This window comes from Rouxiella badensis, from assembly GCF_026967515.2.
Taxonomy (GTDB): domain Bacteria; phylum Pseudomonadota; class Gammaproteobacteria; order Enterobacterales; family Enterobacteriaceae; genus Rouxiella; species Rouxiella badensis.
Map to the genome: position 1 here is coordinate 2,753,520 of NZ_CP114062.1, position 56,960 is coordinate 2,810,479.

Below are 56,960 nucleotides of genomic sequence, written 5' to 3' on the forward strand. Positions count from 1 at the left end.
AAAGATCGACTGCCCTGCTTCGACCTTTCCTCATCGTCGGGGCCGGGCATAAAAAAATAATAAAACCGCACGGCACGACCGGCGGAAATTAACGTGATCACTTTTTTCGACGAGGGGTTTTTAATGAGTATTGAAGCACAGGAACAACAACATAGCCCGGGCGGTTTCTTCCGTTGGGTCGAGCGCGTAGGGAACAAAATTCCTAATCCATTCCTTCTGTTTGTCTATCTGATTGTTGTGTTAATGCTGAGCAGCGCGGTGATTTCCTGGCTAAACATCACCGCAGTTAATCCAACCAACGGTGAGATTATCCACGTTAAAAACCTGCTCAGCGTTGAAGGGTTACAGTGGATCTTGCCTAACGTGGTCAAAAACTTCAGCGGGTTTACGCCACTGGGGTCGATTCTGGCCTTGGTGCTGGGGGCAGGACTCGCCGAACGCGTAGGGCTATTGCAAAGCCTGATGTACAAGATGGCGGCGGGAGTCAGCGCAAAGTACGCGAGCTATCTGGTTATTTTCATTGCTTTTTTCAGCCATATCTCTTCCGATGCCGCACTGGTGGTAATGCCCCCTCTGGGAGCGCTCATCTTCCTCGCCGTGGGACGTCATCCGGTTGCCGGACTGCTGGCGGCCATCGCCGGCGTCGGGTGCGGCTTTACCGCTAACCTGCTGATCGTGACGACTGACGTGTTGTTGTCAGGTTTGAGTTCTGAGGCAGCGAAGGTTATCAACCCAGCGGTGCAGGTCAGCGTGGTTGATAACTGGTACTTTATGGCCGCATCGGTGATTGTATTGACGCTGGTCGGCGGTATTCTGACCGACCGATTTGTCGAACCGCGCCTGCCGGCCTACGACGGCGATCGCAGCGAGGAAATGAAAAAGCTCACCGCCCTGCAGAATCGCGGGTTACGGGCCAGCGGTATCGCCGCACTGGTGTTTATCGCGTTGGTGGCCATGCTGGTAGTGCCGGAGTCGGCTCCGCTGCGTAATCCCCACACCCACGGGATAGTGCCTTCGCCGTTTATTCAGGGCATTGTGCCGCTGATTATCCTATTCTTTTTTGTCGTCTCGATCCCTTACGGCCTGGTCACGAAACAGATCCGCTCGCAGAGTGATATCCCTAATCTACTGATCGATCCAATGAAAGGCATGGCCGGTTTCATCGTGATGGTTTTCCCACTGTCCCAGTTTGTGGCGTTCTTTAACTGGAGCAATATGGGGAAATTTATGGCTATCGGCTTGACCGATGTGCTGGAGAAGCTTGGGATGACGGGTATTCCGGCGTTTGTGGGGCTTATCTTCCTGTCGGCGCTGCTGTGCATGTTTATCGCCAGCGGTTCGGCGATTTGGTCGATTCTCGCACCGATCTTTATCCCGATGTTTATGCTGATCGGGTTCCATCCCGCGTTTGCACAGATTGTATTTCGTATCGCTGACTCCTCGGTGCTGCCGCTGGCACCGATGTCGCCTTTCCTGCCGCTGTTTCTCGGGTTTCTACAGCGTTACAACAAGGACGCTAAGCTCGGCACTTACTATTCGCTGGTGCTGCCGTATCCGGTGGTGTTTTTCCTGGTCTGGCTGCTGATGCTGGTCGTCTGGTATCTGTTGGGCCTGCCGATTGGTCCGGGCGTGTATCCGCACATGCCGTCGTAATCGTCTAAACGCCGCGGCGCTAGGGCAATCGTCCGACGCGCCGCATCGCTCTTGTCCAGGAACCGTTTCTCACCGCCCAGCGCAGCACGCTGGCGATGCGACGCATTGAAAAGTCGATGCCTTTGCGGATCAACGGCGAAAACCTGATCCCCAGCTCGTCCTGCGCCCACTGCGGCAGCAGTTCAATGCCCGACCAAATCATCAGCTTACCCACGGGAACCGCGGCTCGGCTGGGTGCGGGCGCGTTTTTTAGCAGCCTTACCACTTCAAGCGTGCGCTCATCACAGCGTAAAGAGGGCCGCATGCGCTCGAGATAATCGTCGATTTCTTTCACGCTGGTGGGCACATTGACGCCCCCCAACCCCTCGACCACACGCGCGACTTCACGGTAATACTGGTCCTGCTCGGCGAGGCTGAGATTGGGATTACGATAGCGAAGATAGGACTGGAGAAAGCTGTAGGACTCGGCAACGTGCACCCACACCAATAAATCGGGATCGCTGGCGGCATAAGGGTTGCCGTGCGCATCGACGCCGGTCACGCCAAGATGAATGGATTTTACGCGTTCGATAAGACGCTGAGCGTCTGCAAGAGAGGCAAAAGTGGTGCCAGAAACGAATTGACTGGTGCGTCTGAGACGCCCCAGCATGTCCTGGCGAAAGTTCGAATGATCCCACACGCCCGCCAGAGCAAGAGGATGAAGCATTTGCAGCAGCAGTGCACTCACGCCGCCGCACAACATGGTCGAGAAATCGCCGTGAACTTGCCACACTACGGTGTCGGGTCCAAATAACCCGGCATCACCACGAGGCTGTTCGAAATCGATTCCTCCCAGCGCCAGGCCGGAAATGCTTAACACCTGGCGCTCTATCTTCTTACGTAAACTTTCACCAACTGGCATGACACATTGTTCTCAATATTTTCTACAATAAGGCGTGCCTAAGGCATACAGGGATGAAAGTTTCTTCGCTACGTCAAACCATGGCTTAGTGGGCAATCGCGCTCGACATCGGAACGGTGCGCAGTTGCGGCCATACGTACATAAACAGGTCAATAATAGCGCCCAACTGTTCATTGCTGGCACCGTCTCGCGACTGCACCGACATTCCCTGAACGGTGGTCGCCACGTATTTCGCCAAAAGAGAACTGTCGGAATCATTCGGGAACTCGCCGCTCAGTTTTTTCTTCTCAAAAAACTCGAACAAGGTGCGCTCCTGAGACAGGTGGCGTGAACGTAGCATGTCAGAAATTTCCTGAGAAGCTGCAGACATGCCCGACGCTGCGTTAATGATAAAGCAGCCGCTCGGCGTGTCGCAGTCGGTAAACATCTCGGCCGTGGTACGCAAATACTGCTCTACTGCCTGTTCTACCGACAAATCATCTCTGCTTAGCAGACATAAACTCTTTTCGTAAAAGGTTGCCAGATAATGTTCAACCGATGCACGGAACAACCCTTCTTTGTTGCCAAATTCAGCATATAAAGTAGGCGCTTTCGCACCCGTTGCTTCAACTAAGTCAGCCAAAGACGTGGCTTCATAGCCATGACGCCAGAACAGGTTTAACGCTTTACTCAGAGCAGTTCCGCGATCGAACTGTTTTGGGCGACCGCGACTTTTCCGGACTAATGCCGTCTGTTCAGTGCTCATACACCCTCCTTTCATCACTCTTGTGATTATGGTTGTCGAAATAAATTAACGATCATTATTAAAAATAGTTGCGCAGAAGTCCAGTAGAGATTAATATTTAATTATCGAGCGATAAGTAAATCACTCCCTACAGAAAACTACTCAGCTATAAGACAGTAACCCAGGACCTAACATCATGAGAAACATCAAATTGATTCTTGCAGTAATGGCATTGGCCGTTGTGCCGGTTGCTAACGTTGCCGCACAGCAGACAATCATGATGCCAGTACAAACTCAGCAGGTCGCGATGGTTAACGTGACTGGCGACAGTAATGTCGTACAGCCTCCGCATGGCACTCTGAACAGGAAACCAGCACAACCTGGTATCTCGAGTTCACCGACCATACCGCCGGCTCCTGTTGCGTCACATAACTCACCTTCCGCCATCTACTACTAAGATGTCCCTATCGAAGCCTGAGTACCCATAAAGAAGGCAGAGCATTTTATGCTGCCTTCTTTTTTAACACCCTCATCCTCGTACCTCAAGAATTTATTAGCGGCTATTAAAATAAACTTTTTGGATGCCAAATCCGAATGATTATATTGAATAACCATTGCAAGATAATGAAAAAAGCAATGAGATTGAATAAGTTATAAGCAGAAATACAGAGTACGACAGACGACCCGGCTCATTTAATGCAGATATTTCACAACCCTTATCACCTTAGGTAATCCGCAGGCGACTTCAGGCACCCAACTGATTTATGCGCAGAAATTTCTTTCCTATTCTGTGAGTTACCCCCTCACAGCACATTTAGTTAACGATCATTAATAAAAAAGATTGCCAAGGTGGCCCCTGAAGATTAACATTTAATTATCGAACGTTAACTAATAGCGTTCCGCCGAAGAAAAGAACGCATGTTCATCACCTATGGGATTAGACACCATGAAAAACTTAACCATGATTTTTGCAGCACTGGCCTTGGCTACCGGTTCATTTTCAACTTTAGCCGCGACAGAAGTCACTCAGGCTCCAGCGGGTTCACAGAAAATAGGTGTAGTATCAGCTACCTCCAGTAGCGATCTCTCAAGCCTGGAGCGTAATCTGAACGCTAAAGCTGAAGAAGCTGGCGCAAGCTCTTTCCGCATCATTTCAGCCTCAGGTGACAACCACCTGTACGGAACGGCTGAGCTGTATAAATAAGCCTGATAAAGATAATGACGAAAGGCGGCCGTGGCCGCCTTTTTTAACATCGGTAAAACCAAAGCAAGCAGAGGGTTATCGATAGCCTGCTCATTTCATAGGGTATAAAATTTGTCTTCTTCAAAGATATTTCGTTGCTGGATAGAGTCAGGTTAATATTTAAACCAATAAAGCTGTCCTTTACTGCTCTACGCCAATTAAATAAAATATTCTTTTATTTCACACCCTACATTGTTTTATAAAAACCATAGAGCAATTAAATCAACGCCAAAAGATAATAAATGATTTTTAATTTCACCACCGGCTCTACCAACCACAAAAACCAACCGTTTTATAAATTTAATCGATTAATTTAAATGGGGAATATAATAACAACAGAGGGACAATACTGATCTTCTTTGTGCGGGTGCTCAGGATCTTTCTGCTCTGGGCATGAAATAAAATTTATGCAGGGACAGAATGAGAAAAGCCCCGAACTGATATTACATCAACTCGAGGCGTCCCTTATGTCCAACAACGTAAAGGTAGCGCCTCATATGCAGGAATGCAAGGAAAAGGAGGTCTATGTGCGCTTCACATCTATAACGATTGTTCTGCTGGTCTTTTTCATCTGTGCGAGTCTTTTAGCGTTCACCTGGATGAAAGGAAATACACTTTGTGAGGTTAAGGTGAAGAGCATTTGGATAGAGGTTGTTGCATCATCGGCCTACGAATCCGTGAGGTAAGCAATCCAACAGGCGGGAGCTCGCTCCCGTCCGTTGGAGGTTGTCAGACAAAGGTCCAAAGCACCCGTTTAAATTTATCAGCCAGCCTTCGGGCTGGCATTTTTATGTCAAAAATAGCTTTTAAATCAAAATGCAGCGAAAGGAGAAAAGTGACTTATATAAAGCCATTTAAAAACAATATATTAACAAGATATTTAAATCGGATATTTTCATCTTCGCCAGTTAAATAACGCCAATTAAATTAATAATCGTTATTTAATTTGGTGGCAGGGCAGGCATACCACCACTACGCTTTATTTAATGAATATTAATAAAAGTGACCATGTGCCCTACCGAAGAGATTTCGTTGATGGACTCACAGTGGCCACGCTGACAATTGTGCCAATAACGAGGAAATCATCGTGAAAAACATCACCATAACTTTTTATCAAACTCTGGCTGCTGTTGCGCTCGTTAGTGCTTCATTTGCCGCGGTGGCGGCGACCGAGGTGAGTTCAGCACCAGCAGGTCAGGTCAGCATGGGAGTGATAAACGTCTCGGGTGGGGATCACCTGAGTGCACTTAAACATAGAATGTCAAACGAGGCCGACGCGCAGGGCGCTACCTCCTATCGCGTAATTTTCGCCACCGGCGAAAATCATTTCTACGGCCGCGCCGAGCTGTATCGCTAATAAGCTTCACCGTCACGTCGGGAAATGCTTTCCCTCGCTTTGCGCTCGATCGAGGCAGCAAAAAGAGAACATCGATAAAACAGGATCAAGCATGACTAAACTAACGCCAAACATGGGCTTACTGGCGATCCGCACAATTAGTTAACGATTAATACAAAAATAAATTGCACAGATTCCGATCCGATCCTATCATTAAGTTATCGAACGTTAATTAATAACGACGAAGCAGAAATTAGTCGCTGGACTCGAGCAGTATCCCGTTCGGCTAACACGATAATGAGGAAGCAATCATGAAAAACCTGACTAAAGCATTTGCTGTTATCGCCCTGAGTACCGCTTCATTCGCCACCTTTGCAGCAACAGAAGTGAGCATGGCGCCAGCAGGCGAACAAAGTATTGGTATGGTGAGCGCATCAACTCACGGTAGCGATATCACGACTCTGCAGAACAAACTGGCTGCTAAAGCCGCCCAGGAAGGGGCAAGTTCTTATCGCATCGTTTCTGCCGGTGGTGAAAACCATATGTACGGTACTGCAGAACTCTACAAATAAGCATGAATCATTTTTAGCAGCAGAGTAAGAATAAAGAAGTATGGGTATTCGCATCTTGTCAGCAGAACTTTGCCGGAGAGATGTATCGGACAGTAAGACGCCTAATTTCACATCGAACGTCAATCATGACGTCACCGAAATTAAGCAAAACGATATAGAGGAAAATATTATGAAAAACCTGACTAAAGCATTTGCGGTTATCGCCCTGACTACCGCTTCATTTGCTACTTTCGCGGCAACAGAAGTCAGCATGGCGCCTCAAGGTGCACAGAGCATGGGTGAGGTTAGCGCTTCTACCAACAGCGGTGACTTAGGTACATTGCAAGGTAAACTGGCTGCAAAAGCCGCTCAGGAAGGGGCAAGCTCTTATCGTATCGTCTCTGCCGGTGGTGAAAATCATCTTTACGGTACGGCTGAAATTTATAAATAATGTTTAAAATATAACGTGTTATAAGTATGAAGAAGAGGCGACAGTTGTCGCCTTTTTCATTTTTATATCTCCCAAAATTCCCTCACTTCCCCTCTCCAAAAAAGACCCGCACAATAGGTTAACGATTGATAAAAAAACAAATTGCACAAGAATCGATCCGTCACTATCATTTAATTATCGAACGTTAATTAATATCGTAGACCCAAAAAAACAGGTTCCGACCCTCAAAAAATAGCGGGTTCGGTCTACAGGATAATGAGGAAGCCATCATGAAAACTCTGAACAAAGCATTTGCTGTTATCGCCCTGACTACCGCTTCATTCGCTACCTTTGCCGCCACTGAAGTGAGTTCAGCTCCGCAGGGAGCACAAAGCCTCGGTGAGGTTAGCGCGTCCACTAACAGCGGTGATTTAAGTACGCTACAGGGGAAACTGGCCGCTAAAGCCGCCCAGGAAGGGGCAAGCTCTTATCGCATTGTGGCCGCCGGAGGTGAGAACCATCTTTACGGTACGGCTGAAATCTACAAATAAGCTTTTGTAGCAAGAGCGTGAAAAAGAGAAGAGGCGGCATTTGTCGCCTTTTTCGCGTTCAATTGTCAGCTAATGTCTTGTTTTCGCAAATTATCTTTAGCTAAATCTTTCAGAGATAAAGCCATTTGTATGAGAGTGCCGAAGTTTATGTGCAAGCTTTGAGATTTAAGTTTTCGATAAGAAAAAAGAGGTAAAAAGGCGGGGTGAAAGACTAAATGAGAACTGAAATGAAAAATTTAACCAAAGTATTGGCTGTTATTGCCCTCAGTGCCGCCTCGTTCACCACCCTTGCTGCTGCTACTGCCGTTAGCTCACAGCCTAATGGCGAGCACAAGATAGGTGAAGTGAGTGCCTCAACCAACAGTGACGACCTCAGCGCACTTCAGCGTAATCTCGCCAGTGAGGCCTCTGAAGAAGGCGCACGTTCTTATCACATCACCTCGGCAGGCGGTGAGAACCATCTTTACGGCACCGCCGAGATCTATAAATAAATTCAGTTTAATCAATCAATTAATACAGGCACTTATCGGTGGCTACGGCCACCTTTTCCTTAATTAACGATTTCGCTGTGGACTGATCACCCCATTAAACGAACCGCACAATTAGTTAACGATTAATATAAAAATAGATTGCACAGAATCCGTTCAGTCTCTATCATTAACTTATCGAACGTTAATTAATAACGACGAACAAAAATCAATCGCTGAACTCGATAAGACAACGTTTCAGCTAACCAGATAATGAGGAAGCCATCATGAAAAACCTGACTAAAGCATTTGCCGTTATCGCACTGACTACCGCTTCATTTGCGACATTCGCTGCTACCGAAGTTAGCTCAGCTCCTGCAGGTGAACAAAGCATTGGTGTCGTTAGTGCATCAACCAACGGCGGTGATCTGAGTTCGCTGCAAGCCAAACTGGCTGCTAAAGCGGCCCAGGAAGGAGCAAGTTCATACCGTATCGTCGGGGCCGGTGGTGAAAATCACATGTACGGTACCGCTGAAATCTACAAATAAGTCTTACGGTAGTAGCACAATTAGTTAACGGTTATTAAATAAATAGTTTGCATCGGACAGAGACAAGGCTTAACATTTAATTAACGAACGATAAACAATATCGTCAGCGAAAAATTAAGTCTAATGACAACGAGAATAGGAATTAAGACCATGAAAAACCTGACTAAAGCATTGGCAGTAATCGCACTGAGCACCGCATCATTCGCGACCTTCGCGGCTACCGAAGTGAGTATGGCCCCAGCGGGTGAACAGAGCATCGGTACCGTTAGCGCATCAACCAACGGCGGTGACCTGAGTACGCTGCAAGGCAAACTGGCTGCTAAAGCCGCTCAAGAAGGCGCAACCTCATATCGCATCGTTGCGGCTGGTGGTGAAAACCACATGTACGGTACCGCTGAAATCTACAAATAAGCCTTAGATTCAAATCGTCATAGAAGTATGGGTACCACACATTCGGTCAGCGCAGGTTAAAAGGCAGCCAATGTGTATCGGACAGTATTGAGGCTTGATTTCACAAGCGAACGACAATCAATGTCGTCATAGAAATTAAGCAAAACGACAATAAATAGGACAATAAAATGAAAAACCTGATTAAAGCATTTGCTGTTATCGCACTGAGTACGGCTTCATTCGCCACTTTTGCGGCGACCGAAGTCAGTTCAGCTCCAGCCGGTGAACAAAGCATCGGTGTGGTAAGTGCAAGCACTGGGGCCAGTGATTTGACCAGCCTGCAGGGTAAACTGGCGGCCAAAGCGGCTCAGGAAGGTGCGACTTCTTACCGCATCATTTCAGCCGGTGGTGACAATTACCTGTACGGAACCGCTGAACTGTATAAATAAGTCAGACAGCAGTCAGTAGAAGAGGCGGCGATTGCCGCCTTTTTCGTTTCTATAAATCAGTGCGCCGAACTTTTAAGCTGGCAGTCCTGCGAGTGTTGCTCGATAGCCAATTCTATTAGTTGGGTAATAAGTGAAGTGTAATCCAATCCGCTGGCCGCCCAGAGCTTGGGATACATGCTGATATTGGTGAAGCCAGGCAGCGTATTGATTTCATTAATCACCACCTCTCCCCCTTCCGTTAAGAACACGTCAACGCGCGCCATGCCCCGACATTCCAATGCCTGAAATGCCTGAATCGCTATCTCTCTAATCTGGTCATTAACTTCTGCAGCCAGGTCCGCCGGTACCGCAACCGATGCGCCCTGCTCGTTGATGTATTTCGTATCGTAGGAGTAGAACTCATCGTTGAGGATAACCTCACCGCAGGTGCTGGCTTTAGGGTAATCATTGCCCAACACCGCACACTCTATTTCACGCCCCTTGATTGCCGACTCGACCAATACCTTATGATCGAAGCTAAAGGCGCTGTCCAACGCTTGCTCGAAGGATGCGAGATCTTTGACCTTGCTGACCCCAACGGAGGATCCCTGATTGGCGGGTTTGATAAACAACGGCAGGCCAAGCTGCTGAACGATACTGTCGAAACTGTGCTGGCTGCGAGTGCGGCGAGTCAGGGTAATAAACGGCGCTACGTTGAGCCCGGCATCACGCAACAGACGCTTGGTAACATCTTTATCCATGCACACCGCTGAACCGAGCACGCCGGAACCGACGTAGGGAATGTTTGCCATCCGCAGCAGTCCCTGTAACGAACCGTCTTCTCCCAGCGTGCCATGGACAATCGGAAAAATAACGTCAAGCTGCGACAGTGCGTGGGCATTCTGGGTGTCAATAAGCTGATTTTTTTCAAGACCGGGTACCAGCGCGACCTGCTGATTCGAGCGATTCAACGCAATTAACGACGGGTTTTCGGCGTTAATCAGATAGTTACTGGTATCATTGATGTGCCATTCGCCCTGCTTATCGATCCCCAGCAGAGTCACCTCGAAACGTTGCTTGTCCATCGCATCCACGATATTGCGTGCAGACTGCAGCGAGACTTCATGCTCCGACGATTTGCCTCCAAAGATGATACCCACGCGTAATTTACTCACTCTAGACTCCTTCAAAACTGCTCTTAATCAACATTAACCGCGCTTAGTCTACGATAAACAACTTTGCTCCAGAGGGCGTAGAGGACTGATGCGCTTCTGCATTATCCGCCACCTGGTAACTCATACCGGGTTTGAGGATGAACGACCGGCCATCTTCAAGCGTGGTATGCAACTCACCTTCGAGACAAAATAAAACGTGCCCTTTCTTACACCAGTGATCGGCCAGGTATCCCGCCGAATATTCAACAATCCTGACGCGGATTGGCTGTGCGTCATCCCCAAAGTGCTGAGTTCGCCAAAGCGCCATGCCGATTTCACCCTGATGCTCGGTAGGTTCAATTTGGCTCCAGTCGGTGGTACAAAAAGGAATAGAGGATAAATTCATTTCAGTCTCATACAATTGGGGGAATTCCAGAATAGAAGTGAATCGTCCGTCAATCAATCGGCTGATGCAAAGATTCTAAATTTGAGCCAAACCTTCAGGAAAAGGACAACTCCTAAAAGCCCCCGAACCGCAGCCAAACACCAAAAAGACTCTCTCATTCGACTATGCTTGACAGTCAGCCGCAGCAAAAGCTGAATTTCGCACCTCAATTCATGTTCAGGGGATCAACAGTGATTTCCCCCTCTGAACGGCAAAACAAGGAGCAATTCATGCCTTATCAAACCATCAACCCGTTCAACAATAAGCTCATCAAAGAATATCAAACGCATAACGATCGGCACGTCGAACAGGCTCTGGAAACGGCACATCAACTGTATAAATCCGACTGGGCACAGGGCGATATCAAGCAACGCCTCAACGTACTGCACAAGCTGTCGGATATTATCTCGTCACGCGTAGAAGAGTTGGCGAAAGGCATCAGTATCGAAATGGGCAAACTGATTGAGCAGAGCCGTGCAGAGGTTCAGCTCACCGCCGATATCGCAAAATATTATGCCGAAAATGCGGAAGAATTTCTTAAACCGGTGTCCTATAAGTCAAACCTGGGTGAGGCCTGGGTCGAGCACAGCCCTATCGGGGTTATCATGGCCGTGGAGCCGTGGAACTTCCCGTTCTACCAGCTTATCCGCGTTCTAGCGCCCAATCTGGCATCCGGTAACAGCGTGCTGGTCAAGCACGCCAGCATCGTGCCGCACAGTGCAGAAACGTTTGAGAAACTGATTACCGAAGCGGGTGCGCCAAAAGGGGCATATACCAACCTGTTTATTTCACAAGATCAGGTATCGGCCATCATTGATGACGACCGCGTTCAAGGCGTTGCCCTGACCGGCTCTGAAAAAGCCGGGGCGGTGGTGGCATCACGTGCGGCCGGTAAACTGAAAAAATCAACGCTTGAGCTGGGCGGTAACGATATTTTTGCCGTTCTTGAAGACGCTGATATCGACCACGCAGCCAAGGTGGGCGCTCAGGCGCGCGTTGCCAATGCCGGCCAGGTCTGTACTGCCGCCAAACGCTTTATTATTCACGAGAAGGTCGCCGATGAATTCCTGAAAAAATTCACTCAGCACTTTAAAGAGCTGAAAATAGGTGACCCACTCGACGAGAAAACCACTCTCGGTCCGCTCTCTTCTGCCGATGCAGTTAACACGCTGACTAAACAGGTGAAAGAAGCCGTTAAACATGGGGCGAAAGTGCTCGTTGGGGGTGAACCGGTAAGCAACAATCCGGGTAACTTCTTTGAGGCCACTGTCCTCACCGGGATCACGCGCGACAATCCGGCCTACTTTGAAGAGTTCTTTGGCCCGGTGGCGCAGGTCTACGTGGTGAAAAATGACGAGGAGCTGGTGAAACTGGCCAATGACTCGCATTACGGTCTTGGCGGTGCGCTGTTTACCCGCGATCTCACTCGTGCTCGTAAGCTGGCCTCGAAAATCGAGACCGGGATGGTTTACGTGAATTCACTCACCAATACTGCGCCGGAACTGCCTTTCGGTGGCGTGAAACGTTCAGGCTTTGGCCGAGAACTTTCAGACTTGGGTATCAAAGAATTTGTGAATCAGAAACTGGTCGTTCTGGCCGAAAAATCCTGACGGTCATCCAGCCGCCCTCCCCTTCGGGAGGGCGTTTTTCATTCCGAACGGTACAGCTCAATCTTCGGACGTTTATTTTGTTCCGGTTTATACAAATCAATTTCATCACCGATGATATATTTTGCGCGTAACATCGACGAAATTTTGTCCATTGCCATCACGATCACCACCAGAATCATCGTAATGAACATCACCACGTCCCAGTTCCACAGCCGCATATTTTCGGCGTAGACCAGACCCACCCCACCCGCACCGACAAATCCCAACACTGCTGCAGAGCGGGTGTTTGATTCAATCTGATAAAGCGAGAGGGCCAAAAAGGTCGGGAACGACTGGGTGAAAATGCCAAAACGGTGGGTTTGCAGCGGATTAGCCCCCAACGCGCGCAGTCCACGGCTCGGTGAACGCTCTACGGCTTCATGCCCCTCCGCATAGAGTTTCCCCAACAGACCCAAATCTTGCATGATGATGGCCAGCGCGCCGGCCAGCGGTCCCATCCCCACGGCACGGACGAAAATCAGCCCCCAGATGGCCATGTCCAGTCCGCGCAAGACGTCCATAATGCGACGCACAACCAGTGAAATTGGGCGCAGGAAAGGCGTGGACATCACATTGCGCGCCGCCAAAAATGACAGCGGTAGGGCTAGAATAGTGGCGGTTACGGTTCCGGCAAACACAATCGCCAAGGTAATCGCTATCTGCGTAAAGTAATACATCAGCGGCCACTGTGAGAAATTCTGCCAGACGAACATGCGCAAAAAGTATTTCCCTATCTCACCGCAGCCGTGCGTGAACTGGCCCACGGAGATACCGTAGAAATGGAAGAACACCAGGTAATAAAGCACGATAGCCGCAACTGAAATGGCCAACACGCGTAAGGTCCGGCGCTGCGCCGCAAAAAGATGGCGATGTTGCTGACGAATGCTCGCAACTTCAGTGGCGCTCAAAGAATCGGTAAGCATCAGAATGTGCCCTCTACAACGCGTTTACGGAGTTTGCCCGAGGCATAATCCATCACGGAAACCACAAAAATAATCAGCAACAGCGTCATGCTGACCTGGTCATAGCGGTCTAGTTTGATTGATGTCATCAGCTCCTGCCCTATCCCGCCCGCGCCTACCAGACCAAGAATGGTCGACTGGCGGAAGTTAATTTCAAGGCGCATAAAGCTGTACGAGAGAAAAATGGGCTGTACCTGCGGCCACAGAGCAAAACGCATCCTTTGCAGGCGTCCTGCGCCACACGCCTTTAAGCCGCGCACCGGCTTGTCCGAGGCAGTCTCTATTGATTCATAAAACAGTTTGGTCAGGCTACCGACGGTATGCAGCGTCAGGGCGATAAAACCGGGGATAGCACCGATGCCAAACGCCATTACGCACATCACCGCCCACGCCAATTCGGGCATGGTACGCAGGAATGCCACGAAGGTACGCACGCTAAATTTTAGCCATTTCGGCGAATCGGTATTATTGGCCGCAATAAAGGCCAGCACGACAGCGAGCACGGTTGACAAAATGGTCGACGAAAAGGCCAGCTGAATAGTTTCCCAAATCAATGGAAGCTGAATGTTTAAACGATAACCCCAATAGGCCAGAGAACCTTTGGTATGTCCGTCGGCAAACAGATCGTGCCAATGTAAAGTGGGCACCGTTTGACCAATATAGTCAAAAAAGTGTGGCGCATTGACGAATATCGTTTTTAAATTAAGCTCAGAAATACTCCCCGCCCATAAATAAAGGACTAACATCAAGCCAGACCAAATTAACGCCTCTCTTTTTTGCTTGCTGCGTATTTGCTGGTAATAATGATGAAATTCAGTATTCAAAATAAGGCTTCCACAGTTGATGGCGGAGATAATAATCTGCACTGCCTGATAAAAATAACGCGCCAATAATATGGCGCGTGGTTGTCGAGAGTCTGAGGTTTAACGACCGCCTTCAGTCAATGCCTTTTTCATATCGATGATTTGCTGATAATCGGCCAGCGTTGCCGGACCAATATGCTGCTTACCGCCGACGGCTTTAATAAAGCAGGCGTGATCATCTTTATCCAGCTTATTAATTGCCGCCACAACTTTTGCCTTGAAATCAGCAGGCAGCGAATTGCTCACCAGGATTGGGCCATTAGGGATCAACGGCGACTCCCAGATGATACGGATCTGTTTCATCAGGTCCGGGTGGTCCATACGCATCATGCGACCAAATGCGCCTGAGGTATAGCCAGTTGACGGGTCGCCAATCATCGATGACCAAGCAACAGCACCAGCAAACTGGCCGTTCAGCACGCCAAGAATATCCTGTTCATGACCGCCAGAGAAGGTCGTACTCGAGAAGAAATGGTTGTAGCTGTTGTCGGTAGTCCCGCCAAACATCTTCTTGAAGGCTGCGTTAGGGATAAGATAGCCCGAGGTGGAATCAGGGTCCGCAAAACCAAATGCGGTGCCTTTCAGGTCTTCCAGCTTTTTATATTTACTGTCGGCTTTAACCAGAACAACCGAGTGATAACCGCGTGACTGATCGGTGTCATCAACCAGAATACCTTCGATGCTGACGGCTTTCGGATTATTAAGATAGACCGACGCGAAGGAAGAAGGCGACATGCTTAATACCATATCAACTTTCCCGCCCAACAGCCCCTGAATAACGCCAGAATAGTCAGAAGAGTTACGTAATTTTGTATCTACATTCAGTTCTTTATCAAAGAACTGTTTTACACACATGTTATCGCCAATTTGCTGTGTGGCGTTCTGACCGCCGAGAATGCCCAGGTTTAACTCTTTTGGTGCATCTGCGGCCATGCTATTCATTGCTGCCATGGTCCCTGCAACGAATACCGCCAGACGTAATAGCTTCTTCATGTAATAATAACCCTTGTGTAGATTGATTAAATTAGAATGAAATAGATAAATGTGAAAGCAAATACGTTATGCCATCCGTGGCATGACAAATAGAATGACGGCCAACTATTAATTGTTAACAGTTAATCATTAACCGTTTACCGCTTCACTCTCTTCGCCATACAGTTGGTGCAAAATCGAATCGGTTAAATAGTCTGGATGTCCATCGTAAATAATCTCACCGTGGGCAATACCAATAACTCGGGTACAGAAATCTTTAACCAGTTCAACCGAGTGCAGGTTAACCATGACGGCGATGTTATCTTCGCTGACTTTTTTCAGCGCATTCATAATACGTAAGGTGTTTTTAGGATCTAGCGAGGCGACAGGTTCATCAGCCAGCAGAATTTTAGGGTTCTGCATCAAGGCACGACAAATTGCTACCCGTTGCATCTGACCACCGGACAGGTTTTCGGCGCGCTGTAGCGCATGGGGCAATAGGTGTAGCCAGTCGAGCAGAGAGATCGCTCGCGCACGATCTTCATCATCAAACTGGTTGAAGAAAGACCTGAAGGTTGAGGTCTGGCTCAGGCGTCCCAATAGCACATTGGTCAAGACGTCTAGACGAGGTACCAGACAGAAATCCTGAAAAATCATGCCACAGCCCGCTCGCCAGCGGCGTAATGCCTTGCCGGTCAGGCCCGCCAGCTCCTGTTTTTCACCACCGTCATAGTGGCAAACCACGCTGCCTTCACTCAGTGGAATAGTGCCATTGAGCACGTGCAGCAGCGTGGATTTTCCCGCGCCTGAGCGGCCAATCACGGCAACAAATTCACCGGCGTGGAGTTCAAAATTAATATCATTAAGCACACGACTGCCTGATTTATAAGATTTAACCAGGCCTTTAACGTCTAACACTTTATTCTGATGCTGTGGCTCGGCCTGAGGATATTCAGCCTGTGCCAGCTTAAGTTGAGCTTGCGCCATCATGCTGTCTCCGGTTACGTGCAGATTCTGACGTCCATTAAGCGCGACAACTATGACAGATTGATGATGTTTTAATGGACGAAAGATGACCTTCTTCCATTGATAAAACGTATCTTAAATACCTTAAATAGCAATTAAGCCTATGATTAGAGTCAAGCTAACGGCAAAAATGTGCCGAAACAACGACAGGGAGGCAGAATGACTCTTCAGCATCCGTCCACACCAGAGAGCAACGCCGCATTGATTGAGCGGCTCAAAAATATCGTCGGAGGTCGTCACGTATTGACCTCCGAAAGCCAGACCGAACGATACCGCAAAGGCTTTCGTTCCGGAGGCGGCAAGGCGCTGGCGGTTGTTTTTCCGCAGACCTTGCTCCAGCAGTGGCAGCTGCTACAGGCCTGCGTCGAGGCCGACAAAATCGTTATCATGCAGGCCGCGAATACCGGTTTGACCGAGGGGTCAACGCCGAGCGGCGAAGATTACGATCGCGATATCATTATCTTCAGCACCTTGAAGCTCAACGGCATTCAGCTGCTTGATGACGGTAAGCAGGTGATCGGTTTTCCCGGCAGCACGCTGTATGAGCTTGAGAAACGCCTTAAACCGCTGGGACGTGAGCCCCATTCGGTGATTGGCTCTTCCTGTATTGGCGCGTCGGTCATTGGCGGCGTGTGCAACAACTCGGGCGGATCGCTGGTGAAACGCGGCCCGGCCTATACGGAGCTGGCGCTGTATGCACAGAGAGATGAGCAGGGAAAGCTAATCCTTATCAACCATTTGGGCATTGACCTCGGCGCGACGCCGGAAGAGATCCTCACCCGTCTTGAGCAGGGGAACTATACCCCCGCCGATATTCATTACGGTGATCTACTGGCCTCCGATCACGACTATGCCGAGCGAGTGCGCGACGTCGATGCCGACACGCCTTCACGCTTCAACGCCGACAGCCGCCGCCTTTATGAAGCTTCAGGCTGCGCCGGTAAGTTAGCCATTTTTGCCGTGAGGCTCGACACCTTCGAGGCCGAAACTCAACAACAGGTGTTTTATATCGGCACGGACAGCACCGCCGTGCTTACCGATTTACGCCGCAGCATACTCGGTGAGTTCAACAATCTGCCGGTCGCCGGTGAGTATATGCATCGCGATATTTTTGATATTACCGAGGTCTACGGCAAAGATACCTTTTTGATGATCGACAAACTCGGCACCGACAAAATGCCTGAGATATTTACCGCCAAAGGTAAGTTCGACGCCAAAATCAGTAAGGTGCCCTTTCTGCCCAAACATTTCAGTGACCGCGTTATGCAGTGCCTGAGCCGCGCCCTTCCCAACCATCTTCCGCCACGGATGAAGAAATACCGCGATCGGTACGAACATCATCTGCTGTTGAAAATGTCCGGGGATGGCGTGGCGGAAGCGCAAAACTTCCTGACCCATTTCTTTGCCGACAGAGACGGCGACTTTTTTGTCTGCTCGGCGGATGAAGGTAAAAAGGCTTTTCTGCATCGTTTTGCGGCCGCCGGTGCTGCGGTGCGGTATCACGCCGTGCATGAAAAAGAAGTGGAAGATATTTTGGCGCTGGATATCGCCTTGCGACGCAACGATCGCGACTGGTTTGAAGTGCTCCCGCCCGACATTGACCAGCAGTTAGTGGCAAAACTGTATTACGGCCACTTTATGTGCCACGTTTTCCATCAGGATTACATCGTCAAAAAAGGCGTCGATAGCAAAGCGCTTAAACATCGGATGCTGGAGATTCTGGATGCCAAAGGTGCCGAGTACCCGGCAGAGCACAACGTTGGCCATCTGTATTTCGCCAAACCGCACCTGCAGGAGTTCTATCGTCAGGCCGACCCGACCAACAGCTTTAACCCCGGCATTGGCAAAACCAGCAAACTGAAAAACTGGCAGGCATAAAAAAATAAATCCCCGCAAGATAACTATCCGGCGGGGATTTAGGGTACTGCGTATAAGGCATCTATTACTGCTGTTACTGCATTTGAAACTGGAATAACCTGGCCTCAATCAAAATATTTTAGAACCATATCCCCACATGATCACCGTCAGTGCCAGTAAAAGTTCTAGCACCAGCACGCCCATCGCCAGCGTGGAGCTGGAAAACAGGAAACCTTCCCGATGGTCGATTTCGAGAAAATTAGGGATCCCCAGATACAGCAGATAACCGCTGTAGCACAGGCCTATCAGGCCGACGAACAGACACAGCCACACCAGTGGATACAGCGCGACTATCCCACTTAGGAACATCGGCGTTGCCACATAGCCAGCAAACACGATACAGCTGTTTAGACTGGGTCGACTTTCGTACCGGCGCGCCATCCAATAGATGATCCGGCCCATCAGCGCGACGGCACAAAGGATTAATACGTAGAAAGCGGCTGCGATAGAAGCTGCCGTAAGCAGGGTGATTTGCATGTTCTGCCCATCACCAAAATTCCAACCTATCTGTGTAGTACCGATAAAGGAACACACGACAGGAATGGCCGCCATTAGCAGGACATGATGAGAATAGACGTGAGAAACAGTTTCATGTTCACGTTGAATGCGTTGCAATTCAGGACCTGGATGTGACAGCAGTCCCCAGACATGATTTACCATGATACACCCCCTTGCTCGCTGGCAGTCGCCCACAGCGGCCAAAAGTCATTCCTTTCGCTCTGTAAATTCTCAAATGCGACAGAGATAAAAAGGTGGCGACCTTATAACCAAGTATAGCTCGGGTTAGCGAGGGTGCGAGTCGTGGAAAAGGTTTTGTTAACGCACATAAAAAAGGCTCCCAGTCGGGAGCCTTTCATGACTCTTGAAACAATTACTTGGTGGCAGGGTTATGCAGTGCTGCATCACCTGACAGCAGTTTACGCGCTGCCGCTGCCTGGTCCGCCGTAACCTCTGGTGCGCTGTTACCCCAGCTGTTGCGGACGTAGGTGCTCACGTCGGCCATCTGCTGGTCGGTCAGTTTCCAGCCAAACTCAGGCATTGCTGCGCTGGTCGGATTGCTGTCCGTTGCCGCGCCCTGCGCGCCTACCATCAGCACGTGCAGTACGTTGGTCGGTTCAGAGGCCTGCAACGCATTGTTGCCTTTCAGAGCAGGCACCATGCTGCGAACGCCTTCACCGTTGGACTGGTGACACGCCGCACAGTTGCTCAGGTAAATGTCTTTACCCCGTGCCATGACGTCCTGCGAGTTCACCAGCGTCTGGGTCTCGTCTTTGCTACCCGGCAAGCTCTTCAGGTAAACGGCCATCGCCGTCAGGTCCTGCTTGTTCATGTGTTGCAGAGAGTTGTGCACCGCTTCAGCCATTGGGCCCGCAGCCACAGTTTTGTCGTTGGCACCCGTTTTCAGGTAATCCACCAGCTCCTCATTGCTCCATGCGCCAACGCCCTGACGTTTGTTGCCGGTAATCTCAGGCGCCAGCCAGCCTTCAAGCTGAGCCCCCTGCAGATGAACGCCGAAGTCATCGGCACCCAGTAAGTTTTTAGGCGTGTGACATGAAGTACAGTGACCCAGACCTTCAACCAGATAAGCACCACGGTTCCACTCGTCAGACTGCTTAGGATCGGCCTTGAACGGAGCGGTATCCAGGAACAGCAGATTCCAGCCAAACATCATCAGACGGATGTTGTAAGGGAACGGCAGGTTGGTTTTAGGACCGTCGTAATGCACCGCCGGCACGCTATCCAGATACGCTTTCAGGTCTTTCAGGTCCTGATCGCTGACTTTGGCATAGACGTTGTAAGGCATTGCAGGATACAGGTTCTCACCGTGAATACCTTTACCGTTACGCACCGCATCCATGAACTGCTGATCGGTCCAGCCACCGATACCGGTGTCTTTGTCAGGCGTAATGTTAGTGGCATAAATAGTACCAAACGGCGTCGCCAGTCCAAGACCACCGGCGAACGGTTTACCGCCCGGCGCAGTGTGACAAGCCACACAGTCACCGGCCTGCGCCAGATATTGACCGCGTTCGATAGCCGTTTTACCGGTCATTCCGGTTGAGGCAGGAGCCTGGAAGGTGTAGGTCTGGTGCGAGTTATGCCAGGTTTTGTAACCGACAAAACCCAGGCCAACGACAGCAACTACGCCAACAACGCTAGCGATTGTCTTCTTAACGCCCATGCTTACACCCTCACCAATGGACCAGGAGATTTCAGATACTGAGTCTTGATTGCCTCAGCCGCCCAAAGGGTCAGCGCCCCCACGGTACCCGTCGGGTTGTAGCCGCCGTTGTTGGCAAATGCCGATGCGCCACAAACGAAGACGTTATGCACGTCCCAGCTTTGCAGGTAGCGGTTAACGGCACTGGTCTTAGGATCATCACCCATACATGCGCCACCGGTGGTGTGCGATGACAGGTTGTCCATCGGAGAGAACGGTGCTGCGGTAGGTTCCTGACGAACAACGGTTTTTGCGCCCATTGCGTGACCAATTTCAACAGAACGGTCAGCCATGAATTTACCTGAACGCTTGTCGTTTTCGATCCAGTCGAAGGTGACGCGCAGCAGCGGTTGGCCGTGACGGTCCTTGTATTCTGGATCCAGGTCCAGGAACACATCGCGGTGTGGATAGCTGTTGCCCATCACGTAGACCGAGTTGTAGTTCTGGTAGCTGTCTTTGGCTGCCTGCTTCCACTTCGCGCCCCACTTCGGCGTGCCTGGAGGTACGGCGCCTGACAGGGTGATCGGACGACCGTTGGTTGAGTGAACCAGCGCAACGCCACCGCCGATGAAGTCATGGTTAGTGTGGTCGAAGTTGTCGCTATTGTAGTCATCAACCGCCTGAGCCAGCGCGCCTGCACCGATAAACGGGTTCAGGTTTTCGTTCTCAAAGAACACGCCCGCGCCAGAAATAGTCTGGTAGGCATAGTTACGGCCAACAACACCTTCACCGGTTTTGTGGTCGTAAGGCTGGCCAATGCCGGACAGCAGCATCAGACGCACGTTATCGAACTGATACGCGGAGATGACGACGATATCGGCAGGCTGTTCCCACTCGACGCCGTCGCTACCAATGAAGGTAACGCCGGTTGCGGTTTTGCCGTCTGGCGCTTTATTAACGCGCAGAACTTCCGACTCGGTGATAACCGAGAAGTTAGGACGCTGCATCACGGCGGGCAGGATACAGGCATTCGGGCTGCTCTTGGACCAGTTACCGCAACCGAAGAATTCACAGTAACCGCAGTAGGTACAAGGGGCCATGTTGATGCCCAGGGTGTTGGTGTACGCGCCTGAGGTGTTACCGGCTGGAACGGCGAACGGGTGCAGGCCCATTTCGCGCGTTGCCTTGTCGAAGATCATCGACAGTTGGGTACGCTTCAGCGGCGGCAGCGGATAGTCACGGCTGCGCGGACCTTCGAAGACGTTACCGCCGTCAATTTTTTCGCCTTTGATGTTACCGGCCTTGCCTGAGGTACCGGCAAAACGTTCAAATTTGTCGTAGAACGGTTCCAGATCGTTATAGGTTACGCCCCAGTCCTGAACCTGCATGCCTTCCAGGAATTTATCTTTACCATAGCGTTCAACGGTGTTGGTATAGGTCTGGAAGTCGTTTGGCAGGAAGCGCCAGGTCATGGCGTTCCAGTGCGTACCCGCACCGCCGACGTTCATACCAAACTGATAGGTATTGAACTCACGCAGCGGCAGTGCCTGCTGAATCGGGTTATTACGGAAGGTCATGGTTTCAACGGCGGTCGGCTGCAAAATAGCGCGGCGGCTGATGAAACGCAGCTCATCGGTGTCGATAGTGGTTGGGAAATCAGTACTGGTATCGCGCCATGAACCACGTTCAATCGCTACAACGTTCAACCCTGCCTGCGTCAATTCGTTGGCCATCAACGAACCCGCCCAACCCAGGCCGACGATTACCGCATCGACCTTCTCTCTTTTTTTGCTCATAAAATTGTCTCCAGGTGAATCTTTGCCCGTTCGGTGACCGGCTTATTATGATTTTTCGTAGTTGCTAACCATGCTAACGGGGATGATGTGCAGGTCTTCACCGCGGCGGTCGATGACGTCTCGGAAGTCATACTGTGCGCCCGGGAAACCGAGCATTTTCCAGCTCGCCATATCTTTGTTACCGCCATAAATCGGATCGGCAAAGAAGCCTTCACGCATGTTTTGAATCAACTGTGCGAAGAAGAATTTGCCGTTCACACCCGCCAGGGGAATATCGCCGGTTTCGATTTTGCTCAGCAGATCGTCCTGCTGTTCGTGGGTCAGTTCACTGAAGGTTTTGCCACTGTAGTGTGCTTTAGACGCTTCATTGATTGAGGCCAGACCCGTGCGGTAACGCTCGGCTGGGGTATCTTTATACTGCGGACCAGCCTGAGGGATACCGTCCTGAATTACCGGACCTAGGCGATAAACGCTCACTGCCTGGCCGTAGTCTCCCGCCAGCTGACGGTCAAGAAACACCGCACAACCGGCTTCTTTACCACCAATACTCAACTCATCGGCAGGAATAAGGCGGTCAGCGATGGCTTCAACCGTCGCGACCTCAAGCGGGTTAAAGTACAGCCAGTCCCCTGCAACCACAGGCTTTGGAGGCCTGACGGCATGAACAACCCACGGCATTCCGCCCGAGATGATTTTGGCTTTGACCTTCAGAGCAGTACTGATTAACAGCACACCGAGAGAGGTCAGAAAATGTCTGCGTTTCACGATAGTTCTCCTGTTTACGCACATTACATGACGAGTGAGACTGGAGCCGAAAAAGGGCCCCGAAAAAATGTGAAGAAGATTATACGGAGATGTTAGATGAAAGTAATGCATTTCGTACCATTCGGTACATTTTAAAACACTTTAAAATCAAATGTTTATATAAAGAGAATTATACGATCATAGTAAATAACATTTATTTACAGGCTTATTGGTTAAACATTGACCAAATCACGCATAATTAAACGGCGATTAAACGAGAGACCTTATAATCACTGCGTCATAAAACGAACCAGATAATACATCTGCTTTAAGCGGTCTTAAAGCCCTATAGAAATAGATAGCATTTAGTGGCAAAAAAACCAGTGATAGCGGGAGAAATGCTTTAACTTTGTGATAGTCATTCCATGTCATAAACGTCTATTTCAAGGGGAAGTCCGTGCGCATTCACTGCCTGCATACCGCCGAAAGCAATATTGCCGTTTTCAACGCCGCCGCCGCTCAAATTAATGTTCCCGCCGAGGTTATTACCCACCACGTCAGATCTGACTTACTCGATGCCTGCGAAAAAGCCGGTGGACTGACCGATGAAATCTGTCAGCTCACCGCTGATTATCTTTTGGCGCTCAGTCAGGATGCCGACAGCGTCGTGCTTACCTGTTCGACGCTGGGTGCTGCCGCAGAACGCGCGGCGCTGAATTCGACTGTGCCTATTCTGCGTGTCGACAAGGCGCTGGCAGAAACCGCATTAGCGCAGGGAAAAGAAATTGCGGTGCTCTACGCCGTAGAGACGACGCGAGGCCCCACGGAACACCTTTTCTCACAGCAAGAAGGCTACGCACAGGCCAACGTCCGCTTTGAATGGGTCGCCGGGGCGTGGGACATGTTTAAGGCGGGTAACGGCGCAGGCTATTTACAGCAGATAGCGGCAAGTGCTGATAAGGCCTATGAGGCGGGTGCAGACATCGTGGTATTGGCGCAGGCGTCGATGGCAGGTGCGGCAGAATTAACCCAGTTTGGCACGCCGCTGACCAGCCCGATTTGCGGACTCAGAGCCGCTGTTTCAGCCTAAAAAAGCGCCAGGGGAATACCAGAAAATAGGGGTTACCAAGGATTTTTTTCAGACAGGGGCTATACTTGAACAAAGGATATCATTGAGTTAGCGATGCTTATTCTGCGATGTACCCTACCTAAGGAGAAACGATGAAAATTATTTTATGGATTATCGCCATTATCTTTATCGTTGGTCTGCTGACCATCACTGGCGTATTTAAGCTGATCTTTTAACGCCCCCTCATCTTTTACCGCTGATAAAGCCTATCCGACACGGCGTCTTGCCGGATAGGCGCTCCTGACTCAAAAATGCCTAGTCGGTAGCCTGCTCAACCGAAGGTTCGGTGCGGCGCTGATCCTTTTCCTTACGATATACCTTGGCAATCTGCGGCACCGGCACGCTTTTTCCAGTTTCCATCCACGTACGCAGGCGCGCGGCATCAGCGAAGGCGGTGAACTTACCGAAAGCATCGAGCACCACCAGCGTGACCGGTTTACCATTGATGACCGTACGCATTGCCAGGCAGTGCCCCGCTTCATCGGTATAGCCCGTCTTGGTCACCTGAATGCTCCATTTCGGATTCATGATCAGATGGTTGGTATTTCTGAACGGCAGAGCATAAGACGGATGGCTAAACACCGCCGTCTTCTCCTGTGTGGTACTCAGTTCACCAATCAGCGGATACATGCGGGTTGCCATCAATAGACGAGTCAAGTCACGGGCGGTCGAGACGTTATGAATAGACAGCCCCGTCGGCTCGACGTAATGGGTGTGCGTCATGCCCAGCTCTTTAGCCTTGGCGTTCATGGCGCGGATAAACGCGTCGTAGCCGCCAGGATAATGTGCAGCAAGGCTCGCAGCAGCACGGTTTTCAGAGGACATCAGCGCCAGTTGAATCATCTGGCGGCGAGTGATTTCACTGTTCAGTTTTACGCGGGAGAACACGCCGCGCATCTCGGGGGTGTTATGGATATCAACCGAGATAACCTCATCGAGCGGCTGCCTGGCGTCAAGCGTCACCATCGCCGTCATCAGTTTGGTCAGGGAGGCAATTGGCCTGACCTGATCCGGATCGCGAGAATAAATCACTTCATGGGTCTTGAGATCGACCACCATGGCACTGCCGGAAGCAATTTGAACAAGGGGAGCGACAACCGGCTGAGACTTGCTGGCAGCCAGGGCGTCAACAGGCATCATCATGCTTGCATTCAGGGCTAAAAAGCTCAATACCAAAAGACGGATTTTCACATGCATTGCTCTGTATTTAAAAAGGTTGTCATCAATGGAGCGTCGAATACTGCTGGCGAATTATAAGGGAGGAAAATTCTCTACGCACTCGGATTTACTGCGGGGATTTGTGACAAAGTCTGTCACAACTGAATTATTGCTGCCTTGTGTGCTCTGTGCTGGGGGGTAAGTGGACACTTTCATCGCGGCTTATCAATAAGAAAAAGCACTGCCCCTGAAGGTCAGGGTAGATTGACCGCTCAAATCATCTTGCTCATAGTAGCCATCATGTTTGCACAATAAAAAGAACAGTGAATATGGCTCTTTCCCCCCTTCCTCCCTTGCATACTCTGATTGCCTTCGAGGCCACGGTGCGACTCGGCAGTTTTACGCGTGCCGGTGAAGAACTCAATCTGACACAAAGTGCCGTCAGTCGGCAGATTGCCACGCTGGAGCAGTCGCTTGGCCGCACGCTGATCCTGCGGAATCACAATGGGCTGACGCTCACCACAGCCGGGGAACGCTACCTGCATCGTGTACGCTATTTGCTCGAAGAATGCGCCGATGCCACCGCCAAAGTGATGCGTCACGCCGGGGAGAACGAAATCAACCTGGCCTGCTCGTCGGGCATTGCCCAGTTCTGGGTCCCCCAGCGGCTTGCCGCCTTCCGTAAAGCCTACCCCGATATACGTTTCAATCTCATTATGCGTGACGGCATCACCACGCTATCCGGGTTTGAATTTGACGTGGGCATGTATTACCTCAAACAGAGCAATATCATTCACTTTGATACTATCCGTCTGTTCGACGAGGAGATGTTTCCGGTCTGCTCACCGGAATATTTGGCAGGGCGCAACGGGTTTACGCCGCAGGAGCTGCTAAGCGAAACGCTGCTGGTGCTGGAGGACGCACAGCGTCAGTGGATTGGCTGGCCAGAATGGCTGGAGCTGAACGGCCTGCCGCCAATAAACCTGAGTAACACGCTGCGCATCAACCACTATCCGCCGCTTATCGAACTGGCGATTCAAGGAGCGGGCATTGCGCTGGCGTGGAAGCGTATCATCGACCGCCCGCTCAGGCAGGGAAGTCTGGTGCGAGCCTGCGCTGCCTCAGCGCATCAGGGCGGAGGATTTTACCTGATTACGCCGCAGCACCGTCACGAAAATCGCGCCACCCGCCTGTTCAAACGCTGGCTACTGGAATATGAAGGACTCAGCGGACAAGGACTGATTTCCTGACCCTTTAGTTCATGAATTGATAAGGTTTAAACAGGTTATCTCCCAACCACGGATAGCTGGCAGGAACAACCGCCAGACGCTTGCGCTCATAGCTGGTCGCCTGACGGTCATCGCCTTTCCCGCGATAAACGGCATAGTCCGGATAAGGAAAGACCGGACGCGATGGCGCATCTTCGGCGATATAATCGAGCTTCATGTCGCCTTGCAGCGGCTTAGAGGCAATTTTATTTTTCTGTTCCACCGTCGCCTGATAGCTCACCACGCCGTCGGGCACCTTGCCCTGCTCCACCCACCCAAGCATCGGCGTCAGGAAATCGACCAGGCTCGGCCCTTCTCCGGTCGAACAATGATAGACCCCGGGCAGCATATACAGCCGCTCAAACTTATCGCGGGTCACCGTGCCCATGGTCTGCGCCAGCGCCTGATGGTAGGCCAGCGTGTTGAGCGGCGAAATACTGGGATCGGCCCAGCCGTGCCAGAGAATCAGCTTGCCACCTGCGGCATAAAATGAACGCAAATCAGGATTACTGGCGTCATAGAGCGGATGCAGCCTGGTCAGTTCGACCAGCGTTTGCTGGGTAAACTTCAAATCCTTGAGGCTGTAGCTGACGGGCGGATTTTTTTCAAAATTCAGGTATTTCAGGGTCGAAAGCGCCACGCTCTGACTGTAGTTAAGATCCCCGGTCTTTTTGGGAACAAACAGCCCGGCCCAAGCCAGTTCTGAACCGGGCAAAGGCCCGCCAACGGTCAACCGCTGTCCGGTAACGGCATCACGCGGGCCGCCGTAGATTTTACGCAAGGTGCTGATTTGCATTTCCGACAGGCAGTCCTGCCCGGCAATATTATCCGCACTCAGGTCTGCACAGCTCAGCACCGACGGGTCAAAATGGCAATTTTGTGGATCGGAAATCAGCCCGTCTTTTTGGCCATCCGGGGCGTCGCACTGTGCCAGCACTGCCTTATGAATCATCGGCAATTGTCGGGCGGTGATGATAGCGTTGCCGCTGGCGTCCGTGTTGGACATCGCATTCCAACCGTGGTCCAGCGCCTTATGGGTCTGGAAAACGGTCACCGGCGCACCGGCAATGATGCCGTTAAAATCGGTTGGATAACGCTGTGCCTCGCCGAGCGCCTCGCGCCCGCCGTCCGAGCAGCCGCTGAAATAGTTATAGGTGGGCCCACGCCCATAATAGGCACTGATGAGCTTCTTGGTGGCCACGGCGGTCAGATGCACGCTTCGGAAGGCAAAGTCGCGCCTCTTCTGCGGATTATTGCCAAAGTTCGCCTCGCCGGCAGCGTGGCCCATGTCGGTAGCAGCAATCACAAATCCGCTGTTGTTAAGCGGAGTACAGCCTGCTGCGCCGTCTAGCTGGAGCAGCACGCGCCCGCATAATCCGCCGCAGCCGACCTGAAGATAACGCTGGGTCCAGCTGTTGATCGGCAGCAGTACGGTGAAATTGACAGTCGGCTTGAGCAGGCCTTTCACCTCGCAAAACACATCGCCTTTTACCACTTCACGCACCGACATCACCTTGCTGCCGGGTCCACCGATTGCGGAGAGATCGACGTCCGCTAAATCGGCACAGTCGGTTACCGGTTGTACCACGCCCAATGTTGCCGCACGCGCAACCGAGGGATGCAGGCAGACGCCCACAATCAGCAACGGCAATAACAGGATGAAAAAAATCTTCCAGCGGGGCAAAGTCTGCGTGGCGATATCCAATACTCGTCTCTCGGTCAAGTAACGTTCATCCTTAATTTATAACAGTAAAATCTCCGGCATCATAATATCGCTATCGTATCAATCATTCTGAACCGCACGCCATTCCTCCCACGCATGCCGGCATGCGACTTTTTCATTTCATTATTGCAGACAGATGACAGATGCTGCCAAAGCCTGCTCAGAGAATAAACACTCAGGCGTGAAGAACTCAACATCACTGAATAATCAAATAATTACCTATAATTCCAAGACGGGAGCACTATGCCTGCGACATCCTCAAACAACGCCATCCTGTTCATCAATGCCAATCTGGTTGATGGTAATTCGGCCGAGCCATTAAAAAATCACCAGCTGTTAATTCGCCACGGCCGTATCGACGCCGTTTCCGCCACGCCCATTGACGCAGCGGACGCAATCGTTGTCGATCTGGCGGGCAAGACGCTGATGCCAGGACTTATCGACTGCCACGTTCACGTCGTTGCCAGCAGCGCCAACCTCGGCGCCAACGCCCTCTTACCGGACTCGCTGGTCGCCGCCCGCGCATCAAAACTGATGAATGAAATGCTGATGCGCGGCTTCACCACCGTGCGCGACGTTGGCGGTGCCGACTACGGTTTAAAGCAGGCACAGGAAGAGGGGCTGATTAACGGCCCGCGCCTGATTGTCTGCGGCAAGGCGCTGTCGCAAACCGGTGGCCATACCGACTATCGTGGCCGCTATGACCAGCGCAATGTCGATTTCTATGCCCAAAAGCTGGGTACGCTGGGTCGCGTATGTAACGGTATCGATGAAGTGCGCCGCGCCGTGCGTGAGGAAATCAAAGGCGGTGCCGAGTTTATCAAGGTGATGGCCAACGGTGGCGTCTCTTCGCCGAGCGATCCGATTGAGTTTTTGAGTTTCTCGGTCTCTGAGCTTGAAGCCATCGTTGAAGAAGCAAGCAACGCCAAAACCTACGTTAGCGCACACCTTTATACCGATGAAGCGATTCGTCGCGCGGTTGACGCCGGTGTACGCTCGCTCGAGCACTGTAACCTGATCACTTCAGAAACCGCCGCCCACGCCGCCGCAAAAGGCGCGATGGCCTGCCCTACGCTGGTGACCTTCGAAATGCTAAAACTCGAAGGCGCGCAGTACGGCCTGCAGCCGGACTCCATCGCTAAGATTGACGACGTCAGGCTTTCGGGTCTCGACAGCCTGAAAATCATGTATGAAGCGGGCTTACCGATGGCTTACGGCAGTGACCTGCTGGGTGACATGCATACCCATCAATCCGGTGAGTTTGAAATTCGCGCGCGCGTCTTGCCGACGCAGGAGGTTATTCGCAGCGCCACCGGCATCGCGGCACAGCTGCTGCGGATGGAAGGTGAAGTGGGCTGCCTGAGCGTAGGCGCTAGCGCCGACCTGATCGTCGTTGACGGCTGCCCGTTAAGCGATATCAGCCTGCTGAGTGGTCAGGGAAAACACCTGCCGCTGATTATTCGCCAGGGTGAAATCGTGAAAAACAGTGGCATCATTGCGCGGTAATCCGCGGCTTTAAAGCCCTGCTCGTTTGTGCATTGGCGCGGCATCATCCGCGCTGTCAGGCTGTCCCTCTACTCGTCGAGACCGTGGATATGTCATTATTGCTGCAACGTTTAGACCGTTTACCCCTAAGTGCTCCGCACTATTTCCTGCTGTTCATCGGTGGCCTCGGCTATACCTTTGACGGCATGGACATCGCCATCATCGCCTTTTTAATGCCTGCCGTGCACAGCGTGTGGGGACTGAGCAGCGCCGAATTGGGGCTGGTGGGTTCCGCCACACCGATAGGCGTGCTATTTGGCGCGTTGATGGCCGGCTATCTCGGCGATCGCATTGGCCGAAAAGCCGTGATGTGTTGGGCGCTCGCCATCTACTGCGTCATGACGCTGTTTGCCGCCCTCGCCCCCAACTACCCGAGCTTCCTGATTGCCAGGATCCTCGCGGGTGTGGGCGTGGGCGCCGAGAGCGTAATTATTGCGCCCTATCTGAGCGAGTTTATCCCGCCGAAAAAACGTGGCTGGTTTATTGGCGCGCTGGCCGGGTTCTTCTCGTTTGGCTTCGTCGGGGCGGCATTGATCGGCCGCTTTATCGTGCCGTCGTTCGAGGACGGCTGGCGCTGGGCGCAGGTGATGACCGCGCTGCCTATTGTGATGCTGCTCTGGTGGCGTCGCAGCCTCCCGGAGTCACCGCGCTTTCTGCTTAACCGTGGTCGAGTGAAAGAGGCAACTCAGGTCATTGAAAAGCTTGAGAAAAAGGTCGAGCGCGCCCTCGGACGCCCGTTGCCTGCCGTCCCGATTCAGACCGAAGCCACTGAGGTTGAAACCTCGACTCCGCCGCTCGGCTTTTTCGAGTCGATCGGCATGATGTTTACCGCCAGCATGCGCAAGCAGACGGTGGTCATCTGGCTCATCTGGTTTGTGGTCACCTTCTGCTATTACGGCTTTTTCGCCTGGATCCCGTCACTGCTCATCGCCAAGGGCTTTACCATCACCAAAAGCTTTGAATTCTCTATTATTATTTATCTGGCGCAGATACCGGGCTATTTCTCGGCGGCGGTGCTGTCAGACCGGCTGGACAGGAAGCACACCATCGCACTGTATCTGATAGGCGGCGCGATCAGCGCGTGGTTCCTCAGCCAGTCGGGCAGCCACGTGTCGATAGTGACGTCCGCCGCAGTGCTGTCGTTCTTCCTGAACGGTGCGTACGCGGGCCTTTATGCCTACACGCCGGAGAGCTTCCCTACCGCTATCCGCGCCACCGGTTGTGGTTTTGCCAGCGCCTTTGGCCGCATTGGCAGCATTCTCGCGCCAAGCATTATCGGGGTGTTTTCCGCCTCGCTGGGCTTTGCCGGGGTGTTCACCATGACCACCAGCATTTTGGTCGCAGGGGTGATTATCGTGGTCGCGTTTGGCGCAGCGACCAAAGGAAAATCACTGGAGAAAATTACCTCATCGGTAACAGAAATAACGCCTTAGCGTAAAGCCTCCCCATCATCCCCCTAGGGCGGTGCCTTCTCGCCCGCCCCTGGGGCACGATTTATCCCGCGCGCACCGTATCACCCTCCTTAAACGCAATCAGCAACAGCTCATTACTGCACCTTTACATCATAAATACACAAAGCGAACGATTCTCAACACTTATTTGCATTGATAACGATAATCGTTATTGATAGCATTCTCATGAAAGTTATTTCAAATTACTTCTAATTATTTTTAAAACAACACAGCGCGCTTCTTTTCAGCAACGGAATGGTCCTGCTACATTATGAAAAATATCCTGTTTTATACCAAGGTCACCTTATTCTCCGTGACCTCTTTTAGCCTGCTTATGCCAACACTTTCCCAAGCCGAGCAAACAACAACCCTTAAAGAGGGAGATAATAAACCGCTCGTAGACAGCAAAGAGAAAAAACAGAAGGACGAAGACGACACCATTACGGTGACCGCACAGCAACAAACCCTGCAAGCGCCGGGCGTCTCTATCATTACTCAAGACGAAATCAAGAAACACCCGCCGGCGCGCGACCTGGCCGAAATTATCCGTACCATGCCCGGCGTTAACCTGACCGGTAACTCCACCAGCGGCCAGCGCGGCAACAATCGCCAAATCGATATTCGCGGTATGGGCCCGGAAAATACCCTCGTGCTGATCGACGGCATGCCGGTGACCAGCAAGAACTCCGTGCGCTACGGCTGGCGCGGCGAGCGCGACAGCCGCGGTGACACCAACTGGGTACCGCCAGAAATGGTGGACAGCATTCAGGTCATTCGCGGTCCTGCCGCCGCACGCTACGGCAGCGGTGCAGCAGGGGGCGTCATCAACATTATCACCAAGCCAACCACCCCAGACTGGCACGGCACCTTCAATACCTACATGGATGCACCAACGCATAAATCCGAAGGCGCAACCAAACGCTATGACGCGAGCCTTTCAGGCGGCCTCACCGATACGCTGAGCTTTAAACTTTACGGCGGCTGGTCTAAGACTCAGGCCGATGCGCAAAACATCAACGCTGGCCATGAAGCCGCGCGTACCGGCTCTTACGCTGGAACAGTGCCTGCGGGTCGCGAAGGGGTGAAGAACGAGAACGTTAATGGCGTGCTGCACTGGGCTTTTGCGCCTAAGCAGGCGTTGGAACTCTCTGCGGGCTACAGCCGTCAGGGCAACCTGTACGCGGGGGATACGCAAAACACCAACTCCAACGCGCTGGTGACCGCCAACTATGGCAAGGAAACCAACGTACTTTACCGTCAGACGCTGAGCCTGAAACACACAGGAAGCTGGGATAACGGCGTATCGACCACCAACTATATTCAGTACGAACGCACCCGTAACAAACGTATCAACGAAGGCCTCGCGGGCGGTACCGAGGGTATATTCAGCACCACCAATCAAGGGTTCTCTACCATTGATTTGGCCGACGTCAACGCACATACCGAAATTAACGTGCCGCTCGATTTCTTCGTTCACCAAACCGCGACCTTCGGGGCGGAATGGAACCAGCAGCGAATGAAAGATCCAACCTCTAACACGCAGACCGCACAGGCCGGCAGCGTTGAGGGTATATCGAGCACCGGCCGCAGCCCCTATTCTTCCGCCGATATCTATTCCCTGTTTACCGAAGACAATATCGAGCTGACCGATACCACCACCGTGACACCGGGCCTGCGTTTCGATTATCAGACCATTACCGGCAAGAATTTCAGCCCGTCCCTGAACCTCTCGCAGGAGCTGGGCAGCGACTTCACGCTGAAAATGGGTATCGCGCGTGCCTACAAAGCGCCAAACCTGTACCAGACCAACCCTAATTACCTGCTCTACAGCAACGGTCAGGGCTGCTACGCCAGCGCCGGTTCATGCTATCTGCAGGGTAATAAAGACCTCAAAGCGGAAACCAGCGTCAACAAAGAGATTGGCATCGAATATCACCACAATGACGTCCAGGCCGGGTTGACCTACTACCGTAATGACTACCACAATAAGATTGAAGCGGGCTACGCGTCGGAATATTCCATCAGCAGCACCTCTGACGTTTACAAGTGGGAAAACGTGCCGAAGGCTGTGGTTCAGGGTATCGAAGGGACGCTCAACTTCCCGATCAGTGAATCTGTCGCCATGCGCAACAACTTCACCTACAACATCGAGAACGTGAACAAGACCACCAACGACTATCTGTCGGTTATCCCGAAATTCACCATCAACTCGACGGTGGATTGGCAGATACGCGACGACTGGTCGATGAGCGGAACCATGACCTGGTTCGGCAAGCAGAAGCCGAAGAAGTATAACTACAAAGGTGAAGATGCGACCGGATCCGAAACCTGGGTCGTCAGCCCTTACGCACTGTTTGGCTTGACCTCGACCTATACGGTGAACAAGTTCTTGGACGTGACGGCGGGTATCGACAACGTGCTCGACAAACGCCACTTCCGTGAAGGCAATGCGCAGACCACCGGCAACTCTACCACCGGCGCTTACCTCTACGGCGCAGGTGCCAACACCTATAACGAATCAGGCCGCGTGTTCTTTATGTCTTTGGGTATGCACTTCTGATATAAAAAAGGGCCATCGCTTGATGGCCCTTCTCTTTTACAAACGCTGAATCGCGAGCGCGATATCTTTCGAGGTATTCAAGGTTCGCACCTGAGTAAACACCTCCGTTGCCTCGCTGTACTCTTTACGCAAATATCCTAGCCACTGCTTGATGCGCGCCACGTGATACAAACCGGTGTCACCCTGCTTTTCAAGATAAGTGTACTTTTTCAACAGCGCGATGACCTGTGGCCACGGCATCTTCGGTTCATTATATTTAACCACCCGGCTAAGGTTTGGCACGTTTAGCGCGCCTCGCCCAATCATCACCGAGTCACAGCCAGTCACCTGCATACACCGCTGGGCGCTGGCATAATCCCAAATTTCACCGTTGGCAATCACCGGAATGCTCAGTCGTTGGCGAATCTCACCGATCGCCTGCCAGTTGATGCGCTCCGCCCGGTAGCCGTCCTCCTTGGTGCGACCGTGGACCGTAAGCTCCGTCGCACCGGACTGCTGCACCGCGTCGGCTATCTCGAGGCTATGAGCCAGTGAGTCCCAGCCGAGGCGAATCTTCACCGTAACCGGCAGGTCAGCGGGCACCGCCTCACGCATCGCCTTCGCGCCGAGATAGATAAGCTCTGGGTCTTTCAGCAAGGTAGCACCGCCGCCGCTGCCGTTCACCGTCTTGGACGGGCAGCCACAGTTTAGGTCCACGCCGTAAGAGCCAAGTTCGATAGCTCGTGCGGCATTCTCACCCAACCATTCGGGATATTGCCCCAGCAGCTGGACCCGGACCCGCGTGCCGGACGGCGTGCAGCTTTCGTTAAGCAGTTCGGGGCAGAGACGGTAAAAGGACTTAACCGGCAACAGTTGGTCGACCACGCGTAAAAATTCGGTGATACAAAGATCGTAGTCGTTTACTTCGCTGAGAAGTTCACGCACCAGAGGATCCAGTACGCCTTCCATCGGAGCCAGTAATACACGCATAGCCGCTCTACCCTTAAAAATGAGGCGCAATAATACGGGCGAACGGCTAGCGATGGCAATGGGCGGACTATTTATAGTTGAGGCTTTCCTCCGGCTGCATCACGGGTTCAGTGCGCGTGGCACGCCGGGCGCTGATAATGGCCACCAGCGGTGCCGCGATAAACAGCAGCGACAGCCAGAAAGCCGCCTGGCTTACTCCCTGAGTTCCGCCCGGAACATAAATCCCCGACAGGTTGGCAACGGTACCGGCCAGTGCGGTGCCCATGGCGGCGGAGAAAGACTGCACCACGCTTATCGATGCTCCGGCTTTTTCTTTATCTTCTGCTGTCGCATGCTGCAACACGCGGGTCAGCAGGTGTGGCCAGCCAATTCCGGTAGCAAATCCCAGCAACGTCAGGCCCAGTACAATCAGCCCCATGTTCATCCAGCCATCACCGAATACCACAGGCAGCGAAACCAGCAGACAAAGCAGGCTGAGGATCATGACTGGCGGCCCCAGACGGATGGCGGTGCTGGTGCGGCGCTCGGGCCACGACGCGCTCCACATCTCGCCCAACGTCCAGCCAGCGGCACCGGCGGCGGTAATGTATCCGGCCATCAGCGGCGTTTGACCGTGCAAATGCTGCAGCAGATACGGCACGTAAATATCAAAGCCCATGCCTATCATCAGCAACGCCATGGTGGCAAACAACGCGCACAGCGGCGACGACAGGCTCAGCGCGTCTCGCGGCAGCAGGCGAACCGGGGTGGTGTACTCCCTTTTACGCAGCCACAGCACCAGCACTATCGCCGCGACGATGCCGGCGAAATTCATCCAGCCGTGAGGCGACAGGCTTCCCGCCGACACCGCCAGCACCGCGCTCGCCAGCAGCACCAACTGCAGACGTGGCAGAGGTTCAGTGACCGAACGCTTTTGCTGACGCGCCGGAAGGCTTTTCCATACCAGCAGCGCAAACAGCAGCGTGACCGGCAACAGCAGACCAAACGCATAGCGCCAGGCGTGCAGCTCCGCGAAAATGCCGCCCACCGCCGGGCCGACCAGGGTGGCGACACCCCACATCGCCGAAATTAGCGCCATCGCCCGAGGCCAAAGTTTTTCTTCAAACACCTGATTAACCATCGCATACGACATCGCAAACAGGAATCCGCCGCCGAGCCCTTGCACCGCTCTGCCAAGCAGCAGTATCGGCATCGACGGAGCCACCGTACAAATCGCCGCTCCAGCCATGAAAATCGCCGTCGCATTCAAATAGGCCCAGCGAGGCCCACATCTGCCCAACAGACGCGCCGACAGTGCCGCGCCCATGATAGCGCTGACCACAAACAGCGTGGTATTCCACGCGTACCACGCCATACCGCCGATGTCCTCGACCACCGACGGCAGGATGGTAATCACGATATAACTGTTGGTGGCATACAGCGCCACGCCGCCGCTCAGGGTGATGGCACTCCCCCGATTCTCGGCCGTAAACAAACTGCCCCATCCGCTGTGACTCTCTGACATTGCAGGCTTCCTTTTCATGACCGGCACGGCGGGATTGAAGTCACGCCGTGATTAGTTTACATTAAAACAAGTTTTTGCTTGGAATAATAATTCCTGCCCTAATCTAGGACCTAAAGAGTAAATATGTCAAGAAAAGACTTGGAAAATTCCGAGAGTGCAAAACAGAGCGTCGCCGAGCGACTTTTGATGCTGCTCAAGACCCGAGGCGAGCTACAGGCCAGCGATGCCGGGAAAATTTTGGGTACTACAGGCGAAGCCATGCGCCAGCAGTTCGTCAAGCTGGCAAAAGAGGGGTTGGTCGAAAGCAAGGCGGTATCGCAAGGCGTCGGCCGCCCAGCGCAGTACTGGCTGTTAACGCCCGAAGGCCACGCCCGATTCCCGGATACCCACGCCAGTCTCACCGTACAGCTACTGCGCATGATCCGTTCGTCGCTGGGTGAAGCCGCACTGGACCAGCTTATCTCAACACGCGAAACCGAAACCCTCGAGAATTACCGCAGGGCGATGGTGGGCGCCGAGACGCTGGAAGAACGCCTGCAACGCTTGGCAACTCTGCGTACCGGCGAAGGCTATATGGCAAGCTGGGAAAAACAGGAGGACGAAAGCTATCTGCTGGTCGAGAATCACTGCCCTATCTGCGCGGCTGCCGCCACCTGTCAGGGATTCTGCCGGGCGGAGCGCGAGGTGTTCAGCCAGACGCTCGGCGCCAACGTTGAGCGCACCGAGCACATTTTGCAGGGCGCGAGACGCTGTGCGTACCGTATTTGGCTCTAGAGCACCCGCGACAAAAACAAAAAAGCCCTCTCGAAAGAGGGCTTAAGCACGAAACTCGCCAGGTGTGTTCTACCGGCGTTGTTCGCTTACTCGCCTGAAGGCTTACGGCTGCGTGCAGCACCGGCGTTAGCGCCTGAACGACGCTGACCCGCATTAGCTGCGCTGCCACGGCTTGGACGAGAGGATGGACGGCTTTCGCCTGAACCATTACCGCCATTGCCGCTGCGCTGACCGTTGCCACCCTGACGAGGGGCACCGGAACGCTGGCCACCGGCGCCTTGACGCGGTGCGCCACGGCCGTTGCCACCTTGACGACCGTTAACGATCGGCTCGGCTTTGATAGACGGATCCGGCTCGTAACCAGGCAGAGCGATACGTGGGACCTCACGCTTTAACAGACGCTCAATGTCACGCAGCAGCTTGTGTTCATCGACGCAAACCAGAGAAATCGCTTCACCGGTAGACTCTGCACGACCGGTACGACCGATGCGGTGCACGTAGTCTTCAGGGACGTTCGGCAGCTCATAGTTCACGACGTGAGGCAGCTGGTCGATGTCCAGACCGCGCGCGGCGATATCGGTCGCAACCAATACGCGAATGCCGCCGTCTTTGAAATCGGCCAGTGCACGCGTACGTGCGCCCTGACTCTTGTTACCGTGAATTGCAGCGGCGGTGATGCCGTCTTTATTCAGCAGCTCGGCCAGATGGTTAGCGCCGTGCTTGGTGCGGGTAAACACCAGCACCTGCTGCCAATTGCCGGTACCGATCATCTGCGACAGCAGCTCTCTTTTACGGCGCTTGTCAACGAAGTGAACGCTTTGCTCAATCTGCGAAGAGGCGGTGTTGCGACGCGCGACTTCAACGGAAGCAGGGTTGGTCAGCAGTTTGCCGGCCAGTGCCTTGATTTCGTCAGAGAAAGTCGCAGAGAACAGCAGGTTTTGACGCTTGGCAGGCAGTTTCGCCAGCACGCGACGAATATCGTGGATGAAGCCCATGTCCAGCATGCGATCGGCTTCGTCCAGAACCAGAATCTCAACCTTGGACAGGTCAACGGCGTTCTGGTGTTCCAGATCCAGCAGGCGTCCCGGTGTTGCCACCAGAATATCGATGCCACCACGCAGTTTCATCATTTGCGGGTTGATGCTCACACCACCAAATACCACCAGCGAACGCAGCTTCAGGTATTTGCTGTAAGCCGTCACGTTTTCGCCGATCTGTGCCGCCAGTTCGCGGGTTGGCGTCAGAATCAATGCGCGAACCGGACGACGACCTTTAATCTGTGCGTCGCCAGTGTGGCTCAGCATCTGCAAAACAGGCAGGGTAAAGCCAGCGGTTTTACCAGTACCAGTTTGTGCACTAGCCATTAAATCACGGCCTTGCAACACAACAGGAATTGCCTGTTGTTGAATAGGCGTAGGCGCGGTATAGCCCTGCTCTTCAACAGCACGCAGAATGTCGGCACTCAGGCCGAGAGAATCAAATGACATATAAGGAAAAGCTCCAATCCACTCTAACCCGAACAGGTTCGGTGCAGTTTCAAGAATGGATGATCAGACGAGGCAAATGAGGATTACCACGAGGATTCGGCACAAACTGCAGTGCGCCAGTTGCGAGGATTCTAACAGATATCACGCCCCCGCGTGCATTTATATGATTCAAGCTGTAAATGAATCCGTCCAATCCTGATTTAACGATATTTTCTGCCGCCGATTTGACGATGTTTGTTATAGCATCGTTAATTATTATCACGCTCGTTTAGTTATCACTTTTTGTGATTTCATCAAAGCATTAGCTTGCTATGATTCCGAGGGTTAACTATTTCATCCATAAGGCAACGCCGCAATACAATGGAAACCTGGAAACTAAATCTAATCTCCGTCTGGCTAGGCTGCTTCTTTACCGGTCTCGCTATGAGTGAAATCCTGCCCTTCCTGCCGCTGTATGTCGAACAACTTGGCGTTCATGACCACGAAGCTCTGAGTATCTGGTCCGGGCTGGTGTTTAGTGGCACCTTTATGGTTTCCGCCTGCGTGGCCCCGCTGTGGGGCAGTTTAGCCGACCGCAAAGGGCGAAAACTGATGCTGCTGCGCGCGGCGCTGGGTATGGCGATAGTCATGGTACTACAGGGCTTCGCGCAAAACGTCTGGCAGCTGTTTATCTTCCGCACGCTGATGGGCCTGACTTCCGGCTTTATCCCCAACGCCATGGCGCTGGTCGCCTCGCAGGTTCCACGCGACAAGAGCGGTTGGGCGTTGGGTACCCTGTCTACCGGCCAGGTTGCCGGGGTAATTATCGGACCGCTGTTGGGCGGATTCATGGCCGACCATCTCGGCCTGCGCACGGTGTTTTTCGTCACCGGTGGCCTGCTGTTTATCAGCTTCCTCATCACGCTGTTCCTGATTAAAGAGCGCGTAGTGCCGGTCAGTAAGGCCGACAGGCTCAGCGGCAAAGCGGTATTTACCACGCTGCCTTACCCAATGCTCATCATTAGCCTGTTCGTGACCACGATGATGATCCAACTCGCCAACGGCTCCATTAGCCCGATTCTGACGCTGTTTATTCGCAACCTGTCCGGCAATACCGCTAACATCGCCTTTATCAGCGGGGTCATCGCTGCCGTGCCGGGGATTTCCGCCCTGCTCGCCGCGCCGAAACTCGGCAAACTCGGCGACCGCATTGGCGCACACCGCGTATTAATCGCGGCTCTGGTGTTCTGCTTCATCCTGTTCTGCCTGATGGCAACCATCAGTACACCGGTGCAGCTGGGCGTTTTACGCTTCCTGCTGGGCTTCGGCGACGGTGCGCTTATGCCTGCGGTGCAGGCGCTGCTGGTCAAGTACAGCAGTGAACAGGTCACCGGTCGAATCTTCGGATATAACCAGTCATTCATGTACCTGGGCAACGTGGCGGGCCCGCTGATAGGCTCTGGCACCTCCGCGTTGTTAGGCTTCCGCTGGGTATTTCTGGTCACCGCCATTTTGGTGCTCTTCAACGCGGTGCAAATCTGGTGGAGTTTCAGAAGGGTTCCCACCGGCGTCAGGGTTAAATAATTGAATGCGGGTCGGCCGGTAAACTAAGGGCAAAAAAAAGGGGAGACAGCGCGAGCTGCTCCCCTCTTCGACTCAATTAACTTATCTTCTGCTGCCGAAAATGCGCAACAGCATCAGGAACAGGTTGATGAAATCAAGATACAGGGTCAACGCACCGACGATAGAGTATTTGCGGAAGTTGTCCTTGTCATTGACCGACAGCTGCTCACCCATGTTTTTCAGCTTTTGGGTGTCATAGGCGGTCAGCCCCACGAACACCACCACACCGATATAGGTTACGGCCCACATCAGCGCCGAGCTTTTCAGCCAGATATTCACCACCGACGCCAGCACGATGCCGATCAACGCCATAAATAGCAGGCTGCCCATGCGGCTCAGGTCGCGCTTGGTGGTGTAACCGAAGACGCTCATCGCGCCGAACATACCGCCCGCCACCACAAAAGTGCCGGCAATGGATGAACCGGTGTAGACGATGAAGATGCTGGAAAGCGTCAAGCCGGTTAGCGCCGAATAAAGCATAAACAGCCCGGTTGCGACAGTGCCGCTCAGGCGATTAACCATACCCGAAATAACGAAAACCAGGGCCAGCTGAAGAATAATCAGGCCGAAAAAGGTAATTTGGCTTGAGAAGATAAAACCGAGGATCGCAGGGGAACGGGATGCATACCAGGCGACAAACGCCGTCAACAGCAAACCACAGGTCATCCAGCCATAGACCTGAGCCATATAGGCCTGAATGCCGCTGTTTGCGCGTTCTACTATCGAACCATTAGAGCGTGGATATCGATCCATGATGCTTACCTCTTACATGGAGGACAAAAACAAGGCTGAAAATGCAGCCTACCGGTACTCTTAGCCTATCACAAAAACCGGCTTCTGCGTGTAGCACCAATCACGGGTAAACGTTTGGTTTAACTTAAGCACGGACCAAGACAGACTCCGCGTCTATGGCGAAGAAGACCATTTTTTAGCGGCTTCTTTATCGGTATCTCGTGACTCGACCCAGCGATCGCCATGCTCGGTGGCTTCACGCTTCCAGAACGGCGCGCGCGTTTTCAAATAATCCATAATAAATTCTGTGGCATCAAACGCCATGCCGCGGTGGGCACTGGTTACGCCGACAAACACGATTTCGTCGCCCGGATACAGTGCGCCAATGCGGTGATAGACGCAGACGCGCTGAAGCGGCCAGCGCTGACGCGCCTCGTCGACAATTTTAGCCAACGCCTTCTCGGTCATGCCCGGATAATGTTCGAGCGTCAGCGCACTGACATTATCACCGAGATTGTGATTACGCACTTTGCCGGTGAAAGTCACCACCGCGCCGTCGGCATCGGATTGTGCTAACCACTGATACTCTTCACCGACGCTAAAAGGCGCGGCATCGACAATAATTCGCGTCGCTTGCATGCTTAGCCTCCGGTTACCGGCGGGAAAAATGCCACTTCATCGCCTTCTTTCAGCGAATGATCAGGCTCCACCAGCGTCTGGTTTACCGCCACCAGCAGCTTGCCGGACTCCAGCGCCAGCGCCCAACGTTCACCGCGCGTGCACAACGACTGCCGCAGCGCCTCGACGTCGCTGAATTCTGCGGCAACCTGCACACTGCTGGTGCCAATCAGCTCACGAACCTGAGCAAAAAACAGCACCTCAATCATTGTTCCGCCTTGAAGTCACCGGATTTGCCGCCGCTTTTCTCGAGCAAGCGAATCGGCCCGAGCACCATGTCTTTCTGAACCGCTTTGCACATGTCATAGATAGTCAGCGCAGCAACCGACGCCGCCGTCAGCGCCTCCATCTCGACGCCGGTCTTGCCGGTCAGACGGCACAGACTCTCGATGCGCACGCGGTCAAATTCAGGCTGAGCCTCAAGCTTGACTTCAACCTTGGTCAGCAACAGCGGATGACACAGGGGAATGAGGTCCCAGGTTTTCTTGGCCGCCTGAATACCGGCGATACGCGCGGTGGCAAAGACATCACCCTTATGATGATCGCCTTTGACTATCATCGCCAGCGTGCTGGCAGCCATGGTCACAAAGGCTTCGGCGCGGGCCTCGCGAACGGTTTCCGCTTTACCGGAAACGTCCACCATATGCGCTTCGCCGGAGGCATTAATATGCGTCAGTGTAGACATAATTTCGTTTTACTTTCTTACGTGAGGAATAAAGTTACAGGGGCGATTACGGGCATCAAGCTGCGAAGAGATGATGTGCTCCCAGGCCAACTTACAGGCATTGGTCGAGCCAGGCACGGCAAAAATCACCGTCTGATTCGCCATACCGGCCAGCGCGCGGGACTGAATGGTCGCCGTACCAATGTCTTCAAAAGAGACCATACGGAACAGTTCGCCGAAGCCTTCGATTTCACGGTCAAACAGCGGCTTTAACGCCTCAGGCGTATTGTCGCCGGTAGTAAAACCGGTACCGCCGTTGATAATGACCGCGCCAATCTTTTCGTCAGCAATCCATTGGGATACTACCGCCCGAATCTGATAAAGGTTGTCTTTACTAATCTGACGAGCAACTACGTGATGCCCGCCCTCTTCCACCGCCTCACGCAGATAGTCCCCGGAAGTATCATCGGTTTCAGTGCGTTTGTCGGAAACAGTAAGAATAGCTATCGAGAGCGCCTGAAATTCGCTGCTGGCTTTGCTCATATTTTTTTCCCTTTGGAGATTAGCCGCCAATAAATGAGAGGTTCTGCGTCATGCCGGTATTGCCCTGATGCAGGAAGTGGGTCTGTTTCTTGCGTCCCAGTCCACCTTGGATCCGCGCCATGAGCGCTTCCTGCTGCTGGTCATCGGCCAGTAAATCACGCAGAGGAATACCCTGCTCACCAAACAGGCACAGGTGCAGATTGCCAACGGCCGAGACGCGCAGGCGGTTGCAGGTGGCGCAAAAATCCTTCTCATAGGGCATGATCAGACCGATTTCGCCAATGTAGTCGGGGTGAGTAAAGACCTGAGCCGGACCATCGCTGCGGCTGCGGCCCATCAGCGTCCAACCCTGCTGCACCAGTTGGTCACGAATGACCTGACCCGATACGTGATGCTTGCGGAAAAGGGAACCCCCGTCGCCAGTTTCCATGAGCTCGATAAAGCGTAGCTGAATTGGGCGGTCTTTGATCCAGTTGAGGAAGGTCTGGAGGCTATTATGATTCACGTCGCGCATCAGCACGGCGTTGACCTTAACTTTTTCGAAACCTGCGTCAAATGCGGCGTCAATTCCGCTCATCACTTCACGAAATTTATCCTGCCCGGTAATGGCGTGGAACTGACGCGCATCGAGGCTGTCAACACTGACATTGAGAGCGGTTAAACCCGCATCGCGCCATTGTGTTACGTCTCGCGCCAGGCGATAGCCGTTGGTGGTCACGGCAAGATGCCGAATCTGCGGGTTTTCGCGCACGGCAGCGATGATGTCGGTAAAGTCACGGCGTAGTGAGGGTTCGCCACCGGTCAGACGCACCTTTTCGGTGCCGAGATTGGCAAAAGCGCGGCTCACCCGACGAATTTCATCGAGTGAAAGGAAACTTTTATTGTTGTGGCCATTGGGTTTATAGCCGTCGGGCAGACAATATGTGCAACGAAAATTGCACACATCGGTGATCGACAGGCGCAAGTAATAGAACTTGCGCGCAAAAGCGTCTGTAAGTTGTTGCACCTTGATAACACCTTTCCAAATACGGGAGATGCGGGCATTTCTACCCAGCACCCTGGTGACATACGTCACGGCCAAGGCACCTTATTGCAGGCTGCACGATGAAATACACGGCAGAGGCAAGACAACTTAGGTACCAAGGCTAGGAGTTCAGTTTTTCCGATTTTAGTCTCCGGAAAAACACGGTTGAGCAGTATTGTAGCGCCGCGAAAACGCGTTCGCCAAGCGAACTCTTCGCTATGTAATTGGATATACAACGTTTTTTAGAGCACCGACCAATAAAAACACCTATGAAATCAATCGCCTCGTCGTCCCTGCACTGACAAGTACGATTAATAACAAGTTAGCGAAAAATTAGGTAAAATTGTTTCAGAAAATTTTATGCCATCAGCACAATACTTCCCGCTTGATTGGCGAAGAAGCACGGCGGCAAAGCTGATTATTCTCGGATGCTTACCAGCGTAAGGATCCGGAGTGAGCAGATGAAGCCCAAGCTGCTGCATCGCCAGCGAACGACGGGAAGCCAAGGAGAAGTATGAGAAGTCGGACGTTGGCCGATTTAGACAGAGTAGTTGCACTGGGTGGAGGCCATGGACTAGGGCGCGTAATGTCGTCACTGTCTTCGCTCGGCTCGAGGCTGACCGGTATTGTGACGACCACCGATAACGGCGGTTCCACGGGCAGGATCCGCCGCTCGGTGGGCGGCATTGCGTGGGGAGATATGCGCAACTGCCTTAACCAGCTAATTACCGAGCCTAGCGTCGCGTCAGCCATGTTCGAATATCGTTTTAGCGGCAGCGGCGAGCTCGACGGACACAATCTGGGAAACCTTATCCTCCGTGCACTCGACAGCCTGAGCGTTCGGCCACTGGAGGCGATGAATCTAGTACGCAGACTGTTAAAGGTCGATGCAGAGTTGATCCCGATGTCAGAGGATCCGGTCGATCTGGCCGCCATCGACGCAGACGGGCAACCGATCCACGGTGAAGTGAACGTCGATCGGATGATAAAGATCCCGCGCGAACTGATGCTTGAACCGCAGGTAAAGGCCACCCGAGAGGCGCTGGATGCCATCGCAGAGGCCGACCTGATTGTGATAGGCCCCGGCAGCTTCTTTACCAGCCTGATGCCGCTGCTGCTGCTTAAAGAGCTGGCGACAGAGCTTCGACGCAGCCGCGCTCACATTGTTTACATCAGCAATTTGGGCAAAGAACTGAGCGTGGCCGCCGCGTCGTTAACGCTGCAAGACAAACTCAACATGATCGAAAAACAGATTGGTCGTCCCGCCATTAATGCGGCGATCGTCGGACCGGGGGTGCATCTTGGGGAGGCGAGCAGTCGGTTGATTATTCAACGCCCGCTCGAGGCCATGGACGTTCCCTATCGCCATGACAGAGAACTGCTGAGACTGGCGCTGGAAGACGCACTCCAGCGCATGGGCTAACTCTATATTAAGACTCGTCAGCCTGGTTTTTCTTGACCAGCGGATGGTTATTCCACGGGCTGTCGGCGGCCGGTTTGGCGCTGCTGGCCTTCTTCACAGCTGCTGGCGTTGAAGCCGGCGATGTCGAGCGCCTTTTGCTCTTGCTGCTCATGTCAGGCTTCAGCAACCCCTCCACGAAATCCAGATACAACGTCTCAACCTCTTTGCGCGCCCACGGCGTGCGGCGTAAAAACTTCAGGCTCGACTTGATGCTAGGGTCGCTCTTGAAGCAGTTGATATTCACCTGCCCCGCCAGCGCCGGCCAGCCAAAGTTCTCCACCAACACGGTGAGCAGTTTTTCCAGCGTAACGCCGTGAAGAGGATCTTTGGGTTTAATGTCGGTCATTTGGCTGTCACCGCTAAAAGTTTGGGCCGCGAAGTCTAGCATAATACACCACCGCAATACTCACTAGATTTCGTGCCGTGGGAAGGCGGCAACCGCGCGAGTCCCCGGGAGCTGACACAAGTCAGTGACCGGGGTGAGCAAGGGAAGCCAACGCCCCCACGCTGCGAAAGATAGGGGGTATTTAGGATAACGCGATAAATTGTTCGCGTAATGCATGCAACTCATCACGCGTATTCGCGGCGTCTTCAAACTCCAGATTCTGCGCATGCTGGTACATCTTCGCTTCCAGCTCGCGAATGCGTTGCTCCAGCGCCTTCGGCGTAAGTGCCTTGACCGTTGAAGCCGCCTGCGCTTCACGCAGCTCTTTGTTTTTCTTGAATTTCGGCTGTCCAAGCTGAAGAATGTCGCCGATTTTCTTGTTCAGACCCTGCGGCGTAATGCCCCTTTCGAGGTTGTAGGCCTCCTGTTTCGCGCGGCGACGCTCGGTCTCGCCGATAGCCTTAGCCATCGAGTTGGTAATCTTGTCGCCGTACAGAATCGCCTTGCCGTTAAGGTTACGCGCCGCACGACCAATGGTCTGGATAAGCGAACGCTCAGAGCGCAGGAAGCCTTCTTTATCGGCATCGAGAATCGCCACCAGCGATACCTCCGGCATGTCCAAACCCTCTCGCAACAGGTTGATCCCCACCAGCACGTCAAACTCGCCCAGACGCAGGTCACGAATTATCTCGACGCGCTCGACGGTGTCGATGTCTGAGTGCAGGTAACGCACCTTCTCACCGTGCTCCTCGAGGTATTCGGTGAGATCTTCGGCCATGCGCTTGGTCAAGGTCGTCACCAGCACGCGCTCGTTGATCGCCACGCGTTTGCGGATCTCAGACAGCAGATCGTCGACCTGCGTGCTCACTGGCCGCACTTCAATCAGCGGATCGAGCAGCCCGGTCGGCCTGACCACCTGGTCTATCACGTCGCCACCGGATTTCTCCAGCTCATAGTTGCCCGGTGTCGCCGAGACGTAAATGCTCTGCGGGGCCAGCGCCTCGAACTCTTCAAAGCGCAGCGGACGGTTGTCCAGCGCCGAGGGCAAACGGAAACCGTACTCCACCAGCGTCTCTTTGCGCGAACGGTCGCCTTTGTACATGCCGCCTATCTGCGGAATGGTGACATGGGACTCATCGACAATCAGCAGCCCATCAGCAGGCAGGTAGTCAAACAGCGTCGGTGGCGGCATACCTTCGCCACGCCCGGAGAGATAGCGCGAGTAGTTTTCGATGCCCGAGCAGTAGCCGAGCTCGTTCATCATCTCAAGGTCGAACTGGGTACGCTGGCTGATACGTTGCTCTTCCAGCAGCTTGTTGTTCGCCAGCAGATTCTTGCGCCGGTCGGCCAGCTCGACTTTTATCTCTTCCATCGCCTGCACGATGCGCTCACGCGGCGTCACGTAGTGCGTTTTCGGGTAAATAGTAAAGCGAGGCACTTCCTGCGATACCTGTCCGGTCAGTGGATCGAACAGTGAAAGCCGCTCAACCTCGTCGTCGAACAGCTCGACGCGCAGCGCCAGGTCATCAGACTCGGCCGGGAAGATGTCGATAACCTCGCCACGAACGCGAAACGTACTGCGCTGGAAAGCCTGGTCATTGCGCGCATACTGCAGCTCGGCAAGACGGCGCAGAATTGAACGCTGATCGATGATCATGCCCTTGGTCAGGTGCAGCATCATCTTCAGATAGAGGTCAGGGTCGCCCAGACCATAGATGGCAGAGACCGAGGCCACCACTATCACGTCTTTGCGTTCAAGCAACGCCTTGGTCGCCGAGAGTCGCATCTGCTCGATGTGTTCGTTAACCGAGGCGTCTTTCTCGATAAAGGTATCGGAGCTCGGCACGTAGGCTTCGGGCTGATAATAATCGTAATAGGAAACAAAATATTCCACCGCGTTCTCGGGGAAGAACTCTTTCATCTCACCATAGAGCTGCGCCGCCAGCGTTTTGTTGGGCGCCAACACCATGGTGGGCCGGTTCAGGTCGGCAATCACGTTGGCGACGGTGAACGTTTTGCCTGAGCCGGTCACGCCCAGCAGCGTCTGGTGCGCCAGACCGTTTTCCAGCCCTTCTTCAAGGCGGCGAATAGCCTCAGGCTGATCGCCCGAAGGTTTGAATTCGGAATGTAGTTTGAATACTTTGCTCATTGCGGGCTACCTGAGATGAGAACGTGCGAGACCGGAGAGGAAGTATGGAATACTCACTCACCTTGTCAAATGGAACATAGACAAGCTTGGACTAAACATTATACTGGATAAAAACCCAGCATCAAGCTACGATTCTTTCTTGAGCGGTCGGATTGCACTTTTTCAGGTAACGCCGTCCACCCATTTTCCCCATCAAGGGACATTTATCCCCAGATTCTATCGCGAATTAACTTTTGCAAGCTCGACTGACGAAAACTTACACAATCACTAGGGTCAGACAAGGGTGCTCTTGATTTTAATTAACCTATTGATAAATAGGATTTTCCCTAAAAAGTCGAGAATGCGGGCAAACTAAGCTCAACCCGCGCCCCGACTCGCCTGTAGCAACTTTTATAACTCTCATGCACAAGGTTATCCACAGGAATAGTGGATAAGTCTCAGCGCGCCGCTTGGGCCGTGCGCTGACAAAAATAGACATTTAGCCTTTGGTGCCTCATTTGACGTTTTTTTAGTTATTTTTTTACACTTTTATTTCTTTATATATTCAGTTTTGACCTAGAAAAAGCCGCTCTTTTGGATTGCAAAATTGATATGTGCATCTCATCAGGATTTTTCTGCTCTCTCCTTGCCTTTTGCTTGCACCAAAACTTCCAGCCTCAGCACTGGCAAAGTGCACCTCGAATCCTCAACTTGTCCGATAACATTAATTTTGGTAATGCATTGGCACAGGGTAGGCCTGCCGCAGCCTCGCGGTGCCTGCTTCACAATCCTTTAAGACTTATCTTTTTAAACTTGGCCCAAGAGTTGCAGTATTAGTCCAAAGGGTTAGCTTTACAGATAATGTGCTGATTAATCTTATGCCCACTAATTCTCTATTTTTTAGCAACAGTGAATGCTTTTAAGGCGAAAAAACGTCAGTTTTAGCCGTTTAGCACTGCGGGATGGCCGTTTGTCACTTGTTAATGCTGTTTAAATGCGAGACTTAAACGGAATTTAATCCTGTGTTAACAGACTAACGGCATCGAAAAAATGTCAGAAATATGACAGGGGTTGTCAATGTTGTGTTCAACGGAACGCCGAACAAATGAGGAACAACTGATGCTAAGTGTAAAAGCGGTTAACCAGTTTTATGGTCAAAATCATATCCTGTGGGACATCAATCTCGAGCTTTACCGCGGCCAGTGCAACTGCCTGATAGGCCGTAATGGCGTCGGTAAAACGACGTTGGTTAACTGCATAATGGGCCATTTGCCGGTTAAAAGTGGCTCGATGATCTGGCATTCTGCTAACCAGGAGCCGCAAAACCTGCTGGCACTGCCGGTGGAAACACGCGCGCAGATGGGCATTGGCTACGTCCCTCAGGGACGGCAAATTTTCTCGCAGATGAGCGTCGACGAAAACCTGCAAATTGCGATGATGGCCAGCCGCAATAAAACGCGCCGCGTACCTTCTCAAGTCTATGACCTGTTTCCGTCGATGAAAGAGAAAGGGTCGCGTAAGGCCGGAGAGCTTGACGAGACGCAGCAACAGCAGCTGGCTATCAGCCGCGCGCTGGTGCAGGAGCCGGAGCTGCTTATTCTTGATGAGCCGACCGAGCACACCAGCGAGGCGATGGAAGCCAACATGGGCAATATTATCCACCGCCTCAACCGCGACCTCGGCCTGACGCTGCTACTTGTAGGCCACAAGCTGCCGTTTATTCGAAGCGTCGCCGACCGTTTCTGTCTGCTCGACGGCGGACGCAACGTCGCACAAGGTACGTTGGCCGACCTCGATGAGAATCTGGTGAAGACCTATCTCACAGTATGAAGCGGCTTACAGCAAGCACTCGAGCGACAAATAGCGACCAGGATCGTTGAATTGATGCTTTTGAAGATACGGGATCTCGCCCAACAGGGGCGCAGGCAACATACGTGTTAACGTTGCGAGATAGGCCTGATGATGCTGCCCCGTCTCCTCAACGTCATTGGCAATCCACCCGGCCAGCCGCAAACCACTTTGCGAGATAGCCTGTGCGGTCAGTACCGCGTGGTTGATACAGCCCAGCCGCATGCCGACCACCAGGATAACCGGCAGCCCTTCTTCTACCACCCAGTCAGCAAAGGTTTGCGAGGCATTGAGCGGCGTAAACCATCCCCCTGCTCCTTCGACCACGACCCAGTCCGCTAAAGGTTCAAGTTCACGCAATCCCTTCGATAGCACCTCAAACTCGATAGGTCGCCCTTCCAGTTCGCTGACGATGTGTGGCGAGGTCGGCTGCAGAAAAGTGCAAGGGTTAACCTGCGCGTAGTCCAGCGCGACGGAACTGTTGGCCTGTAATGCCAGCGCATCGCCGTTGCGGATGCCCTCTGGCGTCATTTCGCTGCCCGAGGCAACCGGTTTGTATCCGGCAGTGCTCATGCCTGCCGCTTTGGCTGCCTGCAAGAAGGCACAGGTAGCCACAGTTTTTCCGACTTCGGTGTCGGTGCCAGTGATAAACCAGCGCTTTTTATTCATGTTTTACTCTTTTTATTCTTTCTCACACTGGATAAGCCCATAGACCAGGCGATAGGTCAGTGGCAGCATCCCGTCGCGACGCACGTAGTGCTTGTCAAGCAAGGCCAGACGTTCTCGGCCGCCCAATCCCCCGAGCCTTCCGCCTTTAATGTGCGTCGCGCCGATGCCTTTTAGCGAACGCATCAGGCTCATCACGTCAGGAAACAGCGAGGTGTGCTGACTGAATTCGACGTGGTGGGTGTAAGGCGCACAGGCCTCGGCAATTTTATCCGGGGTGAGGAATTTGTTGACGTGTGGACGGCCGTCAACCTTCATCCAGGCCTGCGACAGTTCCAGCAGCGAATTTTCCGCCAGCGTCGAAAATAGCACGATGCCGCCCGGACGCGTCACCCGCACCATCTCCTCCAGCGCACGCGGCAGCGCATTGCACCACTGCACCGCCAGATTGCTAAAAGTGATATCGACGGAGTTGTCGGCAAGCGGCAGCCGTTCGATGTCGCCCGGCAGATAGACGTCGGCAGAGTTGAGCTCTCGGGCACGCGCCAGCATGCCTTCGGAGAGATCGAGTGCGGTGACATTCTTATTCAGTTCGCGCCAGCGGCGGCTGAAATAGCCAGTGCCGCAGCCTGCGTCGAGCACCTTTTCACCGAGCGTCGCGTCCTGTAAAGCGGCCATCGCCATCAGGGTATCGCCGCTCTGGCGCTGCAATTCAGCCGCGCCTTCATAACTGTGGGCCGCGCGACTGAACGCATCGGCGACCGCTTTTTTATTCACTAATTCCGTGACTGCACCCATTCAGGGACTCCAGCAAAATATCAATATCTTCGGGCTGATGGGCAGCCGTAAGGGTCAGGCGTAAACGCGCACTGCCGGGTGGAACGGTCGGCGGACGAATTGCGCTGACCCACATCCCACGTTCGCGCAGGCGCTCTGCCAACACCATCGCAGGCCGATTTTCCCCAACTATAAGGGGTTGAATAGCGCTCGAGGAGTCGGTTAACCGCAGACCCAGCTGCGCCGCACCCGTCCTGAAACGGGCAATGTTGGCCGCCAGTTTATCACGCAGGTCATCAGCTTGCTGAATACATGTCAGGGCAGCCTGAAGCGTACAGGCCTGCGCCGCGGGCATCGCGGTGCTGTAAATCAGATGACGCGCGAACTGCAACAAATAATCGGCGGTGGCATCGTCACACAGCACCGCGGCACCGCTACAGCCAAACGCCTTACCAAAAGTCAGCACCAGCAGTTCGGGTTTAACGCCCTGCTGCCAGCAACTGCCGCGCCCCTGCTCGCCAAGAACACCCACACCGTGGGCATCATCCACCATCAACCCACTGCCGTGGCGGCGAGTCAGGTGATGGAGTTCAGCCAGCGGTGCGGTGTCTCCGTCCATGCTGAAAACCCCCTCGGTTATGGTCAGGGTTTCACCCACCGCCGATTTTTCAAGCAGACGCGCCAGCGACGCCGGCTGATTGTGGGCAAAACGCCGCAGCTGCGCCGGAGACTGAACGGCCGCCTCAAGCAGTGAGGCGTGGCTCAGTTTATCGGCCAAAATCCGATCGTCGGCCTGCATCATCGCCGCGACGACCGCCTGATTGGCCGCGAATCCCGAGATAAACAGCAGCGCCCGCGGATAGCCCTGCCAGTCGGCCAACTGCTGTTCTAGCTCATGATGCGCGTGGGTAAAACCGGTCACGTGGCCCGACCCACCGCTACCGACGCCATAGCGCGCAGCCCCTTGCTGCCAGGCGGCAATCACCTCTTCGCGCTGCGACAGCCCCAGATAATCGTTGCCCGAGAAGTTAAGGTAGCGGCGGTCGTCGAGCGCTATCCAGCGGCCATTCCCCCCGGCATTAGGACGGCGCTGCCTGAACGCATCAGCCTGCCGGCGTTCGTCGAGAGCGGTTTGAATACGCGCAGACCAGGTCATCGTCCGTCAGACCGCGGCGTTGTAAAACATATCGCTGTCGGCGTGCATCAGCTGCGAACTCAACGCCTGCTGCTGCTCTTGGTCGCCCATTTCGGTGGCAAAGTTCTGAGGATTAAGCCCCAGTTTGCCGAATAGAATCAGATCTTTGTCTTCCGCAGGGTTCGGCGTGGTCAGCAGTTTACAGCCGTAGAAAATCGAGTTGGCACCGGCCATGAAGCACATTGCCTGCGTCTGCTCGCTCATCTGCTCACGCCCCGCCGAAAGACGCACGTAGGAGCGCGGCATCATGATGCGTGCTACGGCGATAGTGCGAATAAAATCAAAAGGATCGACGTCGTCGTTGTCGGCCAGCGGCGTGCCTTTGACCTTGACCAGCATGTTGATTGGCACGCTTTCCGGTGGGACCGGAAGGTTCGCCAACTGCATCAGCAGGCCGGCGCGGTCCTTGACCGTCTCTCCCAACCCAACGATGCCGCCCGAGCAGACTTTGATGCCCGCACCGCGCACCTCCTCGAGCGTATCCAAACGCTCCTGGTAGCTGCGAGTGGTGATGATACTGCCGTAGAACTCTGGTGAGGTGTCGAGGTTATGGTTATAAAAATCCAGCCCCGCCGAGGCCAGACGCTGCGCCTGGGTGGTATTCAGCGTACCCAGCGTCATGCAGGTCTCCATGCCTAGCTCCTTCACGCCCTGCACCATCTGCTCAAGATAGGGCATATCGCGATCGTGAGGATTCTTCCAGGCGGCGCCCATGCAAAAACGCGTCGAACCCGCCGCTTTGGCCTGCCGCGCAGACTCCAGCACCTGCTCGACCTGCATCAAACGTTCGGATTCAAGCCCGGTCTTGTAGCGCGAACTCTGCGGACAATATTTGCAGTCTTCCGGGCAGGCTCCGGTCTTAATCGACAGCAGTGTACTGACCTGAACCTGACGTGGGTCAAAGTGCTGGCGGTGGATCTGCTGCGCTTCAAACATCAGTTCCAGAAAAGGTTTTTCGAATAAGGCTTGAGTTTGCTCATAGTTCCAACGAGTGCGGGCTGTCATAAGACATCTCCAAAAGTAATGATATACCGTAAACCATTTTTGATTTATTTTAGTTTACGGTCAACGTAATATTTTATTTTTGGTTTACGACTTAAGTACACCCCCGACGACAGGAACTCTTCATGACACCGGCCGACCTCGAATTTGATCAACGCCATATCTGGCATCCGTACACCTCCATGACCCGCCCGCTGCCGACCTATCCGGTCGAGTCCGCCGAGGGGGTGATGCTGCATCTGGCAGACGGGCGACAATTGGTTGACGGCATGTCATCGTGGTGGGCGGCCATTCACGGCTACAACCATCCGCGACTCAACAAGGCGGCGATTGAACAGATTGGCAAGATGTCGCACGTGATGTTTGGCGGCATTACCCATCCGTCGGCTATCGCGCTGGCAAAGCAGCTGGTCGACATGACGCCCGAGGCGTTGGAGTGCGTATTTTTAGCGGACTCTGGGTCGGTGGCGGTCGAGGTCGCGTTAAAGATGGCGATGCAATACTGGCAGGCGCGCGGCGAAAAACGCCAGAAGATACTGACCCTGCGCCACGGTTATCATGGCGATACGTTTGGCGCGATGGCGGTGTGTGACCCGCAAAATTCGATGCACAGCCTGTATCAGGGTTATCTGCCCGAACATCTGTTTGCTCCCGCGCCGCAGAGCTGCTTTGAGGGAGAGTGGGATCCGCAGGAGATAGCGCCGTTCGCTGCCCTGCTGGCGGAACATCGTCGCGAAATTGCCGCGGTTATCCTCGAGCCGGTGGTTCAGGGCGCGGGCGGCATGCGCATCTATCATCCGCAATACCTGCATCAGGTGCGCGCACTGTGCGACGAGTTTGGCGTACTGCTGATTGCCGACGAGATTGCCACCGGTTTTGGCCGTACCGGCAAGCTGTTTGCCTGTGAACATGCCGGGATCGCGCCGGATATTTTATGCCTCGGCAAAGCGCTGACCGGCGGCTACATGACGCTGTCGGCCACGCTGACGACACGTGAAGTGGCCAACATCATCAGCAACGGTGAGGCGGGATGCTTTATGCACGGCCCGACGTTTATGGGCAATCCGCTGGCCTGCGCCGTCGCCAGCGCGAGTCTGTCGCTGCTCGCCGAAAACCGCTGGCCGCAGCAGGTGGCGGCCATTGAAGCACAGCTGAAGCACGAACTTACGCCACTTGGGGCGCATCCGGCAGTGGCCGACGTGCGCGTGCTGGGCGCAATTGGCGTGGTTGAGATGCGTCAACCGGTCGATATGGCGCGGCTGCAACAGCATTTTGTCGCCGAAGGGGTATGGATTCGCCCGTTCGGCAAACTGATTTACCTGATGCCGCCTTACGTCATCGACAGAGAACAGCTCAGCCGACTGACTCAGGCTATCGCCCGCGCGCTGACGACGCTTTATTGATTAAGCGCCTGTCCTTACCAACTGGCGCGATGCTGCCAGCAGTGCATCGAGTCTGGCCCGGCTGTGCTGCGCTTCCTGATTGAGAAAATCGATGGCAACGCGCAGCGCCGGGCTCGGATTGTCGGGATAAAGCAGCTGATAGGTCGCCCCGCTCGCCACGCACAGGGTAAAGGGGGCTATCACCCGCTGCGCCTGCAGATCGTCTTCGATCAGCGTTAAATCGCCGATGGCCACGCCATAGCCCTGCAATGCCGAGTTGATGGCCAAGTCTAGCGTATCGAAATGCTGCGATTTACTCGACGGCAGCGTCTGCGCACCGGCCGTTTTTAGCCACAGCAGCCAGTCGCGGCGATCGCGGGTCGGATGTAAAAGCGTTTGATCCGCGAGATCCGTGACTCGCGCCTCTTTCTGCCTGACTGGCAACAGGCTCGGCACGCAAACCGGCGTCAGCACCTCGTCAAACAGGTGCATCGCATGCAGCGAACTCTCCACCGGCCGCCCAAACACCACCGCGGCATCAAAATGTTCACGGCTAAAATCCACCCCGTGTGCCACCGAAGCGGTCAGTTCAATTTGCATGTCCGGCCTGTCGTTTTGCAGCTTGATAACACGCGGCAGCAGCCAGCGCATCGAACAGGTCGGGCACTTGATGCGCAGCGTATCGGGATGGCCCGCCACCCGCTGTAGCGCCTCTCCCATCTGCGTCATTGCCAGCCGGATGGGGGGCAGCAACTGTGCACCGCGCGGTGTCAGGGTCAAGCCTCTGGCCTGACGTACAAACAACGGATATCCCAGATGCGACTCCAGGCCGGTAATCTGACGGCTCACCGCGCCCTGGGTAATGTGCAGGAGCTCGGCGGCGCGCGTGAGATTCATGGTTTGCGCGACAACGACAAAGGTTTTCAGCAAATTTAGCGGAGGGAGATTCGGCACTAAAGAGGATGAAGACGCGGGCATAAAATCAAGGGGTGAACTCATCGTGATACGGCTCCAGCTATGACCTCAGATCATGGCAAGTATGACAAACTTTCCATTGTCGGCCCAGCGAAACTGTTGCTTAATCGAGTCATACTTATACGCCCTTTCGCCCCGCCTCACAGGAGTTTGCATGAAAAGCGCCATGTCCCCGCAGTCGAAATTACCTGACGTCGGTACCACTATTTTCACCGTGATTGGCCAGTTAAGTGCAGAGCATAACGCCCTGAACCTGTCTCAGGGTGCGCCCAATTTTTCTTGCCAGCCTTCGCTGATAGACGCCGTCGCGAAATCGATGCGCGCAGGCCAGAACCAATATGCGCCAATGAGCGGTGTGGCAGCTTTGCGCCGTGCGCTCTCGGCCAAGGTAGAAGCGCTGTACGGCTGTCATTACGACGCCGACAGTGAAGTCACCGTAATTGCCAGCGCCAGTGAAGGTATTTATTCGGCCATTAGCGCACTGGTGCATCCAGGCGATGAGGTCATCTATTTTGAACCGGCTTTCGACAGCTACTCGCCGATCGTCCGTTTACAGGGCGCGAAACCGGTACCTGTCCGCCTGTCGATGGACGATTTCAGCATCGACTGGGACGAGGTCGCGAGTGTTATCAACAGCCGCACGCGGATGATCATCATCAATAGCCCGCACAATCCGACCGGCGCGATTTTCACCCAGCATGACATTGACCGCCTGACTGCGCTGACCCGCAACACCGATATCGTCATCCTCTCTGATGAGGTTTATGAACACGTGGTCTTTGACGGCGAATGTCACGAGAGCATGGCGCGTCACCCTGAGCTCGCCGAGCGCAGCGTTATCGTATCGTCGTTCGGTAAAACCTATCACGTCACCGGCTGGCGCGTGGGGTACACACTGGCACCGGAAGCGCTGATGGACGAAATCCGTAAGGTGCACCAGTTTATGGTCTTCACCGCCGATACGCCGATGCAATACGCCTTCGCCGAAGCGCTGGCAGACCCGCAAAGTTATTTGGGTCTGGCTGATTTTTATCAGCAAAAACGTGATTTACTGGTCAAAGCGATGCACGGCTCGCGCTTTGAACTGCTTCCAACGCGCGGTAGCTTCTTTATGCTCGCCCGATTCAACCACTTCAGCCCGCTTAGCGATGATGAGTTCGTGCTGAAATTGATTCGCGATCATCAGGTTTCGAGCATTCCACTGTCGGCATTTTACAGTGACAATAAGCCTACAGGGTTGATTCGACTCAGCTTTGCGAAAGATGATGAAACACTTTATGAAGGCGCGCGCCGTCTTTCTGGCGTTTGAAATACCTATCCTGGAGCCATAAAAATGCATAAATTGAAAAGTTTGCTGCTGTTGAGTTGTGCCCTAGCGTCGTTTTCAACGATGGCGGCAAACGACACCATCAAGTTTG

Annotated in this window: 56 protein-coding genes, 1 pseudogene and 1 riboswitch (1 of these 58 only partly in view); of the genes and pseudogenes, 27 read left to right on the forward strand and 30 right to left on the reverse strand. The window is 53.3% G+C overall.

Annotated features, from left to right (window positions below; genetic code table 11):
• Positions 1-123: 123 nt before the first annotated feature.
• Positions 124-1,653: a p-aminobenzoyl-glutamate transporter gene (abgT, locus tag O1V65_RS12735; RefSeq protein ID WP_017491551.1), complete on the forward strand. Its 1,530-nt coding sequence runs from the start codon at positions 124-126 to the stop codon at positions 1,651-1,653.
• Between the two features lie 19 nt (positions 1,654-1,672).
• Here abgT and O1V65_RS12740 read toward each other — a convergent pair whose 3' ends face one another.
• Both O1V65_RS12740 and O1V65_RS12745 read right to left on the reverse strand, forming a co-directional pair.
• A complete protein-coding gene (locus O1V65_RS12740) occupies positions 1,673-2,554 on the reverse strand; it encodes an oxygenase MpaB family protein (RefSeq protein WP_084911540.1) in 882 nt (293 codons plus the stop codon).
• A gap of 85 nt (positions 2,555-2,639) precedes the next feature.
• The gene (locus tag O1V65_RS12745; RefSeq protein WP_017491549.1) at positions 2,640-3,299 is read right to left on the reverse strand and encodes a TetR/AcrR family transcriptional regulator; all 660 of its coding nucleotides are present in this window, start codon (positions 3,297-3,299) and stop codon (positions 2,640-2,642) included.
• A gap of 175 nt (positions 3,300-3,474) precedes the next feature.
• On the opposite strand from O1V65_RS12745, the gene O1V65_RS12750 reads away from it, so the two are divergent.
• The 11 genes from O1V65_RS12750 to bhsA (O1V65_RS12800) all read left to right on the forward strand — a co-directional run bounded on the left by O1V65_RS12750 (position 3,475) and on the right by bhsA (O1V65_RS12800) (position 9,243).
• Positions 3,475-3,735, forward strand: a complete 261-nt coding sequence (locus O1V65_RS12750) for a hypothetical protein (RefSeq protein ID WP_017491548.1) — start codon at positions 3,475-3,477, stop codon at positions 3,733-3,735.
• Positions 3,736-4,224: 489 nt separating this feature from the next.
• Positions 4,225-4,482, forward strand: a complete 258-nt coding sequence (bhsA, locus tag O1V65_RS12755; protein WP_017491547.1) for a multiple stress resistance protein BhsA — start codon at positions 4,225-4,227, stop codon at positions 4,480-4,482.
• A gap of 536 nt (positions 4,483-5,018) precedes the next feature.
• The gene (locus O1V65_RS12760; RefSeq protein ID WP_192504449.1) at positions 5,019-5,207 is read left to right on the forward strand and encodes a Hok/Gef family protein; all 189 of its coding nucleotides are present in this window, start codon (positions 5,019-5,021) and stop codon (positions 5,205-5,207) included.
• A 401-nt stretch (positions 5,208-5,608) separates the two neighbouring features.
• Complete coding sequence (bhsA, locus tag O1V65_RS12765) at positions 5,609-5,878, forward strand: multiple stress resistance protein BhsA (protein ID WP_269129771.1); 270 nt, start codon at positions 5,609-5,611, stop codon at positions 5,876-5,878.
• A 290-nt stretch (positions 5,879-6,168) separates the two neighbouring features.
• On the forward strand, positions 6,169-6,429 hold the full coding sequence (bhsA, locus tag O1V65_RS12770; protein WP_017491544.1) for a multiple stress resistance protein BhsA: 261 nt from the start codon (positions 6,169-6,171) through the stop codon (positions 6,427-6,429).
• 169 nt (positions 6,430-6,598) lie between these two features.
• On the forward strand, positions 6,599-6,859 hold the full coding sequence (bhsA, locus tag O1V65_RS12775; RefSeq protein WP_017491543.1) for a multiple stress resistance protein BhsA: 261 nt from the start codon (positions 6,599-6,601) through the stop codon (positions 6,857-6,859).
• A gap of 269 nt (positions 6,860-7,128) precedes the next feature.
• Positions 7,129-7,389 carry a multiple stress resistance protein BhsA gene (gene bhsA / locus O1V65_RS12780; protein ID WP_227952691.1) on the forward strand — a complete coding sequence of 87 codons (261 nt, stop codon included), beginning with the start codon at positions 7,129-7,131 and terminating at the stop codon, positions 7,387-7,389.
• Between the two features lie 227 nt (positions 7,390-7,616).
• Complete coding sequence (bhsA, locus tag O1V65_RS12785; protein ID WP_017491541.1) at positions 7,617-7,880, forward strand: multiple stress resistance protein BhsA; 264 nt, start codon at positions 7,617-7,619, stop codon at positions 7,878-7,880.
• A 263-nt stretch (positions 7,881-8,143) separates the two neighbouring features.
• Entirely contained in the window at positions 8,144-8,404 is a 261-nt protein-coding gene (bhsA, locus tag O1V65_RS12790) for a multiple stress resistance protein BhsA (RefSeq protein ID WP_017491540.1), read from the forward strand.
• Between the two features lie 150 nt (positions 8,405-8,554).
• Positions 8,555-8,815, forward strand: a complete 261-nt coding sequence (bhsA, locus tag O1V65_RS12795; protein ID WP_017493638.1) for a multiple stress resistance protein BhsA — start codon at positions 8,555-8,557, stop codon at positions 8,813-8,815.
• A gap of 167 nt (positions 8,816-8,982) precedes the next feature.
• Complete coding sequence (gene bhsA / locus O1V65_RS12800) at positions 8,983-9,243, forward strand: multiple stress resistance protein BhsA (RefSeq protein ID WP_017493639.1); 261 nt, start codon at positions 8,983-8,985, stop codon at positions 9,241-9,243.
• Between the two features lie 56 nt (positions 9,244-9,299).
• On the opposite strand, the gene ddlA is transcribed toward bhsA (O1V65_RS12800), so the two are convergent.
• Both ddlA and O1V65_RS12810 read right to left on the reverse strand, forming a co-directional pair.
• Complete coding sequence (gene ddlA / locus O1V65_RS12805; protein ID WP_017493640.1) at positions 9,300-10,397, reverse strand: D-alanine--D-alanine ligase; 1,098 nt, start codon at positions 10,395-10,397, stop codon at positions 9,300-9,302.
• 43 nt (positions 10,398-10,440) lie between these two features.
• Positions 10,441-10,782: a DHCW motif cupin fold protein gene (locus tag O1V65_RS12810; protein ID WP_017493641.1), complete on the reverse strand. Its 342-nt coding sequence runs from the start codon at positions 10,780-10,782 to the stop codon at positions 10,441-10,443.
• A gap of 269 nt (positions 10,783-11,051) precedes the next feature.
• Between O1V65_RS12810 and O1V65_RS12815 the strand changes: the two genes are divergently transcribed.
• A complete protein-coding gene (locus tag O1V65_RS12815) occupies positions 11,052-12,431 on the forward strand; it encodes an NAD-dependent succinate-semialdehyde dehydrogenase (protein WP_227952690.1) in 1,380 nt (459 codons plus the stop codon).
• A 38-nt stretch (positions 12,432-12,469) separates the two neighbouring features.
• On the opposite strand, the gene phnE (O1V65_RS12820) is transcribed toward O1V65_RS12815, so the two are convergent.
• From phnE (O1V65_RS12820) to phnC, 4 genes are all read right to left on the reverse strand, one after another.
• Complete coding sequence (gene phnE, locus O1V65_RS12820; protein WP_017493643.1) at positions 12,470-13,393, reverse strand: phosphonate ABC transporter, permease protein PhnE; 924 nt, start codon at positions 13,391-13,393, stop codon at positions 12,470-12,472.
• A complete protein-coding gene (phnE, locus tag O1V65_RS12825; protein ID WP_026110765.1) occupies positions 13,393-14,256 on the reverse strand; it encodes a phosphonate ABC transporter, permease protein PhnE in 864 nt (287 codons plus the stop codon). Before phnE (O1V65_RS12825) ends, phnE (O1V65_RS12820) begins: the two co-directional genes overlap by 1 nt.
• A gap of 99 nt (positions 14,257-14,355) precedes the next feature.
• Positions 14,356-15,288 (reverse strand): phosphonate ABC transporter substrate-binding protein, encoded by a 933-nt coding sequence (gene phnD / locus O1V65_RS12830; RefSeq protein WP_017493645.1) that lies wholly within the window; start codon positions 15,286-15,288, stop codon positions 14,356-14,358.
• A gap of 129 nt (positions 15,289-15,417) precedes the next feature.
• Positions 15,418-16,254 (reverse strand): phosphonate ABC transporter ATP-binding protein, encoded by an 837-nt coding sequence (phnC, locus tag O1V65_RS12835; protein WP_026110766.1) that lies wholly within the window; start codon positions 16,252-16,254, stop codon positions 15,418-15,420.
• A 198-nt stretch (positions 16,255-16,452) separates the two neighbouring features.
• Between phnC and dld the strand changes: the two genes are divergently transcribed.
• Positions 16,453-18,171 (forward strand): D-lactate dehydrogenase, encoded by a 1,719-nt coding sequence (gene dld, locus O1V65_RS12840; protein WP_017493647.1) that lies wholly within the window; start codon positions 16,453-16,455, stop codon positions 18,169-18,171.
• A 108-nt stretch (positions 18,172-18,279) separates the two neighbouring features.
• Here the strand turns inward: dld and O1V65_RS12845 are convergent, their stop codons facing one another.
• The 4 genes from O1V65_RS12845 to O1V65_RS12860 form a co-directional block, all read right to left on the reverse strand.
• Positions 18,280-18,870 carry a Yip1 family protein gene (locus O1V65_RS12845; protein WP_017493648.1) on the reverse strand — a complete coding sequence of 197 codons (591 nt, stop codon included), beginning with the start codon at positions 18,868-18,870 and terminating at the stop codon, positions 18,280-18,282.
• 211 nt (positions 18,871-19,081) lie between these two features.
• Positions 19,082-20,392 (reverse strand): c-type cytochrome, encoded by a 1,311-nt coding sequence (locus O1V65_RS12850; protein ID WP_084911554.1) that lies wholly within the window; start codon positions 20,390-20,392, stop codon positions 19,082-19,084.
• Between the two features lie 2 nt (positions 20,393-20,394).
• On the reverse strand, positions 20,395-22,167 hold the full coding sequence (locus O1V65_RS12855) for a GMC family oxidoreductase (RefSeq protein WP_017493650.1): 1,773 nt from the start codon (positions 22,165-22,167) through the stop codon (positions 20,395-20,397).
• A 45-nt stretch (positions 22,168-22,212) separates the two neighbouring features.
• Positions 22,213-22,932, reverse strand: a complete 720-nt coding sequence (locus O1V65_RS12860; RefSeq protein ID WP_269129772.1) for a gluconate 2-dehydrogenase subunit 3 family protein — start codon at positions 22,930-22,932, stop codon at positions 22,213-22,215.
• Between the two features lie 436 nt (positions 22,933-23,368).
• Here O1V65_RS12860 and O1V65_RS12865 point away from each other — a divergent pair, with 436 nt between their 5' ends.
• Both O1V65_RS12865 and O1V65_RS23215 read left to right on the forward strand, forming a co-directional pair.
• On the forward strand, positions 23,369-24,001 hold the full coding sequence (locus O1V65_RS12865) for an aspartate/glutamate racemase family protein (protein WP_084911556.1): 633 nt from the start codon (positions 23,369-23,371) through the stop codon (positions 23,999-24,001).
• A 131-nt stretch (positions 24,002-24,132) separates the two neighbouring features.
• Positions 24,133-24,216, forward strand: a complete 84-nt coding sequence (locus tag O1V65_RS23215) for a small membrane protein YohP (RefSeq protein WP_017346848.1) — start codon at positions 24,133-24,135, stop codon at positions 24,214-24,216.
• A gap of 79 nt (positions 24,217-24,295) precedes the next feature.
• Here the strand turns inward: O1V65_RS23215 and pbpG are convergent, their stop codons facing one another.
• Entirely contained in the window at positions 24,296-25,237 is a 942-nt protein-coding gene (gene pbpG / locus O1V65_RS12870; protein ID WP_165428962.1) for a D-alanyl-D-alanine endopeptidase, read from the reverse strand.
• 290 nt (positions 25,238-25,527) lie between these two features.
• On the opposite strand from pbpG, the gene O1V65_RS12875 reads away from it, so the two are divergent.
• Complete coding sequence (locus O1V65_RS12875; protein ID WP_165428961.1) at positions 25,528-26,448, forward strand: LysR family transcriptional regulator; 921 nt, start codon at positions 25,528-25,530, stop codon at positions 26,446-26,448.
• 4 nt (positions 26,449-26,452) lie between these two features.
• Here the strand turns inward: O1V65_RS12875 and O1V65_RS12880 are convergent, their stop codons facing one another.
• Positions 26,453-28,189, reverse strand: a complete 1,737-nt coding sequence (locus tag O1V65_RS12880) for a tannase/feruloyl esterase family alpha/beta hydrolase (RefSeq protein WP_269129773.1) — start codon at positions 28,187-28,189, stop codon at positions 26,453-26,455.
• 243 nt (positions 28,190-28,432) lie between these two features.
• Between O1V65_RS12880 and O1V65_RS12885 the strand changes: the two genes are divergently transcribed.
• The 3 genes from O1V65_RS12885 to O1V65_RS12895 all read left to right on the forward strand — a co-directional run bounded on the left by O1V65_RS12885 (position 28,433) and on the right by O1V65_RS12895 (position 33,745).
• Positions 28,433-29,695, forward strand: a complete 1,263-nt coding sequence (locus tag O1V65_RS12885; protein ID WP_227955363.1) for a metal-dependent hydrolase family protein — start codon at positions 28,433-28,435, stop codon at positions 29,693-29,695.
• An 89-nt stretch (positions 29,696-29,784) separates the two neighbouring features.
• Positions 29,785-31,167: an MFS transporter gene (locus tag O1V65_RS12890; protein ID WP_269129774.1), complete on the forward strand. Its 1,383-nt coding sequence runs from the start codon at positions 29,785-29,787 to the stop codon at positions 31,165-31,167.
• Positions 31,168-31,456: 289 nt separating this feature from the next.
• Positions 31,457-33,745, forward strand: a complete 2,289-nt coding sequence (locus O1V65_RS12895) for a TonB-dependent siderophore receptor (protein WP_017492440.1) — start codon at positions 31,457-31,459, stop codon at positions 33,743-33,745.
• A gap of 36 nt (positions 33,746-33,781) precedes the next feature.
• Here the strand turns inward: O1V65_RS12895 and dusC are convergent, their stop codons facing one another.
• Both dusC and O1V65_RS12905 read right to left on the reverse strand, forming a co-directional pair.
• Positions 33,782-34,714, reverse strand: a complete 933-nt coding sequence (gene dusC / locus O1V65_RS12900) for a tRNA dihydrouridine(16) synthase DusC (protein WP_017492441.1) — start codon at positions 34,712-34,714, stop codon at positions 33,782-33,784.
• A gap of 67 nt (positions 34,715-34,781) precedes the next feature.
• Positions 34,782-36,218 carry an MFS transporter gene (locus tag O1V65_RS12905; RefSeq protein ID WP_017492442.1) on the reverse strand — a complete coding sequence of 479 codons (1,437 nt, stop codon included), beginning with the start codon at positions 36,216-36,218 and terminating at the stop codon, positions 34,782-34,784.
• Positions 36,219-36,341: 123 nt separating this feature from the next.
• On the opposite strand from O1V65_RS12905, the gene O1V65_RS12910 reads away from it, so the two are divergent.
• Positions 36,342-36,992, forward strand: coding sequence for a helix-turn-helix transcriptional regulator (locus tag O1V65_RS12910; protein WP_017492443.1), 651 nt, complete (start codon positions 36,342-36,344; stop codon positions 36,990-36,992).
• A gap of 86 nt (positions 36,993-37,078) precedes the next feature.
• On the opposite strand, the gene rhlE is transcribed toward O1V65_RS12910, so the two are convergent.
• On the reverse strand, positions 37,079-38,479 hold the full coding sequence (rhlE, locus tag O1V65_RS12915) for an ATP-dependent RNA helicase RhlE (RefSeq protein ID WP_017492444.1): 1,401 nt from the start codon (positions 38,477-38,479) through the stop codon (positions 37,079-37,081).
• Positions 38,480-38,839: 360 nt separating this feature from the next.
• Between rhlE and O1V65_RS12920 the strand changes: the two genes are divergently transcribed.
• Positions 38,840-40,042: a multidrug efflux MFS transporter gene (locus tag O1V65_RS12920; RefSeq protein WP_017492445.1), complete on the forward strand. Its 1,203-nt coding sequence runs from the start codon at positions 38,840-38,842 to the stop codon at positions 40,040-40,042.
• An 81-nt stretch (positions 40,043-40,123) separates the two neighbouring features.
• Here O1V65_RS12920 and O1V65_RS12925 read toward each other — a convergent pair whose 3' ends face one another.
• From O1V65_RS12925 to moaA, 6 genes are all read right to left on the reverse strand, one after another.
• Entirely contained in the window at positions 40,124-40,834 is a 711-nt protein-coding gene (locus O1V65_RS12925; RefSeq protein WP_017492446.1) for a Bax inhibitor-1/YccA family protein, read from the reverse strand.
• A gap of 153 nt (positions 40,835-40,987) precedes the next feature.
• Complete coding sequence (moaE, locus tag O1V65_RS12930) at positions 40,988-41,452, reverse strand: molybdopterin synthase catalytic subunit MoaE (RefSeq protein WP_269129775.1); 465 nt, start codon at positions 41,450-41,452, stop codon at positions 40,988-40,990.
• Positions 41,453-41,454: 2 nt separating this feature from the next.
• Complete coding sequence (moaD, locus tag O1V65_RS12935; RefSeq protein ID WP_017492448.1) at positions 41,455-41,700, reverse strand: molybdopterin synthase sulfur carrier subunit; 246 nt, start codon at positions 41,698-41,700, stop codon at positions 41,455-41,457.
• Positions 41,697-42,176: a cyclic pyranopterin monophosphate synthase MoaC gene (gene moaC, locus O1V65_RS12940; protein ID WP_017492449.1), complete on the reverse strand. Its 480-nt coding sequence runs from the start codon at positions 42,174-42,176 to the stop codon at positions 41,697-41,699. The genes moaD and moaC overlap by 4 nt, the downstream gene beginning before the upstream one ends.
• A 9-nt stretch (positions 42,177-42,185) precedes the next feature.
• Positions 42,186-42,698, reverse strand: coding sequence for a molybdenum cofactor biosynthesis protein B (gene moaB / locus O1V65_RS12945; protein WP_017492450.1), 513 nt, complete (start codon positions 42,696-42,698; stop codon positions 42,186-42,188).
• Between the two features lie 19 nt (positions 42,699-42,717).
• Positions 42,718-43,704, reverse strand: coding sequence for a GTP 3',8-cyclase MoaA (gene moaA, locus O1V65_RS12950; RefSeq protein ID WP_038328105.1), 987 nt, complete (start codon positions 43,702-43,704; stop codon positions 42,718-42,720).
• Positions 43,697-43,862, reverse strand: a riboswitch (molybdenum cofactor riboswitch). It overlaps the preceding gene by 8 nt.
• 374 nt (positions 43,863-44,236) lie before the next feature.
• Between moaA and yvcK the strand changes: the two genes are divergently transcribed.
• Complete coding sequence (yvcK, locus tag O1V65_RS12955; RefSeq protein ID WP_026110606.1) at positions 44,237-45,145, forward strand: uridine diphosphate-N-acetylglucosamine-binding protein YvcK; 909 nt, start codon at positions 44,237-44,239, stop codon at positions 45,143-45,145.
• A gap of 172 nt (positions 45,146-45,317) precedes the next feature.
• Here the strand turns inward: yvcK and O1V65_RS23170 are convergent.
• Positions 45,318-45,530 (reverse strand): annotated as a pseudogene (locus O1V65_RS23170) (VF530 family protein); the annotation flags it as partial.
• 181 nt (positions 45,531-45,711) lie between these two features.
• Positions 45,712-47,718 (reverse strand): excinuclease ABC subunit UvrB, encoded by a 2,007-nt coding sequence (gene uvrB, locus O1V65_RS12965; protein WP_017492454.1) that lies wholly within the window; start codon positions 47,716-47,718, stop codon positions 45,712-45,714.
• A gap of 1,098 nt (positions 47,719-48,816) precedes the next feature.
• Here uvrB and O1V65_RS12970 point away from each other — a divergent pair.
• On the forward strand, positions 48,817-49,527 hold the full coding sequence (locus tag O1V65_RS12970) for an ABC transporter ATP-binding protein (RefSeq protein WP_017492455.1): 711 nt from the start codon (positions 48,817-48,819) through the stop codon (positions 49,525-49,527).
• 6 nt (positions 49,528-49,533) lie between these two features.
• Here O1V65_RS12970 and bioD read toward each other — a convergent pair whose 3' ends face one another.
• The 4 genes from bioD to bioB are packed head-to-tail and all read right to left on the reverse strand — an operon-like array spanning position 49,534 to position 53,188.
• Positions 49,534-50,214: a dethiobiotin synthase gene (bioD, locus tag O1V65_RS12975; protein WP_017492456.1), complete on the reverse strand. Its 681-nt coding sequence runs from the start codon at positions 50,212-50,214 to the stop codon at positions 49,534-49,536.
• A 12-nt stretch (positions 50,215-50,226) separates the two neighbouring features.
• Positions 50,227-51,009, reverse strand: coding sequence for a malonyl-ACP O-methyltransferase BioC (bioC, locus tag O1V65_RS12980; RefSeq protein ID WP_084911596.1), 783 nt, complete (start codon positions 51,007-51,009; stop codon positions 50,227-50,229).
• The gene (gene bioF / locus O1V65_RS12985) at positions 50,981-52,144 is read right to left on the reverse strand and encodes an 8-amino-7-oxononanoate synthase (RefSeq protein WP_084911598.1); all 1,164 of its coding nucleotides are present in this window, start codon (positions 52,142-52,144) and stop codon (positions 50,981-50,983) included. Before bioF ends, bioC begins: the two co-directional genes overlap by 29 nt.
• Before the next feature lie 6 nt (positions 52,145-52,150).
• Positions 52,151-53,188, reverse strand: a complete 1,038-nt coding sequence (gene bioB, locus O1V65_RS12990; protein ID WP_017492459.1) for a biotin synthase BioB — start codon at positions 53,186-53,188, stop codon at positions 52,151-52,153.
• Between the two features lie 122 nt (positions 53,189-53,310).
• Here bioB and bioA point away from each other — a divergent pair, with 122 nt between their 5' ends.
• Positions 53,311-54,588 (forward strand): adenosylmethionine--8-amino-7-oxononanoate transaminase, encoded by a 1,278-nt coding sequence (bioA, locus tag O1V65_RS12995; protein ID WP_165428956.1) that lies wholly within the window; start codon positions 53,311-53,313, stop codon positions 54,586-54,588.
• On the opposite strand, the gene O1V65_RS13000 is transcribed toward bioA, so the two are convergent.
• Positions 54,589-55,566: a LysR substrate-binding domain-containing protein gene (locus O1V65_RS13000; RefSeq protein ID WP_269129776.1), complete on the reverse strand. Its 978-nt coding sequence runs from the start codon at positions 55,564-55,566 to the stop codon at positions 54,589-54,591.
• A 130-nt stretch (positions 55,567-55,696) separates the two neighbouring features.
• Here O1V65_RS13000 and O1V65_RS13005 point away from each other — a divergent pair, with 130 nt between their 5' ends.
• Both O1V65_RS13005 and O1V65_RS13010 read left to right on the forward strand, forming a co-directional pair.
• Positions 55,697-56,851, forward strand: a complete 1,155-nt coding sequence (locus O1V65_RS13005) for a methionine aminotransferase (protein WP_084911600.1) — start codon at positions 55,697-55,699, stop codon at positions 56,849-56,851.
• A gap of 24 nt (positions 56,852-56,875) precedes the next feature.
• A protein-coding gene (locus O1V65_RS13010; RefSeq protein ID WP_084911603.1) for an ABC transporter substrate-binding protein crosses the window boundary here: on the forward strand, positions 56,876-56,960 show its start. The gene runs 695 nt beyond the window's last position; 85 of the gene's 780 nt are visible here — the first part of the coding sequence; it begins with the start codon at positions 56,876-56,878; the stop codon falls past the right edge of the window.

Excerpts from the sequence above, each read along its gene's own strand:
- O1V65_RS12905 (WP_017492442.1), bottom strand. The coding sequence starts at position 36,218 with ATGTCAGAGAGTCACAGCGGATGGGGCAGTTTGTTTACGGCCGAGAAT.
- bioB (WP_017492459.1), bottom strand. The coding sequence starts at position 53,188 with ATGACAGCCCGCACTCGTTGGAACTATGAGCAAACTCAAGCCTTATTC.
- O1V65_RS12740 (WP_084911540.1), bottom strand. The coding sequence starts at position 2,554 with ATGCCAGTTGGTGAAAGTTTACGTAAGAAGATAGAGCGCCAGGTGTTA.
- O1V65_RS12845 (WP_017493648.1), bottom strand. The coding sequence starts at position 18,870 with ATGGTAAATCATGTCTGGGGACTGCTGTCACATCCAGGTCCTGAATTG.
- O1V65_RS12760 (WP_192504449.1), top strand. The coding sequence starts at position 5,019 with ATGCAGGAATGCAAGGAAAAGGAGGTCTATGTGCGCTTCACATCTATA.
- bhsA (WP_017491543.1), top strand. The coding sequence starts at position 6,599 with ATGAAAAACCTGACTAAAGCATTTGCGGTTATCGCCCTGACTACCGCT.
- bioF (WP_084911598.1), bottom strand. The coding sequence starts at position 52,144 with ATGACCTGGTCTGCGCGTATTCAAACCGCTCTCGACGAACGCCGGCAG.
- bhsA (WP_017493638.1), top strand. The coding sequence starts at position 8,555 with ATGAAAAACCTGACTAAAGCATTGGCAGTAATCGCACTGAGCACCGCA.
- rhlE (WP_017492444.1), bottom strand. The coding sequence starts at position 38,479 with ATGTCATTTGATTCTCTCGGCCTGAGTGCCGACATTCTGCGTGCTGTT.
- bhsA (WP_017491544.1), top strand. The coding sequence starts at position 6,169 with ATGAAAAACCTGACTAAAGCATTTGCTGTTATCGCCCTGAGTACCGCT.
- O1V65_RS12750 (WP_017491548.1), top strand. The coding sequence starts at position 3,475 with ATGAGAAACATCAAATTGATTCTTGCAGTAATGGCATTGGCCGTTGTG.
- O1V65_RS12855 (WP_017493650.1), bottom strand. The coding sequence starts at position 22,167 with ATGAGCAAAAAAAGAGAGAAGGTCGATGCGGTAATCGTCGGCCTGGGT.
- dld (WP_017493647.1), top strand. The coding sequence starts at position 16,453 with ATGACTCTTCAGCATCCGTCCACACCAGAGAGCAACGCCGCATTGATT.
- O1V65_RS12875 (WP_165428961.1), top strand. The coding sequence starts at position 25,528 with ATGGCTCTTTCCCCCCTTCCTCCCTTGCATACTCTGATTGCCTTCGAG.
- O1V65_RS12920 (WP_017492445.1), top strand. The coding sequence starts at position 38,840 with ATGGAAACCTGGAAACTAAATCTAATCTCCGTCTGGCTAGGCTGCTTC.
- O1V65_RS13000 (WP_269129776.1), bottom strand. The coding sequence starts at position 55,566 with ATGAGTTCACCCCTTGATTTTATGCCCGCGTCTTCATCCTCTTTAGTG.
- uvrB (WP_017492454.1), bottom strand. The coding sequence starts at position 47,718 with ATGAGCAAAGTATTCAAACTACATTCCGAATTCAAACCTTCGGGCGAT.
- bhsA (WP_227952691.1), top strand. The coding sequence starts at position 7,129 with ATGAAAACTCTGAACAAAGCATTTGCTGTTATCGCCCTGACTACCGCT.
- O1V65_RS12895 (WP_017492440.1), top strand. The coding sequence starts at position 31,457 with ATGAAAAATATCCTGTTTTATACCAAGGTCACCTTATTCTCCGTGACC.
- O1V65_RS12925 (WP_017492446.1), bottom strand. The coding sequence starts at position 40,834 with ATGGATCGATATCCACGCTCTAATGGTTCGATAGTAGAACGCGCAAAC.
- bioA (WP_165428956.1), top strand. The coding sequence starts at position 53,311 with ATGACACCGGCCGACCTCGAATTTGATCAACGCCATATCTGGCATCCG.
- phnD (WP_017493645.1), bottom strand. The coding sequence starts at position 15,288 with ATGAAGAAGCTATTACGTCTGGCGGTATTCGTTGCAGGGACCATGGCA.
- moaD (WP_017492448.1), bottom strand. The coding sequence starts at position 41,700 with ATGATTGAGGTGCTGTTTTTTGCTCAGGTTCGTGAGCTGATTGGCACC.
- O1V65_RS12890 (WP_269129774.1), top strand. The coding sequence starts at position 29,785 with ATGTCATTATTGCTGCAACGTTTAGACCGTTTACCCCTAAGTGCTCCG.
- O1V65_RS12745 (WP_017491549.1), bottom strand. The coding sequence starts at position 3,299 with ATGAGCACTGAACAGACGGCATTAGTCCGGAAAAGTCGCGGTCGCCCA.
- bhsA (WP_017491547.1), top strand. The coding sequence starts at position 4,225 with ATGAAAAACTTAACCATGATTTTTGCAGCACTGGCCTTGGCTACCGGT.
- O1V65_RS12885 (WP_227955363.1), top strand. The coding sequence starts at position 28,433 with ATGCCTGCGACATCCTCAAACAACGCCATCCTGTTCATCAATGCCAAT.
- pbpG (WP_165428962.1), bottom strand. The coding sequence starts at position 25,237 with ATGCATGTGAAAATCCGTCTTTTGGTATTGAGCTTTTTAGCCCTGAAT.
- yvcK (WP_026110606.1), top strand. The coding sequence starts at position 44,237 with ATGAGAAGTCGGACGTTGGCCGATTTAGACAGAGTAGTTGCACTGGGT.
- bioD (WP_017492456.1), bottom strand. The coding sequence starts at position 50,214 with ATGAATAAAAAGCGCTGGTTTATCACTGGCACCGACACCGAAGTCGGA.
- phnE (WP_017493643.1), bottom strand. The coding sequence starts at position 13,393 with ATGCTTACCGATTCTTTGAGCGCCACTGAAGTTGCGAGCATTCGTCAG.
- bhsA (WP_017491541.1), top strand. The coding sequence starts at position 7,617 with ATGAAAAATTTAACCAAAGTATTGGCTGTTATTGCCCTCAGTGCCGCC.
- O1V65_RS12910 (WP_017492443.1), top strand. The coding sequence starts at position 36,342 with ATGTCAAGAAAAGACTTGGAAAATTCCGAGAGTGCAAAACAGAGCGTC.
- moaC (WP_017492449.1), bottom strand. The coding sequence starts at position 42,176 with ATGTCTACACTGACGCATATTAATGCCTCCGGCGAAGCGCATATGGTG.
- O1V65_RS12810 (WP_017493641.1), bottom strand. The coding sequence starts at position 10,782 with ATGAATTTATCCTCTATTCCTTTTTGTACCACCGACTGGAGCCAAATT.
- phnC (WP_026110766.1), bottom strand. The coding sequence starts at position 16,254 with ATGGCGCAAGCTCAACTTAAGCTGGCACAGGCTGAATATCCTCAGGCC.
- O1V65_RS23215 (WP_017346848.1), top strand. The coding sequence starts at position 24,133 with ATGAAAATTATTTTATGGATTATCGCCATTATCTTTATCGTTGGTCTG.
- abgT (WP_017491551.1), top strand. The coding sequence starts at position 124 with ATGAGTATTGAAGCACAGGAACAACAACATAGCCCGGGCGGTTTCTTC.
- bioC (WP_084911596.1), bottom strand. The coding sequence starts at position 51,009 with ATGGGTGCAGTCACGGAATTAGTGAATAAAAAAGCGGTCGCCGATGCG.
- O1V65_RS12970 (WP_017492455.1), top strand. The coding sequence starts at position 48,817 with ATGCTAAGTGTAAAAGCGGTTAACCAGTTTTATGGTCAAAATCATATC.
- moaB (WP_017492450.1), bottom strand. The coding sequence starts at position 42,698 with ATGAGCAAAGCCAGCAGCGAATTTCAGGCGCTCTCGATAGCTATTCTT.
- bhsA (WP_017493639.1), top strand. The coding sequence starts at position 8,983 with ATGAAAAACCTGATTAAAGCATTTGCTGTTATCGCACTGAGTACGGCT.
- O1V65_RS12850 (WP_084911554.1), bottom strand. The coding sequence starts at position 20,392 with ATGGGCGTTAAGAAGACAATCGCTAGCGTTGTTGGCGTAGTTGCTGTC.
- bhsA (WP_017491540.1), top strand. The coding sequence starts at position 8,144 with ATGAAAAACCTGACTAAAGCATTTGCCGTTATCGCACTGACTACCGCT.
- O1V65_RS12815 (WP_227952690.1), top strand. The coding sequence starts at position 11,052 with ATGCCTTATCAAACCATCAACCCGTTCAACAATAAGCTCATCAAAGAA.
- O1V65_RS13005 (WP_084911600.1), top strand. The coding sequence starts at position 55,697 with ATGAAAAGCGCCATGTCCCCGCAGTCGAAATTACCTGACGTCGGTACC.
- moaE (WP_269129775.1), bottom strand. The coding sequence starts at position 41,452 with ATGCAAGCGACGCGAATTATTGTCGATGCCGCGCCTTTTAGCGTCGGT.
- dusC (WP_017492441.1), bottom strand. The coding sequence starts at position 34,714 with ATGCGTGTATTACTGGCTCCGATGGAAGGCGTACTGGATCCTCTGGTG.